Origin of the sequence: Bradyrhizobium liaoningense (genome assembly GCF_018130955.1) — a bacterium.
GTDB lineage: Bacteria > Pseudomonadota > Alphaproteobacteria > Rhizobiales > Xanthobacteraceae > Bradyrhizobium > Bradyrhizobium liaoningense_C.
In genome coordinates this window covers 1-55,955 of sequence record NZ_JAFCJM010000010.1, presented here as the reverse complement: position 1 = coordinate 55,955, position 55,955 = coordinate 1, and the positions used below count along the sequence as shown (strand labels likewise).

At 63.9% G+C, this 55,955-nt stretch carries 55 protein-coding genes and 1 pseudogene (1 of these 56 running past the window's edge); 25 read left to right on the top strand and 31 right to left on the bottom strand.

The genetic code is table 11. The annotated features are described in order from the left end of the window. The 3 genes from JQ632_RS10945 to JQ632_RS10935 form a co-directional block, all read right to left on the bottom strand. Positions 1-212: the start of a GGDEF domain-containing protein gene (locus JQ632_RS10945; RefSeq protein ID WP_212402438.1), read on the bottom strand. Its footprint begins 997 nt before the window's first position; only the first 212 of its 1,209 coding nucleotides appear in the window; its start codon is at positions 210-212; its stop codon lies off the left edge, out of view. Between the two features lie 585 nt (positions 213-797). After that, positions 798-1,409 (bottom strand): LysE family translocator, encoded by a 612-nt coding sequence (locus tag JQ632_RS10940; protein WP_212402318.1) that lies wholly within the window; start codon positions 1,407-1,409, stop codon positions 798-800. A 58-nt stretch (positions 1,410-1,467) separates the two neighbouring features. Beyond that, positions 1,468-1,842: a response regulator gene (locus JQ632_RS10935; protein ID WP_212402317.1), complete on the bottom strand. Its 375-nt coding sequence runs from the start codon at positions 1,840-1,842 to the stop codon at positions 1,468-1,470. 200 nt (positions 1,843-2,042) lie between these two features. On the opposite strand from JQ632_RS10935, the gene JQ632_RS10930 reads away from it, so the two are divergent. Continuing rightward, complete coding sequence (locus JQ632_RS10930) at positions 2,043-2,873, top strand: SDR family oxidoreductase (protein ID WP_212402316.1); 831 nt, start codon at positions 2,043-2,045, stop codon at positions 2,871-2,873. A 33-nt stretch (positions 2,874-2,906) separates the two neighbouring features. Here the strand turns inward: JQ632_RS10930 and JQ632_RS10925 are convergent, their stop codons facing one another. Continuing rightward, positions 2,907-3,707, bottom strand: a complete 801-nt coding sequence (locus JQ632_RS10925) for a lytic murein transglycosylase (RefSeq protein WP_212402315.1) — start codon at positions 3,705-3,707, stop codon at positions 2,907-2,909. A gap of 383 nt (positions 3,708-4,090) precedes the next feature. On the opposite strand from JQ632_RS10925, the gene JQ632_RS10920 reads away from it, so the two are divergent. Both JQ632_RS10920 and JQ632_RS10915 read left to right on the top strand, forming a co-directional pair. Next, entirely contained in the window at positions 4,091-4,432 is a 342-nt protein-coding gene (locus JQ632_RS10920; protein ID WP_212402314.1) for a hypothetical protein, read from the top strand. Between the two features lie 673 nt (positions 4,433-5,105). Then, positions 5,106-5,342: a hypothetical protein gene (locus tag JQ632_RS10915; protein WP_212402313.1), complete on the top strand. Its 237-nt coding sequence runs from the start codon at positions 5,106-5,108 to the stop codon at positions 5,340-5,342. A 288-nt stretch (positions 5,343-5,630) separates the two neighbouring features. Here JQ632_RS10915 and JQ632_RS10910 read toward each other — a convergent pair whose 3' ends face one another. From JQ632_RS10910 to dnaG, 4 genes are all read right to left on the bottom strand, one after another. Further along, positions 5,631-6,011, bottom strand: coding sequence for a thiol-disulfide oxidoreductase DCC family protein (locus tag JQ632_RS10910; RefSeq protein ID WP_212402312.1), 381 nt, complete (start codon positions 6,009-6,011; stop codon positions 5,631-5,633). 105 nt (positions 6,012-6,116) lie between these two features. After that, a complete protein-coding gene (locus JQ632_RS10905) occupies positions 6,117-7,823 on the bottom strand; it encodes a hypothetical protein (protein WP_212402311.1) in 1,707 nt (568 codons plus the stop codon). 291 nt (positions 7,824-8,114) lie between these two features. Then, entirely contained in the window at positions 8,115-10,253 is a 2,139-nt protein-coding gene (rpoD, locus tag JQ632_RS10900; RefSeq protein WP_212402310.1) for an RNA polymerase sigma factor RpoD, read from the bottom strand. A 379-nt stretch (positions 10,254-10,632) separates the two neighbouring features. Continuing rightward, on the bottom strand, positions 10,633-12,642 hold the full coding sequence (gene dnaG, locus JQ632_RS10895) for a DNA primase (RefSeq protein ID WP_212402309.1): 2,010 nt from the start codon (positions 12,640-12,642) through the stop codon (positions 10,633-10,635). A 176-nt stretch (positions 12,643-12,818) separates the two neighbouring features. Between dnaG and JQ632_RS10890 the strand changes: the two genes are divergently transcribed. After that, positions 12,819-13,382 (top strand): chlorite dismutase family protein, encoded by a 564-nt coding sequence (locus JQ632_RS10890; RefSeq protein ID WP_212402308.1) that lies wholly within the window; start codon positions 12,819-12,821, stop codon positions 13,380-13,382. Positions 13,383-13,466: 84 nt separating this feature from the next. On the opposite strand, the gene JQ632_RS10885 is transcribed toward JQ632_RS10890, so the two are convergent. The 3 genes from JQ632_RS10885 to JQ632_RS10875 all read right to left on the bottom strand — a co-directional run bounded on the left by JQ632_RS10885 (position 13,467) and on the right by JQ632_RS10875 (position 15,687). Continuing rightward, the gene (locus tag JQ632_RS10885) at positions 13,467-13,865 is read right to left on the bottom strand and encodes a gamma-glutamylcyclotransferase (protein ID WP_212402307.1); all 399 of its coding nucleotides are present in this window, start codon (positions 13,863-13,865) and stop codon (positions 13,467-13,469) included. A gap of 106 nt (positions 13,866-13,971) precedes the next feature. Beyond that, positions 13,972-14,787: a transglutaminase family protein gene (locus JQ632_RS10880; RefSeq protein ID WP_212402306.1), complete on the bottom strand. Its 816-nt coding sequence runs from the start codon at positions 14,785-14,787 to the stop codon at positions 13,972-13,974. Further along, a complete protein-coding gene (locus JQ632_RS10875) occupies positions 14,788-15,687 on the bottom strand; it encodes a transglutaminase family protein (RefSeq protein WP_212402305.1) in 900 nt (299 codons plus the stop codon). A 91-nt stretch (positions 15,688-15,778) separates the two neighbouring features. Between JQ632_RS10875 and JQ632_RS10870 the strand changes: the two genes are divergently transcribed. After that, on the top strand, positions 15,779-16,582 hold the full coding sequence (locus JQ632_RS10870; RefSeq protein WP_212402304.1) for an N-formylglutamate amidohydrolase: 804 nt from the start codon (positions 15,779-15,781) through the stop codon (positions 16,580-16,582). Here the strand turns inward: JQ632_RS10870 and JQ632_RS10865 are convergent. From JQ632_RS10865 to JQ632_RS10855, 3 genes are all read right to left on the bottom strand, one after another. After that, the gene (locus JQ632_RS10865; RefSeq protein WP_212402303.1) at positions 16,579-17,565 is read right to left on the bottom strand and encodes a DUF3592 domain-containing protein; all 987 of its coding nucleotides are present in this window, start codon (positions 17,563-17,565) and stop codon (positions 16,579-16,581) included. The genes JQ632_RS10870 and JQ632_RS10865 overlap by 4 nt on opposite strands. 75 nt (positions 17,566-17,640) lie before the next feature. Beyond that, entirely contained in the window at positions 17,641-18,261 is a 621-nt protein-coding gene (locus JQ632_RS10860) for a LysE family translocator (protein ID WP_212402302.1), read from the bottom strand. A 235-nt stretch (positions 18,262-18,496) separates the two neighbouring features. Then, positions 18,497-19,945, bottom strand: a complete 1,449-nt coding sequence (locus JQ632_RS10855; RefSeq protein ID WP_212402301.1) for an LVIVD repeat-containing protein — start codon at positions 19,943-19,945, stop codon at positions 18,497-18,499. A gap of 223 nt (positions 19,946-20,168) precedes the next feature. Between JQ632_RS10855 and JQ632_RS10850 the strand changes: the two genes are divergently transcribed. Genes JQ632_RS10850 through JQ632_RS10840 form a run of 3 tightly spaced genes read left to right on the top strand, consistent with a single transcriptional unit; the run spans position 20,169 to position 21,455 of the window. Next, positions 20,169-20,483: a helix-turn-helix transcriptional regulator gene (locus JQ632_RS10850; RefSeq protein WP_212402437.1), complete on the top strand. Its 315-nt coding sequence runs from the start codon at positions 20,169-20,171 to the stop codon at positions 20,481-20,483. Continuing rightward, on the top strand, positions 20,476-20,943 hold the full coding sequence (locus JQ632_RS10845) for an SRPBCC family protein (RefSeq protein ID WP_212402300.1): 468 nt from the start codon (positions 20,476-20,478) through the stop codon (positions 20,941-20,943). The genes JQ632_RS10850 and JQ632_RS10845 overlap by 8 nt, the downstream gene beginning before the upstream one ends. Next, on the top strand, positions 20,943-21,455 hold the full coding sequence (locus tag JQ632_RS10840; RefSeq protein WP_212402436.1) for an SRPBCC family protein: 513 nt from the start codon (positions 20,943-20,945) through the stop codon (positions 21,453-21,455). The genes JQ632_RS10845 and JQ632_RS10840 overlap by 1 nt, the downstream gene beginning before the upstream one ends. A 176-nt stretch (positions 21,456-21,631) precedes the next feature. Here JQ632_RS10840 and JQ632_RS10835 read toward each other — a convergent pair whose 3' ends face one another. Together JQ632_RS10835 and JQ632_RS10830 are read right to left on the bottom strand one after the other, a co-directional pair. Then, entirely contained in the window at positions 21,632-22,402 is a 771-nt protein-coding gene (locus JQ632_RS10835; protein ID WP_212402299.1) for a DUF2189 domain-containing protein, read from the bottom strand. A gap of 160 nt (positions 22,403-22,562) precedes the next feature. Further along, entirely contained in the window at positions 22,563-23,339 is a 777-nt protein-coding gene (locus tag JQ632_RS10830) for a DUF2189 domain-containing protein (RefSeq protein WP_212402298.1), read from the bottom strand. A 277-nt stretch (positions 23,340-23,616) separates the two neighbouring features. Between JQ632_RS10830 and JQ632_RS10825 the strand changes: the two genes are divergently transcribed. Next, a complete protein-coding gene (locus tag JQ632_RS10825) occupies positions 23,617-25,845 on the top strand; it encodes an ATP-binding protein (RefSeq protein ID WP_212402297.1) in 2,229 nt (742 codons plus the stop codon). A gap of 11 nt (positions 25,846-25,856) precedes the next feature. Here JQ632_RS10825 and JQ632_RS10820 read toward each other — a convergent pair whose 3' ends face one another. From JQ632_RS10820 to JQ632_RS10790, 7 genes are all read right to left on the bottom strand, one after another. Then, positions 25,857-26,297 (bottom strand): hypothetical protein, encoded by a 441-nt coding sequence (locus tag JQ632_RS10820; protein ID WP_212402296.1) that lies wholly within the window; start codon positions 26,295-26,297, stop codon positions 25,857-25,859. 2 nt (positions 26,298-26,299) lie between these two features. Continuing rightward, complete coding sequence (locus JQ632_RS10815; protein ID WP_212402295.1) at positions 26,300-26,653, bottom strand: nuclear transport factor 2 family protein; 354 nt, start codon at positions 26,651-26,653, stop codon at positions 26,300-26,302. 89 nt (positions 26,654-26,742) lie between these two features. Next, positions 26,743-27,213, bottom strand: a complete 471-nt coding sequence (locus JQ632_RS10810; protein WP_212402294.1) for a MarR family transcriptional regulator — start codon at positions 27,211-27,213, stop codon at positions 26,743-26,745. Positions 27,214-27,243: 30 nt separating this feature from the next. Next, the gene (locus JQ632_RS10805; RefSeq protein WP_212402293.1) at positions 27,244-28,854 is read right to left on the bottom strand and encodes an acyl-CoA synthetase; all 1,611 of its coding nucleotides are present in this window, start codon (positions 28,852-28,854) and stop codon (positions 27,244-27,246) included. A 96-nt stretch (positions 28,855-28,950) separates the two neighbouring features. Further along, on the bottom strand, positions 28,951-30,087 hold the full coding sequence (locus tag JQ632_RS10800) for an epoxide hydrolase family protein (protein ID WP_212402292.1): 1,137 nt from the start codon (positions 30,085-30,087) through the stop codon (positions 28,951-28,953). Between the two features lie 180 nt (positions 30,088-30,267). Beyond that, positions 30,268-30,723 carry a GatB/YqeY domain-containing protein gene (locus tag JQ632_RS10795; RefSeq protein WP_212402291.1) on the bottom strand — a complete coding sequence of 152 codons (456 nt, stop codon included), beginning with the start codon at positions 30,721-30,723 and terminating at the stop codon, positions 30,268-30,270. A 60-nt stretch (positions 30,724-30,783) separates the two neighbouring features. Continuing rightward, positions 30,784-31,485 (bottom strand): alpha/beta fold hydrolase, encoded by a 702-nt coding sequence (locus JQ632_RS10790; protein ID WP_212402290.1) that lies wholly within the window; start codon positions 31,483-31,485, stop codon positions 30,784-30,786. Positions 31,486-31,631: 146 nt separating this feature from the next. Here JQ632_RS10790 and carA point away from each other — a divergent pair, with 146 nt between their 5' ends. After that, a complete protein-coding gene (carA, locus tag JQ632_RS10785; protein ID WP_212402289.1) occupies positions 31,632-32,822 on the top strand; it encodes a glutamine-hydrolyzing carbamoyl-phosphate synthase small subunit in 1,191 nt (396 codons plus the stop codon). 42 nt (positions 32,823-32,864) lie between these two features. Here the strand turns inward: carA and JQ632_RS10780 are convergent, their stop codons facing one another. Further along, positions 32,865-33,080, bottom strand: a complete 216-nt coding sequence (locus tag JQ632_RS10780; protein ID WP_212402288.1) for a hypothetical protein — start codon at positions 33,078-33,080, stop codon at positions 32,865-32,867. Between the two features lie 158 nt (positions 33,081-33,238). Here JQ632_RS10780 and JQ632_RS10775 point away from each other — a divergent pair, with 158 nt between their 5' ends. The 3 genes from JQ632_RS10775 (at position 33,239) to JQ632_RS10765 (ending at position 35,520) form a co-directional block, all read left to right on the top strand. Beyond that, positions 33,239-33,766 carry a cupin domain-containing protein gene (locus JQ632_RS10775; RefSeq protein WP_212402287.1) on the top strand — a complete coding sequence of 176 codons (528 nt, stop codon included), beginning with the start codon at positions 33,239-33,241 and terminating at the stop codon, positions 33,764-33,766. A 158-nt stretch (positions 33,767-33,924) separates the two neighbouring features. Next, positions 33,925-35,151 (top strand): M4 family metallopeptidase, encoded by a 1,227-nt coding sequence (locus tag JQ632_RS10770; RefSeq protein WP_249151732.1) that lies wholly within the window; start codon positions 33,925-33,927, stop codon positions 35,149-35,151. 63 nt (positions 35,152-35,214) lie between these two features. Beyond that, entirely contained in the window at positions 35,215-35,520 is a 306-nt protein-coding gene (locus JQ632_RS10765) for a protealysin inhibitor emfourin (protein WP_212402286.1), read from the top strand. Positions 35,521-35,552: 32 nt separating this feature from the next. Here the strand turns inward: JQ632_RS10765 and JQ632_RS10760 are convergent, their stop codons facing one another. Next, positions 35,553-36,092 carry a Dps family protein gene (locus tag JQ632_RS10760; protein ID WP_212402285.1) on the bottom strand — a complete coding sequence of 180 codons (540 nt, stop codon included), beginning with the start codon at positions 36,090-36,092 and terminating at the stop codon, positions 35,553-35,555. 114 nt (positions 36,093-36,206) lie between these two features. Between JQ632_RS10760 and JQ632_RS10755 the strand changes: the two genes are divergently transcribed. Continuing rightward, positions 36,207-36,911 carry a class I SAM-dependent methyltransferase gene (locus tag JQ632_RS10755; RefSeq protein ID WP_212402434.1) on the top strand — a complete coding sequence of 235 codons (705 nt, stop codon included), beginning with the start codon at positions 36,207-36,209 and terminating at the stop codon, positions 36,909-36,911. Positions 36,912-37,232: 321 nt separating this feature from the next. On the opposite strand, the gene JQ632_RS10750 is transcribed toward JQ632_RS10755, so the two are convergent. After that, on the bottom strand, positions 37,233-37,604 hold the full coding sequence (locus JQ632_RS10750) for a helix-turn-helix transcriptional regulator (protein WP_212402284.1): 372 nt from the start codon (positions 37,602-37,604) through the stop codon (positions 37,233-37,235). A gap of 111 nt (positions 37,605-37,715) precedes the next feature. Between JQ632_RS10750 and JQ632_RS10745 the strand changes: the two genes are divergently transcribed. The 4 genes from JQ632_RS10745 (at position 37,716) to JQ632_RS10730 (ending at position 43,840) form a co-directional block, all read left to right on the top strand. After that, entirely contained in the window at positions 37,716-38,885 is a 1,170-nt protein-coding gene (locus tag JQ632_RS10745; protein ID WP_212402283.1) for an MFS transporter, read from the top strand. Between the two features lie 253 nt (positions 38,886-39,138). Then, entirely contained in the window at positions 39,139-42,603 is a 3,465-nt protein-coding gene (gene carB, locus JQ632_RS10740) for a carbamoyl-phosphate synthase large subunit (protein WP_212402282.1), read from the top strand. Between the two features lie 213 nt (positions 42,604-42,816). After that, positions 42,817-43,290, top strand: a complete 474-nt coding sequence (greA, locus tag JQ632_RS10735; protein ID WP_212402281.1) for a transcription elongation factor GreA — start codon at positions 42,817-42,819, stop codon at positions 43,288-43,290. Between the two features lie 151 nt (positions 43,291-43,441). Then, complete coding sequence (locus JQ632_RS10730) at positions 43,442-43,840, top strand: DoxX family protein (protein WP_212402280.1); 399 nt, start codon at positions 43,442-43,444, stop codon at positions 43,838-43,840. A 3-nt stretch (positions 43,841-43,843) separates the two neighbouring features. Here JQ632_RS10730 and JQ632_RS10725 read toward each other — a convergent pair whose 3' ends face one another. Beyond that, positions 43,844-44,323, bottom strand: coding sequence for an Lrp/AsnC family transcriptional regulator (locus JQ632_RS10725; RefSeq protein ID WP_212402279.1), 480 nt, complete (start codon positions 44,321-44,323; stop codon positions 43,844-43,846). Between the two features lie 269 nt (positions 44,324-44,592). Between JQ632_RS10725 and trxB the strand changes: the two genes are divergently transcribed. From trxB to JQ632_RS10700, 5 genes are all read left to right on the top strand, one after another. After that, positions 44,593-45,558 (top strand): thioredoxin-disulfide reductase, encoded by a 966-nt coding sequence (gene trxB / locus JQ632_RS10720; protein ID WP_212402278.1) that lies wholly within the window; start codon positions 44,593-44,595, stop codon positions 45,556-45,558. Positions 45,559-45,563: 5 nt separating this feature from the next. Continuing rightward, entirely contained in the window at positions 45,564-46,487 is a 924-nt protein-coding gene (locus JQ632_RS10715) for a LysR family transcriptional regulator (protein WP_212402277.1), read from the top strand. Positions 46,488-46,927: 440 nt separating this feature from the next. Further along, positions 46,928-47,836 carry a 4-hydroxy-tetrahydrodipicolinate synthase gene (locus JQ632_RS10710; protein ID WP_212402276.1) on the top strand — a complete coding sequence of 303 codons (909 nt, stop codon included), beginning with the start codon at positions 46,928-46,930 and terminating at the stop codon, positions 47,834-47,836. A 346-nt stretch (positions 47,837-48,182) separates the two neighbouring features. Further along, positions 48,183-48,332 (top strand): hypothetical protein, encoded by a 150-nt coding sequence (locus JQ632_RS10705; protein WP_212402275.1) that lies wholly within the window; start codon positions 48,183-48,185, stop codon positions 48,330-48,332. A 127-nt stretch (positions 48,333-48,459) separates the two neighbouring features. Further along, positions 48,460-48,609, top strand: a complete 150-nt coding sequence (locus JQ632_RS10700; protein WP_212402448.1) for a hypothetical protein — start codon at positions 48,460-48,462, stop codon at positions 48,607-48,609. A 76-nt stretch (positions 48,610-48,685) separates the two neighbouring features. On the opposite strand, the gene JQ632_RS10695 is transcribed toward JQ632_RS10700, so the two are convergent. After that, positions 48,686-49,363: a ParA family protein gene (locus JQ632_RS10695; RefSeq protein ID WP_212402274.1), complete on the bottom strand. Its 678-nt coding sequence runs from the start codon at positions 49,361-49,363 to the stop codon at positions 48,686-48,688. A gap of 524 nt (positions 49,364-49,887) precedes the next feature. After that, entirely contained in the window at positions 49,888-50,256 is a 369-nt protein-coding gene (locus JQ632_RS10690) for a hypothetical protein (RefSeq protein ID WP_212402273.1), read from the bottom strand. Positions 50,257-50,757: 501 nt separating this feature from the next. Here JQ632_RS10690 and JQ632_RS10685 point away from each other — a divergent pair. Then, positions 50,758-51,690, top strand: a complete 933-nt coding sequence (locus tag JQ632_RS10685; RefSeq protein WP_212402272.1) for an AEC family transporter — start codon at positions 50,758-50,760, stop codon at positions 51,688-51,690. 258 nt (positions 51,691-51,948) lie between these two features. On the opposite strand, the gene JQ632_RS10680 is transcribed toward JQ632_RS10685, so the two are convergent. Together JQ632_RS10680 and JQ632_RS40435 are read right to left on the bottom strand one after the other, a co-directional pair. Further along, positions 51,949-55,098, bottom strand: a complete 3,150-nt coding sequence (locus JQ632_RS10680) for an adenylate/guanylate cyclase domain-containing protein (RefSeq protein ID WP_249151730.1) — start codon at positions 55,096-55,098, stop codon at positions 51,949-51,951. Between the two features lie 90 nt (positions 55,099-55,188). After that, a pseudogene (locus tag JQ632_RS40435) lies at positions 55,189-55,314 on the bottom strand (double zinc ribbon domain-containing protein); the annotation flags it as partial. 121 nt (positions 55,315-55,435) lie between these two features. Here JQ632_RS40435 and JQ632_RS10675 point away from each other — a divergent pair. After that, positions 55,436-55,930 (top strand): AEC family transporter, encoded by a 495-nt coding sequence (locus JQ632_RS10675; protein WP_312015594.1) that lies wholly within the window; start codon positions 55,436-55,438, stop codon positions 55,928-55,930. Positions 55,931-55,955: the final 25 nt, after the last annotated feature.

Sequence of the window (55,955 nt, the reverse complement as noted above, 5' to 3'; positions counted from 1 at the left end):
ACGCCGGCACCGCCAAGCAGAAGCGGCGGCATGGAATCGAAGTACAGGCGGGTCAATGCGGTTATCGCGCCGCCCGCGCCGACGAAGGCCGATGCGGCCCAGAACCGTGCTGCTTCGAGCTTGGGATAGGCGCGCGTGACGTAGGCCCAGATCAGGCCCAGCGCCAGAAAGTTGATGACGAACACCGTCCACAGTGTCGGCACGCTCAGCATGGCGACCACGTGACGCGCACCGTCCCGCCCCCGTTATTTGGCAGCCGTTCGACCATAACCATCCCCGTTTTCTTGCCGAGAACAATGCGCGCGGCGCGCTTAACGGAGTCTCACCGCGATCTGCGAAACCTCACCCCTTGGTTTTGGATTCATGAACGATCGTTCCGCCTTCGCACATCGTTAGGCATGTCGATCGCGATCGCCGTCCCCGGCGTGCGCGCGCCGCCACGCCGGATTCGCGCGCAAAAATCACCCGAAAATGCATCTGAGCTGTGGATAACGTAATGACACAGATGTGACAGCACGGGGCAGCGGCTCGCGAATCTGCTGAGTTTAGCGTCGAGGATGTTGCGAGGCTGGCCCTCCGCCGAGCATCCCTCGTGTCGCGTTCCACCATTAACCCTTGAGAGGATACTATGGCTAAGAAAGCGAAGAAGGCGAAAAAGGCGAAGAAGGCCAAGAAGGCCAAGAAGAAGTAACGCTACTTCTTGTTCTTTGCCCGGGTGGAGCACGCTCCGCCCGGGCGTCAAAGCGGGATCGACAGACGGATTGAAGGCGGCGGGCACGGGCCCGCTTTTTTATTGCCTACCGCTCGGCGAACGCCAGCCTGGCGCCGAGCGCGGCAAAACCGGCGGCAAAGCTGCGGCGCAGCCAGGCCATCACGCGCGGGCGGGAGATGACGCGCTCGCGGACAGACGCCGCGAACAGGCCATAGACGACGAAGACTGCGAACGTCATCGCCATGAAGGCGCCGCTCAACTCCAGCATCCGCAGCAGCGGCTGGCTATCGTCGAGCGCGACGAACTGCGGCAGGAAGGCGAGAAAGAAGATCGAGAGTTTTGGATTGAGGATGTTGATCAGGAAGCCGGTCACGATCACCGACAGGCTCGAGCGCTCCTTGATCCGTCCCTCCACCGCAAGCACGCCGGTTTCGCGCAGCGCCTGCCAGGACATGTAGAGCAGGTAGACCACCCCGCACCATTTCAACGCGGCGAAGGCGAGCGCGCTGGTATGCAGCACGGCGGCGAGTCCGAGCATCGCCGCCGTCATGTGCGGCACGATGCCGAGCGTGCAGCCGAAGGCCGCCGCCACGCTCGCCCGCGAGCCGCGCGTGAGCGCAGAGGCGAGTGTGTAGAGCACGCCGGTGCCGGGGGATGCGACCACGATCAGCGAGGTGACGAGGAAGGACCAGGACATGCCCTGCCCTTACCACTCCCTACGTCCCCAAGAAAGCGACCGGCGCTTCAAGAAGCCGTCAGGACAGCTGGGCGATCTCGGCCTCGCGCAGCACGTCCAGCGGCGCCCAAGGCTTTGCCCAGAACTTTGCGCCGTCCGGCAAGGGCTGGGTCAGGGGACGGCCGGAGGTGACGACGACGTCGAGCCGCGGATTGCGCGCCTTGGCGACATGAGCGAGCTCGACTCCGGTCATGCGGCCCGCGAGCTGCACGTCCGTCATCAGGAGACAAAGCCCCTGGGTGGTCCCCTCGAGCACGGCTTGCGCATCCTCCGCGCGCTCGCAGGCGATGACGCGGTAGCCGCTTTCCTCCAGCAGCAGGCAGAGCATCGCACGCTGCATGGAATCGTCCTCGACGATGAGCGCGGTCGCGCCAAATGGCCTGACTTGTCCCATGGGCGTCGTCCCTCCGTGCACATCGTCGTCAAAAAGGAGTGGGATTAAGCCCGAGGGGGCTGGCCGGTTCAGTTCCAAATTGAGAAAGTTGAGGGAACCCAATGCGTCCAGCATGGACGCGCATTCGCCTGCATCAATTCGCGATCCAATTCCCAATCTTCGATCCAATCCTCGATCCTTCTTCGACCCCTGGAGCTGACATGACCACGATCCGCGGCGCCGCCGCCATCACCGGAGCTGCGAGCGGCATCGGCCGCGCGCTGGCTATCGAGCTTGCCCAGCGCGGCTGCGACCTCGCGCTTGCCGACCGCGACGAAGCCGGGCTGAAATCGGTTGCGGCCGAGATCGGCACCAGCCGCAAGGTGAGCCTCCATCGCGTCGATGTCGGCGAACCGAGCGAGATCACGAGATTCGCAGCCGACGCGATCGCGGCGCACCCTGCGCTGAGCATCGTCGTCAACAATGCCGGCGTCGCGCTGCTCGGCCAGTTCGACGAGATCGACCAGGCGCAGATGGAGTGGCTGTTCAACATCAATTTCTGGGGCGTGGTGCACGGCACGCGCGCCTTCCTGCCGCACCTGAAGACGAAGGGCGAGGCGCACATCGTCAACGTCTCCTCGATCTTCGGCATCATCGCCCCGCCCGGTCAAACCGCCTATGCGGCGGCAAAATTCGCGGTGCGCGGCTTCTCCGAGAGCCTGCGCCACGAGCTCGCGGTGGCGAAAAGCCCGGTGAGGCTGTCTGTGGTGCATCCCGGCGGGGTCTCGACCAGCATCGTGCGCAATTCCCGCACAGGGGTCGGCGTCACCGACAATGCACGGCGCTCGCAATCGATCGAGCGCTTCGATAACGCCGCCAAGACCACGCCGAAGGCGGCGGCGCTGCGCATCATCAAGGGGATCGAAGGCAACGAGCCGCGCATCCTGATCGGTAACGACGCGAGATTCATGGACCTTTTGCAGCGCTTCCGCCCCGGCACGTACTGGGCGCCATTGCAGCGGCGGCTGGAGAGGATGGCGCAGGGGAAGTGAGATCTTCACCCTCCCCTGGAGGGGAGGGTAAGATCACTCCCGCAACCGGTCCGCAAAATACCCGATCGTCTTGCGGTAGATCAGCGCGCGGTTCCATTCGCGCATGGCTTCGAAATTCGCGGTGCCCTCGCCGTAAGGCGCTCCCATCTTGAAGCCGCTGGTGTGCAGCAGGTTCGCGGTGGAGGCGAGCACGTCGGGGACGCTGTGACGGAGGTCGACGCGGCCGTCGCCGTCGAAGTCGACGCCGTATTTGATATAGGACGACGGCAGGAACTGGGTCTGGCCGATCTCGCCGGCAAAGGCGCCGATCAGGTCGCGCAGCGGCAGGTCGCCGCGCTGGACGATCTTCAGCGCCGCGAGCAGCTCGCCCTGGAACAGCTCGGTGCGGCGGCAATCATGCGCGAGCGTTGCAAGCGTGCGGACGACCGGCAGCTTGCCGATGTCGCCCTTGCCAAAATCGCTCTCCAGGCCCCAGATCGCGACCAGGATCTGCCGGGGCACGCCAAACTTCTGCTCGATGCGCGAGAGCAGCGCGGCATGGCGCTGGAGCATTGCCTTGCCGCCATTGATGCGGCCGGCGCCGACGCGGGTCGCGACGTACTGCTCAAAACTCTTGTTGAAGGTGTAGCGCTGGCGGCGGTCGAAGGCGAGCACGCTCCCGTCCTGCGTCACGCCGGACAACGCCGCGCTGGTCACACCAGCCGAGACACCGGCGGCCTGCGCCTCCGAGGTCATGCCGGCGATGAAGGCGTTGAAATCGCCGCCGCAGCGCGCGGCAAAGGACGGCGTGGCGAGGAGCACAAGCGAGGCCACGGCCAGACCTAGTCTCAGCATGTCGGATTTTTCCCAAATCATTGCGCGAAGCTGATGCGATCATGCCCGGGAACCGGAGGGCCGTCAAAGCGACGCGACCGGGCAGCCGTGCGCGCACGCAAATCGCGCAACCGCAACGAACGCCTGGGCTGTGCCGGCGGGCTTGAAGCGAGCGCCAAAAATGTCTCCCCTCGTCATTCCGGGGCGCCCGAAAGGGCGAGCCCGGAATCCATTGCTCATCCAACGCTGCGGTTAAATGAATTCCGGGTTCGATGCTCAAGGGCCGCGCGTAGCGCGGTCCCGTCGCATCGCCCCGGAATGACGAGGGAGAGAGATGCACGCTACGAGGTTGCAGCTTCCCGTGTGGGTGCTAACCTCGATGGCGCAAGTCTGAGACCATCGCCATGCCCGACGACATGGACAAGCCCGCCCGCTTCGCGCTGCTGCGCACACCGCTGTTCCGCCTGCTTGCGATCAACCTCGCGATCGGCGCTGTCGCCGCCGTGCTGCTCGTCGGCGGCCTCCTGCTGCTCAATCCCGGCCATCTACGCGAGCTGATCTTTGCCGACCGCGCACCAGGCGTTGCGATCTTCCTCCTGCTCGGTTCGTTCCTCATCACCTTCGGCTCGACCGCGATGGGCAGCGCGATCATGTCTCAGGGCCGCAAGGACGATGACGACAAAGGCGGCGGAGGCACGAGGCTGGCGACGCGGTGGCTGAAACCGAGCCGCGCCAAAGCGCGATGAGACCGGGTTCGATTGGCGTTCGGGCGCTTCACAACAAAAACTCGCAAAACAACCCCATGCAAAGTAGCCGAAGCATGCGGGCATGACGACTTGCGCATTTTCCGAAATTCGCTTGACACGTCGGGCAAATCGGGTGTAAAAGACGATCATCGGGCAATCCGCGAAAGAGCACGCCAGAATACTTGCGGCGGCACGCCAACGCTCGTTGCGGACCTGGAACTCCCGCAGATGTTTGCCCGTACACGCGAGACGCGACTGAATTCTCGCGACAAAGACAGAGATCGCGTGCGCAATCGAGCCAATTTGACGCACCAGGCAAAGTTGCTGAGATCGAAGGCAAATACCCGTGTCAGCGTTCACTTCTCAACGACTGCACAAAGCGCTGTCACAAATCCCTTGCAAATCACGTGGCGACGGCGGTAGTATTCTATTTAAGGTTGTCGTTCCTCCAGCCCCGGACGACACTGAGCGACCAACAATAAACGGCGGGCTTTCGGCCCGCCGTTTATTGAGGCAAGGCCTCGTTTCGAGGCGCGTGAGGCTTCGACCCCGGCAAACAGCTTTCGTCGATCGATGGCGCGGGGAGTTCCGGAAGGCGGGCTCCGCGCCGAAAACGCGCAATATCATTTGCAATATCATTTGACGGTGGCGCCCTTGTCGACCACAAGCGGCCATGGCCAAAAAACCCGGAACCAACCCCAAAGGCGAGTTCGCCTTTTTCAACGTCGTCTATGAAGACGATTCCCAACGCTCCAACCGCCGCGTACCCGCCGAGCTGCTCGCCGGCCTCGACGGCGACGAACCCGCGCGCGGCTTCATCATGGAGCAGGACCGCGAGATCGCCGAGAAGTCGGGCCGGCCGGCGCTGGAGATCAAGCGGATCGAGCGGGTCGGCGCGAAGAAGAAATAGGCTTGGCCTAAAGCGGGATCGCTTCAGATTGAATCGATTGGGCCACGGGCTCGCTTAACCTCTCCCGCTTGCGGGGGAGGCATAGGCCGCCTTCGGCGGCCGTGCACTTTAGAGACGCCGAGGCGAAGCCTCGGCTATAGCGCAGCGCCGGGTGGGGGCTCGCTCCGCATTGGGAGTCTCGATTGTTGAGAGACCCCCTCCCCAGCCCTCCCCCGCAAGCGGGAGAGGGAGCGCACCTCCTTCGGGGCTCGCAACCGAACTTGATCTCGCTATGCTCCAGGCGCGTGCTCACCAGCGCCCGCTCCGCTTGTTCCAGGCAAACAGCAGATCGGCAAAGCGGTCATAGAAGAACCGCGTGAACGGCAGCGCCACGCGATTGCCGAACAGCGCCGCAAGCCACCCCTGCCCCGGCGTTATCAACCACAGCGCAACGGCAACATCCGCGCCGACGATGAGCCGGCCGGCCTCGTCGGTCGCATGCAGGCGGCGCCTGATGTCGTCGAGCGAGGCGCCAAACTGCGCCAGCGTATCGGGCTGCTCGTTGATGTCCCTGAACTCGACCGTCCCCGCGCGCACCAGCGCCAGCAGCTTGTTGCGCTGCCAGTCGATGCCGGCGTCGCAGACGGGGCAGCGGGTGTTGTAGTAGATGGTGAGGTGGGAGGTGGGCATAGGCCGCGATGGTAGATGCCAATGGCCGGTGCGTTGAGGCGGATGGGCTCAACTCTTGACGTGCTTCTCCAGCAACGCGATCTCGATCCGGCAGTTACAGCACCACTACGAACCGCAAACATTCATATCGGGCACGATACCGGTGGTGTTCTGCGGCGGCAGGTCGGTTCTGTCCAGCTTTGGATAGCGGTCCAGAAGTATCTGCCTCGCTTCGTCGGCATGCCCGAAGCGGGCCAACCCTCTGGTCACGTAGCGAGCGGCCTGATCCGCGGTACCGTCCGAGACCGGCCGAGCGCGCAAATATTCCAGCATGACCGGCACAAGCTTCTGGCCGATGGCGACGTCCGCCCTACAGGCCGCCAACGCCGCCGTCTTGGATGCCTCGAGCCATCTCAGTCGCTCCGAAATCAATTGGGTGGTGTCAATGCCGAGGCGCCCGGATGCAGCACCGATGCCTCCCACCCACCTCCAGTCACTGCTCATGATGAGCGCGAGTATCCGCTCGCCTCGCGGAGACAGATCTTTGCTATCCAGCCTGCCTATGACTGTCCCGACCATGCCGGAAAAATTGCTATCGGCACTGCGCGCTTCCATCTGGTCGAGGAACAGGTCGAGATGATCGACCACGACATCGCGGCTACGCCCAATGATATTGTCCATAAGGCGAAAATCTCTGACACGCCGGTCTTGAACCAGCTTCAACAGGACCTCCGCATCCTTGCCCGCGACGAACGGACATTTCCCGTTCTGGCACTGCAGCGATATCACCCAGTCCGTCACGAGTTGCTTCTGATTATCCGTCAAGCGTTCGCCGGCACGATCGAGCATCGTTACGACGCGGTCTGCAGGGCTGAAAAGCTTATTCGGCTTTTGGTTGTCGATCCCCAACGTCTGCAACGCGATGGCAACGAGATCGAAGCTATTGAGGGTGCGCTCCGAGCGCATAAAGACGGGCGCACCGATGCAGACGCCATAGCAAGGCGCATAGAAGAGATTGAGCGGCATCATCCAGTGCGAGAATATCACCTGGGTTTTCTGCAATTTGAGCGACCAGCCGCCCGGGGACGGCGCCGATATCTTCAGAACCTGAAGACTTCTCACATCACTAACAGCCCGCGCAAAGTCCTGGCCAAGATTTTGCGGTTCTGGAAACTTACTGTTCTCGATCTCGATCCGCGCCATCATTTGCTCAGCGCTCGCGACACGCGAGATGAAGCAGATGCCGGATACCAGGGCGTCCTTGGTCTCGGGCAACATCACCTCATTGGGCCCGAAAGCTTCAGGGCAGGTGTCGCGCTGTTCGATCACATGATCAATCTCGACGGACCGCTCGGTCGTTTTTCGCGTCACGCGCACGATGTCCACGCGCCTGCTCAGCAGAAGCCGCTGGCACAGCGTATCGCATCCCGCGCTCTTCGGGGGATTCGATAGGTCCGCGTAATATTGAGCGACACTGACCAGTTCGACCGACCTCGGCGTCTCAGCAAAACTCCCGCTGACATCACCGGACAGATGGTGCTGCATGTGGCGCGCGGTGAGCGTCTCGGCCAGTAGCGGCACACCGATCACGACGACCGGAAGCGGAATGGCAGCGAGCGCAATCAGACGCCAGTTGCGCGGTGTCGAGCGCATCAGGATCAGGGCAGGCGCCGCAGCCAACAGATAGATGAGAGCCGTATTCGCATAGAGCAGCGGAAGGCCCACACCAAACGTAAACAACACCAGGACGACGAGTACTGTTGGCGCAGCGTTGGTAACGATGAAGAATGCTATCAGAATCGCAAGAATTATCGACAATATGCGCGTGGTCATAACTATCGTTCCGAAAGCCACCACCGACGATGCGCGTCGGCGAACATCCTCCGAGGATACCGAGACGGGCTAACGGTTCGGTTACCCATTGGCCGCGGCAACTTTTAGTGGAAAAACTTCCTTTCAAGATTCGTTAAACAAATGACGAACGCTCGCCGAAGCCTATCCGACAGGCGGTCATTTGCGAATTCGCCAGACTACCTGGACAGGCGTCCAAAACAAAGACGGCGGGCTTGCGCCCGCCGCTTCGTTTTGATGGATTGCCGGGTCAAGCCCGGCAATGACAAGTGACTAGTTATCCAAAAAGCTCCGCAGCTTCCGGCTCCTTGACGGATGCTTCAGCTTCCGCAGCGCCTTCGCTTCGATCTGACGGATGCGTTCGCGGGTGACCGAGAACTGCTGGCCGACTTCTTCCAGCGTGTGGTCGGTGTTCATGCCGATGCCGAAGCGCATGCGCAGCACGCGCTCTTCGCGCGGGGTGAGCGAGGCGAGCACGCGCGTGGTGGTCTCGCGCAGGTTCGACTGGATGGCGGCGTCGATGGGGAGGATCGCGTTCTTGTCCTCGATGAAATCGCCGAGGTGCGAATCCTCTTCGTCACCGACGGGCGTCTCGAGCGACAAGGGCTCCTTGGCGATCTTGAGGACCTTGCGCACCTTCTCCAGGGGCATGCCGAGTTTTTCGGCGAGCTCTTCCGGGGTCGGCTCGCGGCCGATCTCGTTGAGCATCTGGCGGCTCGTGCGCACGATCTTGTTGATCGTCTCGATCATGTGCACGGGGATGCGGATGGTGCGCGCCTGGTCGGCGATCGACCGGGTGATCGCCTGCCGGATCCACCAGGTGGCGTAGGTCGAGAACTTGTAGCCGCGGCGGTACTCGAACTTGTCGACGGCCTTCATCAGGCCGATGTTGCCTTCCTGGATCAGGTCGAGGAACTGCAGGCCGCGGTTGGTGTATTTCTTGGCGATCGAGATCACCAGGCGGAGGTTGGCTTCCACCATCTCCTTCTTGGCCTGGCGTGCTTCGCGCTCGCCCTTCTGCACGGAGTGCACGATCTTGCGGAATTCGCCGATCTCAAGACCCGTCAGCGCTGCGAGCTGATGCACCTCGTGGCGCAGGTCCTTGATGCGGTCCTTCTCGTGATGGACGAAGTTCTTCCAGCCCTTGGCCGAAAGTTTCGACACCCGGTTGAGCCAGCGCGGATCGAGCTCCGAGCCCGTGTAGTTGCGCAGGAAGTCGTCGCGGGCGACGCCGTGGCTGTCGGCGAGGCGCATCAGGCGGCCCTCGTGGGACACGAGGCGCTTGTTAATGTCGTAGAGCTGCTCGACCAGTGAATCGATGCGCGCCTGGTTGAGGCGCAGCGACTTCACCTCGACGATGATCTCGTCCTTCAGCTTCTTGTACTTTCGCTCCTGGTGCGGCGAGAGCGACTCGTTCTGGAGCTGGTTGGCGATGTCCTGCTCCTGAAGCTTGCGCAGCTTCTTGTAGTTGTCGGCGATCTTGTCGAAGATCTCGACGACCTTCGGCTTGAGCTCGGCCTCGATCGCCGCAAGCGACATCTGGTTCTCGAACTCGTCGTCGTCCATGTCGGCTTCGGCAGCGGCCTCGCCCGGATCCTTCTCCTCGCTGGCTTCGCCGTCACCGGCGGCAGGCGCGGCACGGAACGGGGTCGGCGACGGGGGCGCTGCGGGCGGCGCGACATGCGCGGGAGCTGCGGCAGTCGCTTCGCCGCCATTGGCGGCGGCCTCGCCGCCTTCGCCGTTCGGCGCGCCGATCATCTGCGGGTTCATGCCGCCCTTGGCGTCGGGACCGGCATAGGTCGCTTCGAGATCGATGATGTCGCGCAGGAAGATCTTGCCTTCGTTGAGCTCATCGCGCCAGATGATGATGGCCTGGAAGGTCAGCGGGCTTTCGCAGAGGCCCGCGATCATCGCCTCGCGGCCGGCCTCGATGCGCTTGGCGATCGCGATTTCGCCTTCGCGGGAGAGCAGCTCGACCGTGCCCATCTCGCGCAGATACATGCGCACGGGATCGTCGGTGCGCTCGCCCGGCTCGCTCTTCTTGACCTCGGTGACGGCCTTCTGCGTGACCTCGACGAGCTCGTTGTCGGTATCGTCGTCCGAGGAATCCTTTTCCTCTTCCTCACCCTCGGCGTCGTCGGCCTCGGTGACGTTGATGCCCATGTCAGAGAGCATCGACATGATGTCTTCGATCTGTTCGGGCGAGGTCTGGTCGGACGGCAGCACTTCGTTGAGCTGATCGAAGGTCACGAAGCCGCGCTTCTTGGCCTGCTTAATCATCTTCTTCACTGCCGCGTCGGACAGATCGAGCAAGGGCGAGGGAGCGTCCTGGGAATCCTTCTCAGGAGCGTCCGCTGCCTTGTCGTCCTTTTCCTTGTCCTTCGCCTGCAGCGTCTTTGCCTTGGTGGCCATCCATTGCTCCTGAAACGCGCTTTCAATGCAGGTGGCGTGCAGCACGCCTGCCTGAATTCACCTGAACCTGTTGCTCGACGCTCTCGCTTCGCCAGATCTCGACACAGAAAGGGCGGCGCAAACGTTCGTTCGCCACCCCCAAACTTATCTCGCCGGATTTGCCTAACGCTTCGTGAGCACCTTTCGTGTCGCCGGCGAATGCAGGTTGAGTACCAACAGCGATTGCGCGGATTTATTCCTGACGCCTTTTGCCTGCGGCCGCCTGGGGCCAAAGTGCTACAGTAACGTTAAGCCTCGATTAACCCTGTTTTTGCCGCCAAACCTTGGATTTGGCGAGTCTTTTTGCGGTTCCGGTCGCTCCCGTCCGCATGATTCTTCATTACACGCTCTTCTGGACCCGGCCCGACAGCTCGCCAAAACCCTCGATCAGGGCCTCGGTGCCGTCCACCTCGGCCATCCTGGCCTTGACGTCCCGCAGCCATGCCAAATTGGCCTCGCTGGGGTCTTCCCCCAAGGCCAGCTCGGCGTCCTTCAACTCCCTAAGTAGGGAATGCCATTGCCGATGCAAGGCGACGAGCTGATGCCAGGTTGACAAAACGTCATCGCGCGCCGCGCCCTCGCGCGCGCCCCACACCGCAGGGGTCGTGATGGATCGCTCAACCCTTTGAAGTAACGGGATAAATCCGCCCTTCTCGAGGTCGGCGCGCATCTTCTCGGCCTGCTCGCCCGGATCGGGGCTGTGGTGATGGTCGTTGGCGAAGGCGGCGATGATGCCGGCCCGGAGCTTGTGCGCCTCGGGGTGGGCGAGCTCGAGGGCGGCCACTTCCTCGAGATGCTCGTGCAGGAGCCAGGGGTGGTTGATCAGGCTCTGCAGGATCAGGGCCTCGCGGCGCGAAACGGCGCTGCGCTGTCCCCGCATGATCGGGCTTGCCGCGAGCTGGGGGCTCGCCGCCTGGTAGGGCCCCGACGGTAACGAGGTGGGGACCGGGCCGCCACGGCGGCCTGGGCCTGCGAATCGATTCGGCCCACCGCCACCCGCGCGGGGCTGAAAATTCCGACCGCCATTGCCTCTGAAATTGCCGCGGCCGGCAAAATTGCCGCCACGCCCGCCCTCGGGCGCAAAGGTGCGCTGTAGGCGCTCAGCGAGATCCTGGCGATAGTAGCGCCGCACGACCTCGTCGCGGATGCCGTTGGAGAGCTCGTTGATGCGCGCTTCCAGCGCCGCGCGCCGCTCCGGCGTGACAAAGCTGCCGCCCTCCAGCTCGCGCGACCAGATCATGTCGGCGAGCGGGCGCGCGGCGGCGAGCACCTCCTCGACCGCGCCGCGGCCACCGGAGCGGACGAGATCGTCGGGGTCCTGCCCTTCCGGCAAGAGCGCGAAGCGGAGGCTCTTGCCCGGCGCGAGGAATGGCAAGGCCAGGTCCGCGGCACGATAGGCCGCCTTCTGCCCGGCCTTGTCGCCGTCGAAGCAGAGGATCGGCTCGTCCGCCATCTTCCAGAGCAGCGCGAGCTGGTTTTCGGTGAGCGCGGTGCCGAGCGGCGCCACGCTGCCTGCAAAGCCCGCCGTGACCATGGCGATGACGTCGACATAGCCCTCGACCACGATCAGGGGCGCGCCGTCATGCGTGGCTTTGCGCGCCGTCGGGTGGTTGTAGAGATTGTCGCCCTTGTGGAAGAGCGGCGTCTCCGGCGAGTTGAGATATTTGGCCGGGACGTCCTTCTCCAGCGCGCGCCCGCCGAAGGCGATGACGCGGCCGCGCAAGTCCGTGATCGGAAACATCACGCGGTCGCGGAAGCGATCATAGGGCAAGGGAATGTCGTCGCCGCCGACCAAGAGGCCGGTCTCGATCATGTCCTCGACGGAGACGCCCTGCTTGCCGAGATGCTCCTTCAGCGCGAAGCGCTCGGGCGGCGGCGGCGCATAGCCGATGCGGAACTGCAATTGGGTGGCGGGCGAGATCGCACGATCGGCGAGATAGCCGCGCGCTTTCGCTCCCAGGCGCGAGGCCAGCGTCTCCGAGAAGAATTTCGCGGCGAGCTCCATGACGTCGTGCAGCGTGCGGCGGCGCTGCTCGTGCCGCGCCGCATCGGGCGTCGCCGCCGGCAGCGGCAATCCCGCCATGCCTGCCAGCCGTTCGACCGCTTCGGCGAAGGGCAGGCCGTCGGTCTCCATCACGAAGGAGATGATGTCGCCGTGCTTGCCGGAGGAGAAGTCGTGGTAAAAACCCTTCTGGTCGTTGACGTAGAAGGACGGCGTCTTTTCTTGCTGAAACGGCGACAGCCCCTTCCACTCCCGCCCCGCCTTCTTCAGCTTGACGCGCTTGCCCACGACTTCGGAGACCGAAAGCCGGGCACGAAGCTCGTCGAGGAATTGGGGCGTGAAGCGCATGGGCTCTGAATCTAGCGCGAATCAACGTGAGTCGGGGCGAACGGCTACGGATATAGGGACGGCCTGACGAGAAGTCAGGAATGTCGGGCTTATCCGAGTTATTCGACCTATGCACAGCCCCGCTATTGGCACTAGATGCGCTTGATTGCGGCCCTGTTCCACGCTTCGATAGCGCCATGTTCACAACCTTTCGAGGCGGCCAGAGCGGGGGTTGGCGGGTCACCTCGATCTCACCCGTCAAGGGCGATCCCCTGCCATTCGTGCCGGCGCTGTCGGTGGTCTCTGGCGAGGCCATCGCGCTGCCGCTGGTGCCTTCGCGCAATGCCTGGCGGCTTGCGGGCGTCGCCAGCCATTTGCGCTACACCGAACGCGCCGAGAAGGAGAAGCTTGTCGCCGTGCAGGCCGGGCTCGGCCGTCCCGAGGCGACCAGCGCGGCGCTGATCCCGATCCGGAAGACTCAGGCCTGGTGGGACCTCACGCCCGAGGAGCGGCGCGCGATTTTCGAGGACAAGTCGCATCACATCGCCAGCAGCATGCGCTTCCTCCCCGCCATCGCACGGCAGCTCTATCACTGCCGCGATCTCGGCGAGCCCTTCGACTTCCTGACTTGGTTCGAATACGCGCCGGCGGACGCCTCGCTGTTCGAGGAACTGGTGGCGATGCTGCGCACGACCGAGGAATGGGCTTATGTCGAGCACGAGGTCGACGTCCGCCTGGTGCGCGAGGTGCTGACGCCCTAAAGCGCGATGATCATCGCGCTTTAGGGTCTTTGTCTTGAGCATGATCTTTCCGGAAAACCGCTACACACTTTTCCGGATCATGCTCTAATGCTCCAGGAAGCGGCCGGACTCGATACGCGGCAGATCGGTGACGGGCCAGTTGTAGAGGTAGGTCCAGGCCTTGTTGGCGCTGCCATCCGCGAGCGTCACGTCGATCAGCCTGCGCAGATATTCCGTCGGCTCGGAAAAGCCCTCGCCGCAGGCCTCGTACATGTCGAACTCGCGCAAGAGTTCGTCCGGCGTGCGCAGGCGGAACAGCTCGCCATGGACGATGTCTGAGGCCGTATCCGACAGCAGCAGGCCCGGATAATGCTTGATGAGATAGAGACGGCCGCGGCAGGTCGCGCTGCCGATGAAATCGGCGTGCGCAGAAAGCAGCCGCGCCATCGGATGGTCGAAGCCGCGCATCAAGGTGCCGTAGACGAAGAGGTGGTCGGAGGTCATGGGGTCTCTATACCCGTCATTGCGAGCGAAGCGAAGCAATCCAGAAATGCATCCGCGGAAAGATTCTGGATTGCTTCGCTTCGCTCGCAATGACCTTTGGGTGGGTTCAACCCACCGTCACCACCTCATCGCTGACTACGAAAAACTTCCTCAGCTCCATCCGGCCGAAGCTCGTCGACAGCGCGACGTCGGCGGCGTCGCGGCCCGTGGCCATCAGGATGCGGCCGATGCGCGGGACGTTGTGGCGGGCATCGAAGGTGAACCATCTGCCGGAGAGATACGCCTGGAACCAGCCGGAAAAATCCATCGGGAACGGCTCGGGTGGAATGCCGATGTCGCCCATATAGCCGGTGCAGTAACGCGCCGGGATGCCCATGCAGCGGCAGAGCGCGACGGCGAGATGCGCGAAATCGCGGCAGACGCCGCTCCGCTGCTCGTAGACGTCGTGCGCTGACTTCATGTGATGGGCGTGCTCGTAGCCGAAGATGACGTGGCGATGCACGAATTCGGTGATGGCGGCGACGCGTTCCCAGCCGGGCTCCGTCCTGGCGAACAGCGACCAGGCGATGTCGGTGAGCTTGTCGGTCTCGCAATAGCGGCTCGGCATCAGATAGAGCAGCAGCTCGTTCGGCAGCTCTTCGATCGGCATCTGCTGCGCTGATGGCATCACCTCGTCCGGCAGCCCGGTGTCGCGCACCAGCGCACTGCCTTTCAGCGTGACGCCGCCGGCGGGCGCAACGAGGCGGCCGCAGATATTGCCAAAACTGTCGTGGTAGAAGCGGAGCGGCACGTCGGGCTCAGTGACGATCGTCTCCCCGCCGACGATGTCGGCTGCGCGCGAGGGATGGATGTTGAGCATGATGACCATCGGCGTCGGCTGCGGTGCTGCGTAAGTGATCTCGAAGCCGACCTTGATGTCCATCTACGAATCCTCTGTCTCCAGCTCTTCGTCGCAAGCCTCGACGCGGATCTTCACCTCCATCTCCGTGAACGCGTCGGCCGGGCCGATATAGACGCCGTGCAGCGGGATCGCCTGGCGGGGATCGCGGGCGACCGCGACGCGGATCAGGTCGCGCGTGCCGACGATGCCGTTGGTCGGATCGAACTCGATCCAGCCCGCACTCGGCAAATAGACCTGAACCCAGGCATGGGTCGAGCCGCCGCCGACATGACGCTCCTTGAGGTCCTCGGGCACGAAGATGTAGCCGGAGACGAAGCGCGCCGCGATGCCGAGCCGGCGCAGCGCCTCGATCATGAACAGCGCATAGTCGCGGCAGGTGCCGGAGCGCGTCTGCAGCGTGTCGAGCGGATGCTGCGTGCCCTGCTCGTGGCGCTTGCGATATTTGAAGGCCTTGCGGATGCCGTGCGTCATGCCACTCAAAATCTTGAACGTCGGCGTCGGCGCCTCCTCGTCCAGGAACGCGCGCGCCCATTCGGCGATCTCGCCGTCGGGGTCGGCATATTGCGGCGTCACGTACTGCACGAGATCGGGGAATTCCTCATCGTCATAGACGAAGGGATAGAAATAGGCTGCATCGTCAGGCGTGAGCGCGAACTCCTCCACCGGATTGTACTCGACCGTGACGTGCCAGTTGAAGGTGAGCCGGTCCGCGCGCTCGTCGAAACCGGCGATCGCCACCGAGTTGCCGAACACGTCGTGGATCCAGCGCAGCGACATCGGCTCCGGCGCGATCTCGAGCCTCGAGTCGAGCACGCGCAGATCGTGACCGTCGCGCGGGCGCAGCATGATGCTGTGCTCGCCGAACGCCACCGGGCGGTCATAGCGATATTCGGTCTTGTGGTGAATCGTGAGCAGCGGCATCGTCAGACAATCATGGTGATTCTGGGCGGGCTAATCTATAGCGTTGGCTGCCCAATTTTAAGGGCACATGCATTTTCCATAGGCAACCGGAATGGCTTTAGACGCGACCGACGCGCCGCATCAACTCCTCCATAGTGACGATATTCCCCCCGTGCATGAGGCCAATGCAGAAGGGCGCTCGCCCTTTCTGCTCACCGCGGATCATTACGGGCGGCTTCTGCCGCGCGCGCTCGGCGATCTCGGGGTCAGCGAGAGCGAACTCACGCGGCACATCGCCTGGGACATCGGCATTGCCGGCGTCGCCGAGCGGCTCGCCAAAATGCTCGATGCGCATCTGGTCGCACAACGCTATTCGCGGCTGGTGATCGACTGCAACCGTCCGCCGGGCGTTGCGAGCTCGATCCCCGTAATTTCCGAAGCAACAACGATTCCCGGCAATGAGGGGATTTCAGAACAGGCGCGGGATGCGCGGCGACACGAGATTTTCGATCCCTACCATGCGCGCATCAACACGGTGATCGACGCCCGCGTGCATGCGAAGCGGCCGACGGTGCTGGTGGCGCTGCACAGCTTCACCCCGGTCTATGCCGGCGTCGCGCGGCCCTGGCACATCGGTACGCTCTATCATCGCGACACGGTGCTGCCGCGGCTGCTGTTGCAGCACCTGCGCGCCGAGGGCGATCTCGTCGTCGGCGACAACGAGCCCTATGCGGTGAGCGATCTCACCGACTACACCATCCCCGTGCATGGCGAGGCGCGCGGCCTCTTCAACACCGGCATCGAGATCCGCCAGGATCTGATCACCGACCAGTCCGGCCAGCAGCAATGGGCCGAGCGTCTGGCGCGGATTTTTGGCGAGATCGCAGCGGTGATGCGGGCAGAAGGGTTGGTTTAGCCGCCGCGCGTGGCGACGAACAGCGCGAGCGCGGCGAAGATCGCGGCGACGCCCCACAGCACATAGGCGATCTTGCCGCCGCCGCGAGGGTCGAGGCTGGCCTCTGCCGGATTGTCGGGATTGACGTGGACGTCGACCCTGGCGCCGTCCTGATAGCGCGCCAGCAGCTTCTCCAGCATCTTGTTCGAGGCCTGCGGCGTGTTCGCGGCGACGCGGGCCGCTTCATTGGTGTAGCTGACGTTCTGGTAGCTGTAGGTGTAGGACACGCGCTTGCCGAACATCTCGGCGCCGCGCGCGGTGCTGTCGGGTTCGGATGCCTGGTGATACTCTTCCATCTCCGACACCTTGATCGTGCCCGGCACCACCGGCCAGCGCGTCGCCAGTGATGCCTGCCGCCGGACCGCCCACCCCATCAGCGCAATGACAAGGCCGAAGGCGCCGAAGCCGACGACCAGGCCTGCGAGATCAGGCCGGCCGATATGGTGCGCAAAGTATTCATAGCTCTTGTTGAGGCCGAAGGCCGAGCCGAACACGATCGCGAGCACGATCGCCGTGCCGATGCCGAGGCAGCCCCACAGCCCCTTCGGCATGTCGCGCTCGAGCACCGCCTGATCGGGATGACGCGGATTGTAGTAGACGGTGACAATGGCGCCGGCCGGATATTTTGCAAGGTTCTCGGCGACCTGGAAATTGCCGAGGTCCTCGCCGATCGAGATGCGGTTGCAGTGCTGCTTGCGGCCGGCAACGGTGTATTCGTAGGTCACGTTGGCGAAGTTGCGGCTCTCCATGCGATAGCCATCCTCGCGCTCGTCGTCGGAGACGCGGACCTCGCGCACTTCTGCGGCCGAGGTGACGACCTTGCCCATGGTCTGCGGCCAGCGGGCGGCTTCGCGCACCTGCCAGGTCTTGACGACGGCGGCAATGAGAATGAGCCCGAGCGGTGCAAGCAGCGTCGCATAGACGAGCCAGGGCAAATTGGGCACAGCAAGAATCCTTCTTCGGCAATGCCCGTTTGGACGCGCGATAGCCGAAAAAGGTTCAATTTGCCCGGATAACGCCTATTTGGCGCGGGTCAGCGCCAGCCAGATTCCGCCGCCGATCATGAAGCCGCCGGAGACGCGCGACATCATCCGCGTGCGCTCGGCCGAGAAGAACTTTCGCGCCCGGCCCGCCGCCAGCGCATAGAGCGCATCGGTCATCACGGCGGTGACCATGAAGGTGATGCCGAGCAGCGCCACTTGCGGGAAGTGCGGCTGGTTCATGTCCATGAACTGCGGGATGAATGCACCGAAGAACACCAGCACCTTCGGGTTGGACAGCAACACCAGAAAGCCCTGGAGGAAGAAGCCGCCGCGCGGCGGCGGGGGCGGCTCGTCGACCTTGACGCCCTCGACCGGCGACCAGATCAGCTTGATGCCGAGCCAGACCAGATAGGCGGCGCCGGCAAAGCGCACCCAGTCGAACCAGTAGCCCATCGTCGCCATCAGCGAGGTCAGTCCGATCGCGACGATGCCGATCACGATGGCGAGCCCTGCTTGTGCGCCGGCGACGTTAGTCAGCGCGGCGCGGGTGCCGTGGCGCAGGCCGTTGGCGATCACCAGCGTCACGATCGGCCCCGGCAGCAGCGCCAACGCGATGCAGGCGGCGAGGAAGGCGAGGTAGGCTTGCATGGACATCATGGGGAGGAACCCGGCTGGAGGCGTTTGACGGCATTAATGCATGTCAACCGCGGAAACGGAAGCTCGGCTGGCGCACCTGCGCATCACAAATGCGGACGTCATACCCCGCGACCCGGCTACGCCAAGGCTTCGCCGGGGCTCGCGATCTTGGGGCGCCGAAGCTTCAGAGTAGGCGGCAAGCGGGTATCCGGTACGCTGCGACTATCCATTCGCTCGCGCAGCGCGCCGCATGAATTCAGTTCCGCGGCAGGCCGGCGGCCGCGCGGGCCGGTCCGGTCAGGTCGAGAATATGCATGCCGGTATTGGCGCGGTCGACGATGTAGATGTAGCCGCGGTCGTCGGTTTCGACATTGTTGGTCTGGATCGCGACCTTGCAGCGCTCGCCGCCTTCGATCGGGATGCAGCGCCTGTCGGTCGCCTGCGTGATCGCCGGAATGAAATAGCCGACCTCCTTTGGGCGATAGGGATCGCGGATGTCGAGCACGCGCACGCCGGCATTGAAGAAGGCGATGAAGGCGAGCTTCCTGTAATAGACCGGCGCCATGCTCTCGTTCGAGGAATGCGAGCCGAAGCGGCCGCCGCGCTGGCAGAATTGTCCGCTCGCCTCCGGCACCGTGAAGTTCGAGATCATCATCGGCCGGGTCTCGGTGGTGACGTCGGCAAACCACACCATCTGCCGCGCCTCGGCGCATTCGTTCAAAATCGCCTCGTCCACGATCATGACGATGTCGCGCGTCTTGCCGTCCTTGTCCTCGGCGAACTCCGCGATCGGCATGTCGAGCATCGGGAACGTGGTGTGCGCGCCGTTGAAGGCAGACATGGGCAGCCGCGCAATCTCGGGATAACGCAAATTCTCCGGCGTCGGCTCCTTGCCGCCGCTCAACAGTTTTTCGCGATCGACGATCTGCAAGATGCCGCCCTTGTTGGTGCCGTAGCCGAAATAGACGCGATTGCCCGTGGGTCCGGTCGAGATCGGCCCGTGCAGCTCGGTCGGCACCGCGCCGGTCGAGCCCGGCTCCTGCCCGGGCAGGCCAAAATCCCTGATCTTCCGCGGCTGCGCGGGATCGGAGAGATCATAGATTTGCGTCATGCGGCGGGTGCGCCAGTCCGGCGCGCCCGAGACGAGATAGGCAATGCCGGTGTCGCACTCCCACCAGTTCTTGTGCGTGTCCTTCAAACCACTGATGCGGGTGACGAGCACGGGGTTGGCGGGATCGGCGACGTTCCAGATCTCGTGCGCCTCGCCGCCGAAGGTTCTGAGCATGTAGACCGCATTGGGATCGCCCTTCGGCAACGATTTGCCGTCGCAGACGCGCACCATCTGCGCGCCGCCGGATTCGTATTTGCCGGGCTGGCCCGGAAGGTGACGCAGATATTTCGGGCGCGCGGGATCGGTGACGTCGACGATCGAGGTGCCGTTCGGTTCCGCCTGCCCCGTCAACGGATTGACCGGCGCGGGCACGTCGTCGGTGCCGCCGTGGTGGCCGATATAGGCGATCCAGCGATCGCCCTGGTGATGGATGGTCGGCTGATAGGCGCTGCGGGCCTGAAGGTCGTTGAAGCCGATGAGCTTCATGTTGGAGGATTCGGGCGGCGCGCCGATCACCTGCTGCTTCTGCGCCAGGGCACTGGCGCCGCACGCGAGAAGGACGAAGCATGCAGCGAGTTGGACGCGACCGATCATGTAGCCTCCCGGAACCAATCTTCGTTGGCTGACGCCGAAGGCTAACACAGCGATTTGCACGTGCCAAAGGCACGATTTCTCCGTCGTCATTCCGGGGCGCGCGAAGCGCGAACTAGGGTGCACAGTTGCGCACCTGAGAATCTCGAGACTCCGGATAACCGCTGCGCGGTTTCCGGAATGACGGTATTGACATGCAACCATTTGGTTGCCTATTATGTCGGCCATGGACGAGGTCTTCAAAGCGCTGGCTGACGCTTCCAGACGGTCGCTCTTGGACAGGCTTCACGCCGAGAACGGGCAGACGCTGAACGAACTCTGCGAAGGCCTGGAGATGACGCGCCAGGCCGTCACAAAGCACCTTGCGATTCTCGAAGACGCCAACCTGATCACGACGATCAGGCATGGAAGGGAGAAGCTGCACTATCTCAACCCCTTGCCGATCCACCAGATCGGCGAACGCTGGATCAGGAAGTTCGAGCGCAGCAAGCTCGCCGCGCTCAGCGAGTTGAAACGTCAACTGGAGAAGCGTGATGAGTAAGCCGCAATTCGTCTATGTCACCTACATCGAGACCACGCCGGAGAAGCTGTGGCAGGCGCTGACGTCGAGCGAATTCACGCAGGCTTACTGGTTCGGCGCCGAGGTCAGATCCGACTGGAAGGTCGGCTCCGCCTTCGCGCTCACGCTTGACGGCGAGATCACCGATTCCGGCGAGATTTTGGAGGCCGATCCGCCGCGGCGCCTGTCCTACAGTTTTAAGCACCAGAAGTACGAAGAGCTGCGCGGCGAACCGATCTCGCGGGTGGTTTTCACCATCGAACCATTCGGCTCGCTCGTGCGTTTGACCGTATTGCATGACGGCTTCATCGAAGGCGGCAAATATCTCGGCGCCGTCTCCAATGGATGGCCGGCGATCCTGTCGGGGCTCAAGAGCCTGCTGGAGACCGGCAAGGTGCTCGCAATTCCGCGCGCGGCGCTCAACAAGGGATTCGATGCGTGATGAGCCTCGATCAGTTCAAGCCGCTGACGGTCTACACCATCTACATCGCGTCCACGCCCGAGAAGGTGTGGGAGGCGCTGACGATGGCGGAATTCAGCCGAAAATATTTTTCGGGCTTTGCGGTCGAGACCGAGCCCCGGCTCGGCGGCAAGTTCATGGTACGCGCACCCGACGGCTCGGAGCACATCAGTGGCGAGGTGCTCGAATATGATCCGCCGAACCGGCTGACCGTGAGCTGGAACGTCAACTGGCCCGACCTCGTCGAGAAACTCGGCACCACGCTCGTCACCTACGAGATCGCACAAGCGGGCGAAGCCGTCCGTCTCACCATGAGCGAACGCCACGATCGACCGCTCAGCGACGACATCCTCTCCGGCGGCCGCACCGGCTGGCCCGCGATCCTCTCCGGCTTGAAGAGCCTGCTGGAAACCGGCCAAGCGCCGCAGATCAAGATGGCCCCGCCCGCGAAGATGCTGGAAGCGCTGAAGGCGATGGGGATCAAGGTGCCGTAGCGCTCGGTCGTCGTCCTGGACAAGCGCAGCTCCTGGCAACGCGCAGCGTTGTCCCGAGCGGAGCGCAGATCCAGGACCCATTACCCCAGGGAGGAGTTTTGCGAGGACTGGTTATGACCAGCTCGCGCCACAACTCCTCCCTGGGGTAATGGGTCCTGGCTTTCGCCAGGACGACACTAAACCGGCGCCACCAGCCTCCGATAGAGATGCCACGTCGCGTGCCCGAGCACGGGCAGCGTCACGATCAGGCCGAGAAAGTACGGCAGCGCCGACACGAGCAGCAGCATCACGATGACAGCGGCCCAGCCGATCATCGGCAGCGGGCTGGTGATGACCGCGCGCACGCTCGTCACCATGGCGGTGACGAAGTCGACCTCGCGGTCGAGCAGCAGCGGGAACGACACCACCGTCAGCGAGAACAGGATCAGCGCCAGCGTAGCGCCTACCGCGTTGCCGATGGCGAGGAACAGCCGGCCTTCAGTGGTCGTGAGAACCACCGTCGCGAATTCCCGCAGGCTGGAGAACGAGGCGTGGGGTCCCAGCAGGAGCGAGATCAGGAGCCAGACCTGGTACATCCAAACCACGAAGAAGAACAGCGACACGAAGGCCATCCAGCCGATCTCGCTGCGCGACCTGATCGCTGACCAGATCGCACCAAAGGAGACCGGCTCGCCGGTCTCGCGCCGACGGCTGACTTCGTAGAGGCCGATCGCCACGAATGGCCCCATCAGCGCAAATCCCGCTGCCAGCGGATAGGCAAGATAAGCCATGCCGAGGGCGGTGAGGCACAGAATGATGCCGATGCCGCCGGCCGCATACAGCGCGCCGAAGACAAGGCCATAGATCGGCAGAGCCTGGAAATCTCGCAAGCCTTCGACCAGCGCCTCGGCGATGTCAGTCGCCGCCACGGGGCGCACCACGGGATCGATCTTGCCAGAGATGGACATTGGCTTCCTCCACCTGTGTTGCAGGCGGGATCCTAAAGCGCGATGGTCTCGGGTTGAATAGTCATCGCGCTTTAGCTCCTTGTTTGCGCATGATCTCCGCGCAAACGCGTTCCGTGTTTGTCGCGAGGCAAAACCGCGACGCACTGTTCCGGATCATGCTCTAGGCCGGCAACGGCGCCACGATCCGCCTGTAGAGATGCCAGGTCGCGTGGCCGAGCACGGGCAACGTGACGATCAGTCCGAGGAAATAAGGCAGCGCCGACACGATCAGCAGCATCACGATTGCCGCGGCCCAGCCGATCATCGGCAGCGGGCTGGCGACCACTGCGCGCACGCTCGTCACCATGGCGGTGACGAAGTCGACCTCGCGGTCGAGCAGCAGCGGGAACGATACCACCGTCAGCGAGAACAGGATCAGCGACAGCACGGCGCCGACCGCGTTGCCGAGGAGAAGGAAGGTCAGGCCTTCGCTGGTCGTCAGCACCACGGTCATGAATTCCTGGAAGCTCGAGAACGAGGCGTGCAGGCCGAGCAAGAGCGCGATCAGGAGCCGCACCTGGTACATCCAGATCACGAACACGAACAGCGTGACGAAGGCCATCCAGCCGATCTCGCTGCGCGATCGCACCGTCGACCAGATCGCGCCGAAGGAGACGGGCTCGCCGCGCTCGCGACGGCGGCTCACTTCATAAAGCCCGATCGCAACGAACGGCCCGATCAACGCAAAACCCGCGGCCAGGGGATAGGCGAGATAGATCATGCCGAAGGCGGTGAGGCAGAGCACGATGGTGATGCCGCCGGCGGCATAAAACGCGCCGAACGCCAAGCCATAGATCGGCAGCGCCTGGAAATCGCGCAATCCTTCGATCAGCGCCTCGGCGATGTCGGTCGCCGCCACGGGGCGCACCACCGGATCGACTTTGCCCGAGATGGACATGGGCTTCCTCCACGCATCGGCGCGATCTCCATCGCGCGCATCGGCCGCGATATTAGCGCTCTCGCGCCTGCCATGCACGCGCGACTTGATGCCGGGGCGGCGTGAAGGCAGCGGTAGCGCCAGGAACTCCCTCCGGAGGCCGGTCCGCAATGCGTGCGGCTCGAAATCTGTGCCCTGGGCAAGGCTTTTCGACACGATCCCTATGGACTGGGCGGAGGGTGGTGCCGCAGATTGGCGTTTTCGAACAAGCATGCGCAATACGCGGACCGCCCGAACGATGAGCTTGCGTACCCGGTTACTGATACTCGTCATCGCGGCCATGCTGGTGCCGGCGATCCTTGTCGGGCTGCGTTTCGTGCAGAATCGGACCAGCGACATCAACGCCGCCTTGGCCAATCTGGCCGCGTCGGCCGACGACATCGCGATCGATCTGGACGAGAAGATCCAGGGCACCGCCCAGCTTCACTATGGTCTGGCCCGTGCCCGCGACCTCGACACGCGCGACAAGGCAGCGTGCTCGGCGTTCCTGTCGGAAGTGCGCGAAGAATACCCGCAGTTCACCGGGATCTTGACCATCGATCCGGACGGCAGCCTGTTCTGCGACTCGCTGCGGACCAACCGCAGCCTCGATCTGAGGGATCGCGCCTATTTCAAGCAGGCCCTGGTCTCGCGCAGCGGCGTCGCGCTGGAGCCGGTATTCGGCCGGCTGACCGGAACCTCGGTGCTGCAGATCGCATATCCCGTGCGATCGGAGGCGGGCGGGCTGAAGTTCATCCTGCTCGCCTCGTTCAACCTGCGCAAATTCGCAGAGCATCACCACAAGCGGCTGCTCGCCGAGAAGGAGGTCTTGCTCGTCGACCGCAAAGGCAAGGTCCTGGTCGCCCCGACGGGAGGCTGGAGCGAGCCCGTCGGCGGGTCGATCGTGGGATCCGACCTGTTCCGGTTCGCGACAACGCCCGATCGCGCGGCGTTTCAAGAGGTCACCGATCGCGAGGGCCGCACGCAGGTATGGGCCGTCGCCCGCTCGCCTTCGACCCGCGATGCCGGCCTCTACATCATGGTCGGACGGTCCAAGGACGGACTGGTCGCGGCGGCGAACCGGCGGCTTTACGAGGACATCGCGCTGCTCGCGGTGGCTTCGCTGCTGCTGCTCGCGGGCGTCTGGATCCTTGCAACCGTGGGCGTCGGCCGCCAGGTCGGACGGCTCGCCACAATGGCGAGGAAGCTCGGGCTTGGCGACCTCAGTGCGCGAATTCCGCCTCCCCATCCGCGCGGCGAACTGGGCGGGCTGATGACCCTGCTCAACAGCACCGCCGAGTCGCTGCAGCAGCAACGCGCCGCCATCGAGGACCTCAGCCATAAGCTCAGCCAATCCCAGAAGATGGAAGCCATGGGTCAGCTCACCGGTGGCGTGGCGCACGATTTCAACAATCTCCTGACCGTCATTCTCGGCAATTCGGAGCATCTTGCCGACAGGCTGGCGGGGAACAAGGAATTGCGCCGGATCGCCGACGACATCGCGACCGCCGCCGAGCGCGGTTCTGACCTGACACGGAGCCTGCTCGCCTTCGCGCGCAAGCAACCCCTGAGGCCGAGAGAGATCGACATCGCCGAGAAGGTTCTCGGCATGGAGCAGCTCTTGCGCCGATCCCTGGGCGAGCACATCGAGTGCAGCTTCGCGTTCGAACCGGATTTGTGGCCGACGAGCGTCGATCCCGGCCAACTGGCAACGGCCCTGCTCAACCTCGTGCTCAACGCGCGCGACGCGATGCCGGAGGGCGGCAAGCTGACGGTCGAGGTGCGCAACAGCTCGCTCGGAGCATCCGACCTCGACGTCAATGGCGAGCCGCGGCCTGGCGACTACGTCATGGTGGCTGTGGCGGATACCGGCGGCGGCATGACCGCCGAGGTGGCGAGCCGCGCCTTCGAGCCGTTCTTCACCACCAAGGAGGTCGGCAAGGGGACCGGGCTCGGCCTGAGCATGGTCTACGGATTTGCACAACAATCCGGCGGACTGGTGCAGATCCAGTCCGAACCGGGACAAGGCAGCGTCGTCAGGCTGTTCTTTCCCCGTCTGGTCACGCCGCTGAAAGAGGATCGGTCCCCCGCGGAGCGGATCACCGCACCCGACGGAAGCGAGACCATTCTCGTCGTCGAGGACGACGACATGGTACGCGCCTATGTCGAGAGCGAGCTGAAGGCGCTCGGCTACCGCGTCGTTGCGACATCGAATGGCCCCGCGGCGTTGGAATTGTTGCGCCGGCCCGGCGACATCCACCTGCTGTTCACCGACGTCGTCATGCCCGGCGGCATGTTCGGGCCGGAGCTTGCCAGACAAGCAACCGGCCTGCGGCCCGAGCTCAAGGTGCTCTTCACCTCCGGCTACACCCAGGATCCCGTCAAGACGCCGGACGGAGTCGGCGACGCCCGCATTCTGACCAAGCCGTTCCGGCGGAAGGATCTTGCCGCGATGCTGCGGTCAGCCCTGTCGGCGACGTCGCGGTAAGGAGGGATGCTTCAGCGGAGCGCGGGCAGGATGGCGACAACGAGGTTTGCCACGAACAGCGTCGCATCGATGACGAAGATCCTGAGCATCGGGCCTTTCAACACGGGCCAATAGGCCACCCCGACGCGACCACCGCGCATCAGGACCGGAAGGTTGTAGGCAAACTGGCCGAAGTGACACGCGGAGAAGAACAGGAACAACGCGATCTGCGCGTCATGCGCCCCAAAGAAGGGCGGTCTTGTTGCCAGCAGGTACAGTGACAGGAGCCCGATCGGCAGATTCATCGCGCCGAGAAACGCCACGCTGGCCGACAAGGTCGGCGCGATCGGATTACCGCGCTCCTCTCGGGGCACCAGTATCTTCAGCGTATTGCTCTGGGCAATGCTGAACTGGATGAATGCTCCCCCGAACCAGAGCGTGTTGAGAAACAGGACGAAATCAGAGAAACGCATGGCTATTTTCCGTAAAAGGCTTCGCTGCGCACCACACGGCCAGCATCGTCGAAATCCATGAACTCGCTGGCGCGCGTGTCGCCCAATTGCCACCACACCGTCAGCCGCGCGATCGTATCGTCCCAGCTCCAGTTCAGGATTTTCAGGTCCGCGCTCTCGATCGCGCCGTAGGCCTTCTGCCAGTAGGCGCGAATGTTTTCAGCGCCGACGACAACAGGCGAATCCGTCAATTTGAGCGCCAATGGGCTACGCATCTCGGCGTTTTCGGCAAAGTGCGCGACGACAGCATCGATATCGACCCTGCACCAGCTTGCACACCAGGCCTCGACAAAGCGTCCGGCCGCCGCCCGGTCCATGATCCGTTCGCTCACGCGTCACCCTCCTCCGGCACTGCGGCGAAGGTGGCACAGCATCATTCTAACGTCAACTAGATTGACCTTAGAGGTTAGTTGTTGTCGGCGATGACCCCCATCACGGCCATCCACGCCGCGGCACCGGGCTGACCGACGCGATCAAAGGCGTCACGCAGGACCTTGCGCTCGTAGCCCGAGGCCCGTTGCTCGACGCGTTGCCCCTCTTGTGTCAGGCGCAGCAATTTGGAGCGATGCTGCTCGGGCGACCGCTTCGATGTCAGGAGCTTGCGTTCGAGCAGCAGGTTGAGCGGCCGATTCAAGGCCTGCTTGGAAATGCCGAGCACCTCGATCAGTGAGCCGATCGAAATGTCGGGCTGTCGCGCAACAACGTAGAGAATGCGATGGTGCGGGCGCGACAGGCCGAGCGTGGCAAGATACTGGTCGGCCAGGAGCGTCATCCCGCGCCAGCCGTAATACATCAGCTCCAGCGCCGCGTCCAAATCGTGGAGTTTGCCAAGCGAAGCGCGGTGCAGGCCCGCAGCGCGAGAAGCAGTTTTTGGCATGAGTTGACCGCGTCGAATCCAGAAGAAAGGCTACCCTAGCGCCCGCAGCTCCCTGCGCAACACCTTGCCGGTCGCCGTCATCGGCAGCGTTTCGGCGAACTGCACGAAGCGCGGATATTCGTGGGCAGCGAGCTGCACCTTCACGAACTCTTGGATCTCCTGCGCGAGCTTGTCGTCCGGCGCAAAACCCGGGCGCAGCACGATCCAGGCCTTGATCGATTCCGTGCGGATCGGATCGGGGATGCCGACCACCGCCGCCATCGCGACGGCGGGATGCTTCATCAGGGTGTGCTCGATCTCGGACGGGCCGACGCGATAGCCGGCGGTGGTGATGACGTCGTCCTCGCGGCTGACGTACCAGAAATAGCCGTCCGCATCCTGCACGCCGAGGTCGCCGGTGAGCAGGAATTCGCCGGCATATTTCTTCGCGGTCGCATCGGGATTGCGCCAGTATTCGATCATGGTGACCGGGCACGGCTGGCGCACGCCGATGATGCCGCGCTGCCCCGTGGGCTGCTCCTCACCCTTGTCGTTGACGATGCGGACGTCGAAGCCGGGCGTCGCCCGGCCCATCGAGCCCGGGCGGATCGGAAACAGGTTGGAGTTGCTGCCGATCACCAGATTGCACTCGGTCTGGCCGAACACCTCGTGCGCATCGATGCCGAAGGTCTCGCGCACCCAGCCAAGCAATTCACCACCAAGCGATTCACCCCCGGTGAAGATACTTCGCAGCTTGACGCCCGCATGCTTCACGCCGGCTTGCCGCATCAGCTTCAACGCGGTGGGCGGCAGGAAGACGTTGCGGATGCCGAGATCGGCCATCATCTGCATCGCCGCCTGCGGCTCGAATTTGCGCGCGCGGTGACCGACCAGCGGAATGCCGTGATACCAGAATGCCAAGAGGCCGTTGACGAGCCCGCCGATCCAGGCCCAGTCCGCCGGCGTCCACATGAGATCGCCGGGACGCGGCAGGAAGTTGTGGCACATCTCGACATTGGGCAGATGGCCGAGCACGACGCGATGCGCATGCAGCGCGCCCTTGGGATTACCCGTCGTGCCGGAGGTGTAGATGATCAGCGCGGGATCGTCGGCGGAGGTATCGACGGTCGCAAATTCCTCGGCCGCCGTTTCGATCGCCGACCAGAACGGTTTTGCGCCGGCGTGAACGGCGCCGCTTGTGACGTAGATGTCCTGCAGGTAGGGCAGCCGGTCGCGGATCCTCGTCAGTTTCTCCCAACCGGGCTCGTCGGTGATGATCGCCCTGGCTTGGGAATTCGACAGGCGGAATTCCAGCGCGTCTTCGCCAAACAACGCAAACAACGGGATCGAGATCATGCCGGAGCGGAACGCCGCCATATGCGCGATCGGCAGTTCCAGCGATTGCGACAGGAACACCGCGACGCGGTCGCCACGGTTCAGGCCGTCCGCCTTCAGCACATTGGCAAAGCGGCGCGACATCTCGGCCACCTCATCGAACGAGCTACGGGTCGTTGCGCCATTCTCGTCGACATAGATCAGCGCAAGCCGTCCGCTGCCGTCGGCATGGCGGTCGCAGCAGGCATCCGCGATGTTGAAGCGCGCCGGGATGTCCCAGCGAAAAGTGCGATAGAGCTCGTCGTAGGTTTTTGCTTCGTTGAGCATGGCCCTGGTCGCCTTCCCGATCGTTTCTTATTGGCGGGGCAGTTTAAGGCCGTGGATGCCCGGGACAAGCCCGGGCATGACGCTGGAGGCTGCGGCCTAGCGCAGCGTCCGGAAGAACTTTCTGACATCGCCGACGAACAGCTCCGGCTGCTCGAAGGCGGCAAAATGGCCGCCCTTCTCCATCTCGCTCCAGTGGGTGATGTTGGGAAAGTTCGGCTCCATCCAGCTCCGGACTGGCGTGATGATCTCCTTGGGGAACACCGCGACGCCCGTTGGCACGGTCACCTTGGGCGTGGTGCGGCGCTTGCCAAAACTCTCCCAATAGAGCCGCGCGGAGGAGGCCGCCGTCTCCGTCGCCCAATACAGCATGACATTGTCGAGCAGTTCGTCCCTGGTAAAAATGTATTCGGGATGGCCGTTGCAATCGGTCCAGGCCCAGAACTTTTCCAAAATCCACGCCGCCTGCCCGCTCGGCGAATCCGTCAGGCCATAGCCGAGCGTCTGCGGACGCGTCGATTGCTGTTTTGAGTAGCCGGAGTCGAGATCGACGTAGTGCTTCAAGCGAGCGAGCGCCCGCTTCTCTTCAGGCGTCGGCTCGCCATCGACCTTGGGCGCCGCGTTGAAGGCGAGCGTGATGTGGATGCCGGCGCAATGCGCGGGGTCATGCGCACCGAGCGAGGTCGTCACTGCCGAACCCCAGTCGCCGCCCTGCGCGCCGTAACGCGCATAGCCAAGGCGGTCCATCAGCTTCGCCCAGGTCGCGGCAATGCGGTCGACGCCCCAGCCGGTGGTCTTTGGTTTACCGGAGAAGCCAAAACCCGGCAGCGAGGGACAGACGACGTGGAACGCGTCGGCGGCGTTGCCACCGTGTGCCACTGGGTCGACCAGCGGCTCGATCACCTTCTGGAATTCGACGATCGAGCCGGGCCAGCCATGGGTGATGACGAGCGGCAGCGCATTCGGCTCCTTCGAGCGCACATGCAGGAAGTGGATGTCGAGCCCGTCGATCTCGGTGGTGAATTGCGCGAAACGATTCAGCTTTGCCTCGCGCGCCCGCCAGTCGTACTCCGTCTCCCAATAGCGGCAGATCTCCTGGATCCATTTGAGCGGCGCGCCCTGGCTCCAGTCGTCCACCAGTTCCGCCTCCGGCCAGCGCGTGCGCGACAGGCGCGACTTGAGGTCCGAGAGGACGGCGTCGCTGATGGCGATGCGGAACGGCGTGGTGGCGCTCATCGGTTGCTCCCGATTTGTGTCTCTCTGGATAGAGACTAGACGGAATTGCAGCCGCGACAAAGGTGCCCCTTCTCCCCTTGTGGGAGAAGGGGCGCGAAGCGCCGGATGAGGGGTTCTATCCGCGAATATCAATGCAAGAGGGTCACCCGCGGAGAGAACCCCTCACCCGCCTCGCGAGAGTTAGCCGGTCAATGCCGCCTTCACCAAACCGCTGGCTTTGCCAAAATCCATCTGGCCGGCGTACTTCGTCTTCAGCGCTGCGATCACCTTGCCCATGTCCTTCATGCCGGCGGCACCGGTCTCGGCGACGATGTCGGCAATCGCCTTCTTCACCTCGTCGTCAGACATCTGCTTCGGCAAGTACGCCGAGATCACCGCGATCTCCTCGCGCTCCTGCGCGGCAAGCTCGGCGCGGCCGCCCTTGTCGTAGAGCTCGACCGCCTCCTGGCGCTGCTTGATCATCTTCTGCAGCACGCCGAGCAGGTCGGCATCCGAGAGCGGCGGCTTGCCGTTGCCGCGCGCCTCGATATCGGCGTTCTTGATGGTCGAATTGACCATGCGCAGCGTGGAGAGTTTTCGCTCGTCCTTGGCCTTCATGGCCTCCTTGATCGCATTGTTGATATCGTCGCGCATCATGGTCGTGTTCCCTTCGGATATGTTGCGCCTGATCTAGGCCGTTCGCAGCGGATAGACAACCTAGCTCTCGAGCCATTCGGTCAGCGCCCGCGCGGTCGCCTCGGGCTGCTCGGGCTGCGGCAGGTGCCCGCAGCGGTCGAGGATCACGAGCCGTGCGCCGGCGATACCGTCGGCCATCTCCTTCGAGAGCGCATTCGGGATGGTGTTGTCGGCATCGCCCGTCAGCACCAGCGTCGGGCATTTGATGGCCGCAAGCGTCGGGCGCGAATCCACCCGGGCGATGATCGCGGTCTGCTGGCGCAGATAGCCCTCGACGCCGACATCCTCGTCCTGCGCATGCACGAGCCGGAGGATCTCGGCGTCATCGCGCCGCGACGGATGCACGAGCTCCGGAAAACTCTCCTCGCGGACGGCGCGAAGCTCGCCGCGCCTGGCGCGTTCCATGTGGCTGCGGCGGCGCGCGGTCGCCTCCGGCGTATCGGGCCGCGCCTGCGTGTTGATCAGCGCGAGCTTTGTCACGCGCTCGGGAGCCTGCCGCATGATCTCGAAGGCGATGTAGCCACCCATGGAATGGCCGGCCAGGGCAAAGCGCGGCGGCGCCTCGGGGAGGATACGGCGGGCGATCGCGGCGATATTGTCGTCACGGATGTGGTTGGCGACGGTCACGGAGCCGAAACGCCACAGCGCAGGGATCACGGGCGCATAGATCCGGGCCGAGGACGCCAGCCCCGGAACCAGCACAATCGGGGTCGTCCGGTCCATTATTGCCTCGCAAGCCTCTGAATTTGCCGGAAATTGTCCTGCCGACCTTAGGTGCCTGCCGGGGCCTGTCAAATATGCAAAAACGCATGTGAATCCGGTCCCTTCCGCTTTGACGGCGGCGCCCGCGGGCTCTATGAAGCGGGCTCATGACACAACATGAAAACGATCCCGCCTGGCCGGACCACAAACCGACCGCGCTCCTCGTGCTTGCCGACGGCACGGTGCTCGAAGGCTTCGGCCTCGGCGCCGAAGGGCAAGCTGTGGGCGAAGTCTGCTTCAACACCGCGATGACCGGCTATGAGGAGATCTTGACCGATCCCTCCTATGCCGGGCAGATCATCACCTTCACCTTCCCGCATATCGGCAATGTCGGGACCAACGAGGAAGACATCGAGACGGTGAACATGGCCGCGACGCCCGGCGCGCGCGGCGTGATCTTGCGCACCGCCATCACCGATCCCTCGAACTTCCGCGCCACCAAGCATCTCGACCAGTGGCTGAAGGCCCGCGGCATCATCGGTCTGTCCGGCATCGACACCCGCGCGCTCACCGCGCTGATCCGCAGGAAGGGCATGCCCAACGCCGTGATCGCGCATTCCAGGACCGGCGAGTTCGACCTGCACGGGCTGAAGGAAGAGGCGCGCGAGTGGCCGGGCCTCGAAGGCATGGACCTCGTGCCGATGGTCACTTCCAGCCAGCGCTTCAACTGGGACGAGACGCCCTGGGTGTGGAACGAAGGCTTTGGCCGGCAGGAGAAGCCCGAATTCAACGTCGTCGCCATCGACTACGGCATCAAGCGCAACATTTTGCGCCTGCTCGCCGGCGTCGGCTGCAAGGTGACGGTCGTGCCGGCCACGACCTCGGCCGAAGACATTCTGGCGATGAAGCCCGACGGGGTTTTCCTGTCGAACGGTCCGGGCGATCCGGCCGCGACCGGCAAATACGCTGTTCCCGTGATCCAGCAGGTGATCAAGTCGGGCACGCCGACCTTCGGCATCTGCCTAGGGCATCAGATGCTCGGCCTCGCCGTCGGCGCCAAGACCAAGAAGATGCATCAGGGCCATCACGGCGCCAATCATCCCGTCAAGGACGAGACCACCGGCAAGGTCGAGATCACCTCGATGAACCACGGCTTTGCCGTGGACGAGAAGACATTGCCGAAAGGCGCGACGCAGACCCACATCTCGCTGTTCGACGGCTCCAATTGCGGCATACAGCTCGACGGCAAGCCGGTGTTCTCGGTGCAGTACCACCCCGAGGCGTCGCCCGGCCCGCGCGACTCGCACTATCTGTTCCAGCGCTTTGCCAATCTGATGCGGCAGAAGAAGAGCGCGTGAGCTCTGAAGTTGCCTGGCGGGCAAACCCGCCGGGTCCGCCGATCACGGGCGCATGAACATGAAATCCGTGTCGGGATCGCAGTTCTCGGCAATGAAGCGCAGCTCCGCCTGGATGTCGGCGACCGACCTCGTCTCCAGATATTTCGAGATGACGAGATTGAGCAGGGAGCGGCAAACCGGCTCGTATCCCAGACCGCTCGTCTCCGCCTCGTCGACGGCCGCGGAAAAGTGGCGCTGCGCAATGTCAGAAGCGTTCATGGCGTTCCATTCCCTTCGCTTGGGTTTGCGTGCCCCTGAATCGCCGTCTGCGCCTTGATCTCCCTCAACCCCGCGGACCGGCTCGCCTCGCCCGGATGCCAGGAACAAGCGCGCCCGTAGCGCCTTGATGCGCTGTATGATGCCTCTGGGAGCCCACCATGTCCGTCGTCCGTGACAACGCCGAGCCGCTTGCGATCGTCTTCGCGGACGACGGGCTCGTGCCGAACAACATCCTTCCCTTCCTGGTCTATCGGGGCGCGGTGAAGCTCGATCCGAAGGCGCCCGAGGAAACCGTCGAAGGCCTCTTTGGCCGGAACGGCTGGGGCGGGATGTGGCGCAACGGCGTCTACGACTACCTGCATTATCACGCGACCGTGCATGAGGTGCTCGGCGTGGCACGCGGCCGCGCCCGCGTACGCTTCGGCGGCGATCACGGCCAGGTGCTGGAGATCGCCGCGGGCGACGTCGCGATCCTCCCCGCCGGCACGGGGCATCAGCTCCTCTCGGCGGCGGAGCATTTCTGCGTGATCGGCGCCTATCCGCCCGGCGCAAGGATGGAGATCACGCGCGCGACGCCAGAGAATTACGCGAAGGCGCTGAAGACGATTCCCGCAGTGGTTGTGCCAGGCAGCGATCCGGTGATGGGCGAGGACGGCCCGCTGGTCAGATTGTGGAAACGGAACTGACGTTTTCGCGATTTTCCGCCCAAAATCATCTTCACGCAATCGCGACATCTTCGCGCCTTGACTTCATCTACCTCCGATAGATAATCGCCGAGGTTGTATTTCCTCATTTTTATTTGCTTTTTCCCAAGCACCTTTTCTCAGCACCATTGGAGTCGATCATGATGTTCAAAAGCCGTTGCCGCTGCATCAACTGCATCACCCCGCCCCACGTTCTCAAGAAGCTGCTCGACAACACCGACAGCCGCATTCGCGACGCGGCCCTGCGCACGTTGCTGTCGACGTCGCGCCTGCGCGGCGAGCGTGCCATCCGCGGGCTCGTCGCGGCTGCGGCCGCGCCGTCGTCGCACGGAAGGCGAACGATCTCTGACTGCGGCAATTCCACCCTGCTCGGTTCGGCGACAGTCGCCCGTACCGAGGACGGCGCGAAGGCGAAGGACGACAGCGTCAATCGGGCATTCGACGGCCTCGGTGACACGCGCGACTTCTACCAGCAGGTCCTCGATCGCGACTCGATCGACGGGCACGGCATGCGCCTCAACGGCTTCGTGCACTATGGCGAGGCCTACAACAACGCGTTCTGGGACGGCACCGAGATGGTGTTCGGCGACGGGGACGGCGTTCTCTTCACCGACTTCACCAAGTCGATCGACGTGATCGGCCATGAACTCACGCACGGCGTCACCGAGCAGGCCGCCGGCCTGATCTATCACAATCAGTCGGGCGCGCTGAACGAGTCGATCTCCGACGTGTTCGGCTCGCTGGTCAAGCAATGGGTGAAGAAGCAATCGGCCGATCAGGCCGACTGGCTGATCGGCGCCGAAGTGTTCACGCCCGACGTCGGCGCGGACGCCTTGCGATCGATGAAGGAGCCGGGCAAGGCCTACAACAATCCGATGCTCGGCAAGGACCCGCAGCCCGACCACATGCGGAAATATGTCAACCTGCCGGACACGGATGACGGCGACAATGGCGGCGTGCACATCAACTCCGGCATTCCCAACAAGGCATTCTATCTGACCGCGGTCGGCATCGGCGGATTTGCGTGGGAAGCGCCGGGACACATCTGGTACGCCTCACTTCTGGCGTCGAACCAGACGACGAATTTCCAGGAATTCGCCGACACGACCTACCTCAAGGCAGGACAGCTCTACGGCGCGCAGAGCGCGGAGCAGCAGGCGGTCGCATCGGCATGGAAGGACGTCGGTCTCCCGATCAGCGGCGTTCGCTCGCTGGCCGGAACCACCAGTCGCATGCGCCGCGCACCGGCCATGGCCAACGGCCACGACGATGCAACTGAGGTCGCGCACAAGATCGCCGAGCTCTCCAGTCAGCTCACGGCGCTCTCACGTACGCTGGAAGGCATGCAGCAGGGTCGGCCGCACTAAGTGGCCTCAATCGAAACACGGCCGCCAGTGACTTGACGGCCGCGTTTCGGTAAACTTCTGGCTATGAAGATCAGCTTGGCGCAACACGGCGGTCAGGGCGCGGGAGTTTTGCTCCAGCGCCCGCCGCTCGTCCTCGATACCACCACGCTCGATCCGGCCATCACGAAGGAGCTCGGCGAGCTCGTCGCAGCAGCGGTTGCGGCCGGCCCTTCGCCGCCGCGGCCCGAAGGCTTGCGCGACGCGATGTCGTATTCGATCTCGATCCAGGACCAGGGGCGCGACACCGTGCTCACGGGTGCGGACACCGTCATGTCGCCGGCATTCGTCAAGCTGCTCGTGTGGTTACAGCGCCATTTCCGATCGCGATGACTTGACGGCAGCCCGCGGGCAGGCATCCGGCGTCACGCCGCGTTGCTGCCTTCCTGGCGGCTCGCCTCGAACAGGAACCAGGTTCGACGCTCGGTCTCGTCGATGAACACCTCGAGCAGGGCTGCGGTGCCGGTGTCGTCATGCTCGTCGCAGAGCTTGTGGGCTTTGCGCATGGCGGCGGCCATCTGCTTGTTGTCCTCCATCAGCTCGCGCAACATCTCGCGCGGCGGGACGTAGTCCTCGTTGTTGTCCTGGATGGTCTGCAGCTTGCCGACCTGGCCGATCGACTTCAGCGTCGCGCCGCCGAGCTTGCGGACACGCTCGGCAAGCTGGTCGGTGGTGGCGAAGATCGCATCCGACTGCTCGTCCAGCATCACATGGTAGTCATGGAAATGCCGGCCGCTGACATGCCAGTGGAAATTCTTGGTTTTCAGGTACAACGCAAAGGCATCCGCCAGCAGCACGTTGATCGCCTCCGAGATCTTGTTGACCGCGGCCGGCTGCAGATCGGTGGGGGTGTCGAGATCGGGCGAGATTTTATCGGACCTGGTGTCAGACTTGGCTTTGCTCACGGGGAACCTTCCTGTTAGGACCGCACATTGACGGCGCGCCGTCGCATCCCTTAACGCAGGCGATCAGCCGCCGTTCCTGCCCAGGAACTGACCTTGCCGGGACCTTTGAGTGCCATGGACGACTGGATCGATTATTACGATTCCACGCATACGATTTATGTCAGCAAGCTGCATCGCGACCTGCATTTCCAGATCATCGCGCGCGACATCATCGGCTACATCTCCGCATCGGACGCGACCGTGCTCGACTATGCCTGTGGCGAGGCGCTGTCGGCGGGCCAGGTCGCAGCCGCCTGCGGCAAGCTGATCCTGGCTGAGCCCGCGCCCGGCGTGCGCGGCCGGCTGATCGCGCGTTTTGCGCCGAACACAAAAATCCGTGTCCGCTCGCTCGACGATGTCAGGAAGATGACCGAGCAGTCGGTCGACCTCGTCATCATGAACTCGGTCGCGCAATACATGACGCCAGAGGAGCTCGATTCCGCGTTCACGGTGATCCGCCGACTGCTCAAGCCGTCCGGAAAGCTGGTCCTCGGCGACGTGCTGCGGCCGGAGGTCGGCATGGGCCGGGACGTGACGGCACTGCTCTCCTTTGGCGCGCGTCACGGCTTCCTCAAGGACGCGCTGGTCGGGCTGATCTCGACGGCGCTCTCCGACTACCGGCACCTGCGCTCACGCGTCGGGCTGCAGCGCTACAGCGAGGCCGAGATCACGGCAAAACTCACCGCGGCCGGATTCTCGGCGCAGCGGGCCCACACCAATATCGGGCACAACCGCTGGCGCATGACCTTCATCGCGCGGCCGGCCTTGGCGCGCGGTTAGGGTTAATAAAGGGCTGAGGTGGCTTGTCGCACCCCGATCGGCAATGATCTCTGCGGCCCGGTGGCGGAAGCGTCAACGCGGGGACGGTGCATCGTCCTTTATCCTGGTTCAAATCCAGGCCGGGTCTCCAGCCTTCGCGGCTCTGCCGCTTCGGCTAGGCGAGCCAGCCTGCCACGCCGTAGCTCAACGAGCGGAGGCGGGCCTTCGCCGGCCCCGCCGGCTTCGGCTCGGCAAGCCCCTATCGTAGCGAAGACTGCCGCGGCGAAGCCCGAAGGGCGAAGCCAGCTTCGCGCCGACTGCGCAGCCGAGCTCACCTCGTCTTCAATCCGCCTCGACCACATCGCACGCGGACAGAGGCTGAAGCCGATCGGCATCCTTGGCCGCTGAGTTGATCACGGCATCGAGCAGGCCCGGGAAGCGCGCGTCCAGATCCTCACGCCGCAGCCGCATCAGGCGGCTGGTGCCGACAATGCGGGTCTGCATCAGCCCGCATTCGCGCAGCTTGGCAAAGTGGTAGGCGAGGTTCGACTTGCCGGCGAGGCCGTTGAAGTCGCCGCAACGAAGTTCGTTGCTGACACGTTCTTGCTGGGCGAGTTGATAGACGATCGCCAGACGGATCGGATCGCTCAGGCAATCCAGGACCATCGGCAGCTCGATCTGCTCGCGGGTGGGATGGAGAGGCGTGCGGCTCATGGTCCGTAATCATAGCGAACCGACCGTAATGTTCAATAGTTCTTGAACTTATTGACAGGCATATCGTCGCGATCAATAGTTCAATAAACATTGAACATAGGGATTTCTCCAATGAGCGTGTTCTGGCTGGCCTTGGCGGCCTTCGCGATCGGCACCGAAGGGTTTGTTATTGCAGGTCTTTTGCCGGCGATCGCCAGCGACCTGTCGATTTCCGTGTCGGCGGCCGGGCAGTTGGTCACCGCCTACGCCCTCACCTATGCGGTGGGCTCGCCAATCCTGGCCGTGACATTGAACAACATCGACCGCCGGACCGTGCTGGCACTGGCGCTCTCGACCTTCATCGCCGGAAACCTCGCAGCGGTGGTCGCCACAGGCCACGTGCTGCTGCTGGCATCGCGGATGCTGATGGCCCTGGGCGCCGGGCTGTGCATGCCGACGGCGCTGGCCGTGTCGGTGGCAGTCGCCGCACCCGAACGGCGCGGCCGCGCGGTCGCACTGGTCACCTCCGGCATTACGGTCGCGACCGTCCTCGGCGTTCCCCTCGGCAATCTCGTCGGAAGCCTGCTCGGCTGGCGCGCGACGTTCGTCATGGTCGCGCTGCTTGGTGCCGTCGCGCTCGCCGGGCTCCTGCTCGGCCTGCCTCGCGGGCTACCGCGGAACACCGCTTCGCTCGCCGAACGGCTGGCGGTGGCCCGTCACAGCAACGTGCTGATCGCGCTTCTGATCACTGTTTTATGGGCGCTCGGCGGCTTCACCGTATTCACCTATTTCGCTGTCCCGCTGCGCGGCCTCGGATTCGATGCTTCGCAAATCAGCCTTGCGCTGCTGGTGTTTGGTGGCGCGGCCGCGATCGGGAACATGCTCGGTGGGATTCTGGCCGACCGGCTCGGCACGCTCGCCACCGCGGCACTCGGGCTCGCCGGCATGGCGAGCGCGCTGATCCTGCATTCGCTGGTCCTGAAGCTGATGCCGGGGCAGGCGCATTATGCGGTGCTGGGCGCGATCTTCCTCTGGGGCATCTCGGGCTGGGCGTTCTATCCGGCCCAGGTCGCCAGCATCATCCGGATCGAGCCGCAGGCCTCGATGATCGCGCTCTCGCTCAACGCCTCGGCGATGTATCTCGGCTTTGCCATCGGCGGTGCCCTGGGCGGCGCGGTGCTGGCGACACTCTCGCCAAATGACCTCGGCTGGATTGGCGGCTCGAGCGTTGCGGCCTCGCTTCTGGTGCATCTTGCCCGTGGCTGGCAGGCGCGGCCCAAATCGCTCAAAATTGCTGGTTGATGGGCGCTTTTCGGGGTTTCGCCGCCCAAAAATCTGGTCTAAGACCCACCCGCGCGCGAGGGAGACTACCCCGCGCTGGCGCATGATCCGCCAAAGTGTAGGCGGTTTGGCGATAAGATCATGCGCTTCTTAAGAATCGAAGCGCGATCGGACGCAAAACCGGTGACCACTTTTGCTGATCGCGCTTCGGCCACAGGGGACGCGCGGTAGCGCGCCCTTTTTTTGTGCCCAATTCCCAGTCCGGCGAGAGTTGATGCCCAAACGTACAGACATCTCCACCATCCTGATCATCGGCGCCGGTCCCATCGTGATCGGCCAGGCCTGCGAATTCGACTATTCGGGCACCCAGGCGGTGAAAACGCTGAAGGAAGAGGGCTACCGGATTGTCCTGGTCAATTCCAACCCGGCCACGATCATGACCGACCCGGAATTGGCCGATGCGACCTATATCGAGCCGATCACGCCCGAGATCGTCGCAAAGATCATCGAGAAGGAACGTCACGTCATTCCCGGCGGTTTTGCGCTGCTGCCGACCATGGGCGGGCAGACCGCGCTGAACTGCGCGCTGTCGCTGCGCCGGCAGGGCACGCTGGAAAAATTCGACGTCGAGATGATCGGCGCCACCGCTGACGCCATCGACAAGGCGGAAGACCGCCAGCTTTTCCGCAATGCCATGGAGAAGATCGGCCTGCAAACGCCGAAGTCGCGGCTCGCCAACGCGTCGGCATTGAAGAAGTCGTTCCGCGACAAATACCTCGCCGAGCGCGAAAAGCTCTCCGGCGTAGCCCTCGAAGAGCACGAGCGGCAGTGGACGCTGGGCGAGAGCGATCGCCGCAAGCGCTACCAGGAATACGCGTTCGGCCAGGCGATGATGGCACTGTCCGAGATCGGCCTGCCCGCGATTATCCGCCCCTCCTTCACCATGGGCGGCACCGGCGGCGGCATCGCCTACAACAAGGAAGAATTCCTCGACATCATCGAGCGCGGCCTGGACGCGTCTCCCACCAACGAAGTGCTGATCGAAGAATCCGTACTCGGCTGGAAGGAGTACGAGATGGAGGTGGTGCGCGACAAGAAGGACAATTGCATCATCGTCTGCTCGATCGAGAACCTCGATCCGATGGGCGTGCACACCGGCGATTCCATCACGGTGGCGCCGGCACTGACGCTGACCGACAAGGAATACCAGATCATGCGCGACGCCTCGCTGGCGGTGCTGCGTGAGATCGGGGTCGAGACCGGCGGCTCCAACGTGCAGTTCGGCGTCAATCCGGAAGACGGCCGCATGGTCGTCATCGAGATGAATCCGCGCGTGTCGCGCTCGTCCGCGCTGGCCTCGAAGGCCACCGGTTTTCCGATTGCGAAGGTCGCGGCAAAACTCGCGGTCGGCTACACGCTCGACGAGATCGCCAACGACATCACCGGCGGCGCGACGCCGGCCTCGTTCGAGCCGACGATCGACTACGTCGTCACCAAGGTGCCGCGCTTTGCGTTCGAGAAGTTCCCCGGCGCCTCCACCACGCTGACGACGTCGATGAAGTCGGTCGGCGAGGTCATGGCGATCGGCCGCACCTTCCAGGAGAGCCTGCAGAAGGCGCTGCGCGGGCTCGAGACCGGCTTGACCGGCCTCGACGAGATCGAGATCGAGGGTCTCGGCCGCGACGACGACAAGAACGCGATCCGGGCCGCTTTGGGCACGCCGACGCCGAACCGCATCCTCCAGGTCGCGCAAGCCATGCGGCTGGGCTGGTCGAACGAGGACATCTTCAACTCCTGCAAGATCGATCCGTGGTTCCTCGGCGAGATGCGCGGCATCGTCGACATGGAGGAGAAGGTCCGCAAGAACGGCCTACCCGGCAACGCCTTCGGCATGCGCACGCTCAAGGCCATGGGCTTCTCTGACGCGCGGCTTGCGGTGCTGGCGCAGACCACCGAAGCCGAGGTGACGGCTAAGCGCCACGCGCTCGGCGTGCGTCCGGTCTACAAGCGCATCGACACCTGCGCGGCCGAGTTCGCCTCCCCCACCGCCTACATGTATTCGACCTACGAGGCGCCGTTTGCAGGCGCGCCCGCCGACGAGAGCGCGCCGTCGGACAAGAAGAAGGTCATCATCCTCGGCGGCGGCCCCAACCGCATCGGCCAGGGTATCGAGTTCGACTATTGCTGCTGTCACGCCTGCTTCGCGCTGCATGACGCCGGCTACGAATCCATCATGGTCAACTGCAACCCGGAAACGGTGTCGACCGACTACGACACCGCCGACCGGCTGTATTTCGAGCCGCTCACGGCCGAGGATGTGCTGGAGATCATCGACAAGGAGCGCAGCAAGGGCACGCTGCACGGCGTGATCGTGCAGTTCGGCGGCCAGACCCCGCTGAAGCTGGCGCGCGCACTGGAAGCGGCCGAAGTACCGATCCTGGGCACCTCGCCCGACGCCATCGATCTCGCCGAAGACCGCGACCGCTTCAAGCGCGTGCTCGACAAGCTGCGGCTGAAGCAGCCCAAGAACGGCATCGCCTATTCGGTCGAGCAGGCGCGCCTGGTATCGGCCGATCTCGGCCTGCCGCTGGTGGTGCGCCCGTCCTACGTGCTCGGCGGCCGCGCGATGCAGATCATCCGCGAGGAAAACCAGCTCAACGACTATCTGCTCGGCACGCTCCCCGAGCTGGTGCCGGCCGACGTCAAGGCGCGCTACCCGAACGACAAGACCGGGCAGATCAACACCGTGCTCGGCAAGAACCCGCTGCTGTTCGACCGCTATCTCTCCGACGCCACCGAGATCGACGTCGACTGCCTCTGTGACGGCGAGGATACCTTCATCGTCGGCATCATGGAGCATATCGAGGAAGCCGGCATCCATTCGGGCGATTCCGCCTGCTCGCTGCCGCCGCACTCGCTCGACGCCGGCATGATCGCGGAGCTGAAGCGGCAGACCCGCGAGCTCGCGCTCGGGCTCGACGTCGTCGGCCTGATGAACGTGCAGTACGCGATCAAGGACGGCGAGATCTACGTGCTCGAAGTCAATCCGCGCGCCTCGCGCACTGTGCCCTTCGTCGCCAAGGTGGTCGGCACGCCGGTCGCAAAAATCGCCGCGCGCATCATGGCCGGTGAGAAGCTCGCCGACTTCAATCTGAAGGATGCCAGCCTCAAGCATGTCGGCGTCAAGGAATCGGTGTTTCCGTTCGCGCGCTTCCCCGGCGTCGACACGGTGCTGGGGCCCGAGATGCGCTCGACCGGCGAGGTCATGGGCATCGACCGCTCCTTCGCAGTCGCGTTCGCCAAGAGCCAGCTCGGCGGCGGCACGCGGGTACCGGGCAAGGGCACGGTGTTCGTCTCGGTGCGCGAGAGCGACAAGATCCGCATCACCGAGGCCGTGCGCCAATTGCATTCGATCGGCTTCAAGGTGCTGGCAACCTCGGGCACCCAGCGGCACCTCGCCGATCAGGGCATCCCGACCGAGAAGGTGAACAAGGTGCTGGAGGGGCGGCCGCACATCGTGGACGCCATCACCAATGGCGACGTCCAGCTCGTCTTCAACACCACCGAAGGCCCACAGGCGCTCGCCGACAGCCGTTCGCTGCGGCGGGCCGCCCTCTTGCATAAAGTGCCGTATTACACCACTCTTTCCGGGGCCGTGGCAGCCGCGCAGGGCATCCGTGCCTATCTGGGCGGGGACCTTGAGGTTCGTACCCTGCAGAGCTATTTTTCGGAAACCTGATCCGTTAGCGGGGGCCGAGCTCCCGCTAAGTGGTTGGCGATGAAGCCACAATGGCCAGAGGAACTGTCCGGCCATTGTGGTTGTTCTGTTCCGGCGCCGGACCCACATAACCCTTCCCGCGGCCATGTTTCGGCCCGCGGAAACACTGACGAATCAAAGGTTGCCTGCGCTCTCAGACCGTTGGGGGCGCACAGCCGGAGGACGAGAGAGACGATGGAAAAGGTTCCGATGACCGTGGCCGGCTTTGCCGCGCTCGGGGAAGAATTGAAGAAGCGCCAGTCGGAGGACCGTCCGCGCATCATCGAGCATATCGCGGAGGCACGCTCGCACGGAGACCTGTCCGAGAACGCCGAATATCATGCCGCGAAGGAAGAGCAGTCCCACAATGAGGGCCGCATCGCCGAGCTCGAGGACAAGCTCGCGCGCGCCGATATCATCGATATCTCAAAACTGTCGGGCGACACCATCAAGTTCGGCGCGACCGTGACCCTGGTCGACGAGGATACCGAGAAGAAGACGGTGTGGCAGATCGTCGGCGAGGTCGAGGCCGACGCCAAGAAAGGCCGCATCTCCATCACCTCGCCGCTCGCGCGCGCGCTGATCGGCAAGAAGAAGGGCGCCTCCGTCGAGGTCAACACGCCCGGCGGCGCCAAGGCCTATGAGATCACCAAGGTCGAGTGGCGGTAGTCGTCCCCCGCCGAATTCATCGAAAAGGCCGCGCGTTCTGCGCGGCCTTTTTGTTTCGCAATGTGTCCGGCGAGGCCCCTGACACGATTGTGAACGGTCCGTTCCTCCGTCATCCTTGGGGTCGCTGCTCACGACCTCAGAGGAGGACACGATGGACGTCGATCGCATCGCCGCGCAGTGCCAGCCTTATCTGCTCAGCCTGTTCCGCTTCATCACCGGGCTCTTGCTGTTTCAGTTCGGCGTCGCAAAGCTGTTCAAGTTTCCGCCGGTCGAGATGTTCGCCGAGGTCACGCCGCTGTCGCTGTTTGGCGTTGCCGGCATGATCGAGCTCGTGCTCGGTAGTCTGTTGATGCTGGGGTTGCTCACCCGGCTCGTCGCCTTCGTCCTGTCAGGCGAGATGGCCTTTGCCTATTTCATCGAGCATCTGCCGCACAGCTTCTTCCCGCTCGTCAACGACGGCACGCTGGCGATCCTGTTCTGCTTTGCATGCCTCTATCTGGCGACGGCGGGCGGCGGTCCGATCAGCCTGGACGCGATGCGGCGGGCGTAGCGCTTACCTGCGCCCCTTCACCTCGAGCGGCACAGCGGCTTCGTATTTCGAGTTGTGCAGCACCAGCGAGGTGCGGACGTTGCGGACATGCGGGGCGGCCGTCAGGTGCGTGACGAAATCCTGGAAGGTCGCCATGTCGGGGGCGACGCATTTGAGGATGAAGTCGACCTCGCCCGACAGCATCCAGCATTCCCGTACCAGCGGCTCGGCGCGCACGAAATCTTCGAAGGCGCGCAAGTCCGCCTCCGCCTGGCTCGACAGATGCACGGCAGCAAACACCGTGACATCGAAGCCAAGCTTTCGCGGGTCCAAAAGCCCGCGATAGCCGTGCACATAGCCCTCTTCCTCCAGCGCGCGGACGCGGCGCAGGCAGGGCGGCGGCGAAATGCCGACGCGCTTGGCGAGTTCCACATTGGTGATTCGCCCGTCGGCCTGGATCTCGGCGAGAATTTTAAGGTCGATCTCGTCTAGGTTCCGCGACACGTGATTGGAACTCCTGGCCTTATGGCGGTATCGGATGGGTTCGTCGCAATCCTCATAGCCCAGTCTGGCTGAAATGCGCAATTTTATTGCGCGTGCACCGCACAGGACTTTCGTTCCAAGGTGGAAAATTCGGAGTGATGGGCTGCAATTCTTGCATAGCTGGCTGGAAGGCTTAGATTAGCTCTGACATTTCAGCGCCTCCGCGGCGCCTTCCCAGGCACTATCCGCGCCCGCGCTGCAACTCCCCCGAGAGAGAGGCACCGGTCAACATGCGCGCGCCCATCCATGCCAAGGTCGTCATCATCGGCTCCGGCCCCGCCGGTTACACGGCGGCGATCTACGCCGCGCGTGCGATGCTCGAGCCGATCCTGATCCAGGGCATCCAACCGGGCGGCCAGCTCACCATCACCACCGACGTCGAGAACTATCCGGGCTTCGCCGACGTGATCCAGGGCCCGTGGCTCATGGAGCAGATGGAGAAGCAGGCGCTCCACATGGGCACCCAGATCAAGACCGACCTGGTGACCAAGCTCGAAACCGCGCAGCGGCCGTTCCGCCTCACCTGCGACAGCGGCGACGTCTATCTCGCCGACACTGTGATCCTGGCGACCGGGGCACAGGCGCGCTGGCTCGGCATGCCCTCGGAAGAGAAGTTCAAGGGTTTTGGCGTCTCGGCCTGCGCCACCTGCGACGGCTTCTTCTACCGCGGCAAGGAAGTGATGGTGGTCGGCGGCGGCAACACCGCGGTCGAGGAAGCGCTGTTCCTGACCAATTTCGCCAGCCAGGTGACGATCGTTCATCGCCGCGATCATTTCCGCGCCGAGCGCATCCTGCAGGAGCGCCTGTTCAAGAACCCGAAGATCAAGGTGATCTGGGACAGCGCGATCGACGAGATCTGCGGCGCCGACAACCCGAGCAAGGTCACCCATGTCCGCCTCAAGAACGTCAAGACCGGCGCGACGACCGAGGTGAAAGCCGACGGCGTCTTCATTGCCATCGGACACGCGCCCGCGACCGAGCTCGTCAAGGGACAGGTGAAACTCAAACCGTCGGGCTATGTCGAGGTCGCCCCCAACTCGACCGCCACCTCCGTGCCCGGCCTGTTCGCCGCAGGCGACGTCGCCGATGAGACCTATCGTCAGGCCGTGACAGCCGCCGGCCTCGGCTGCATGGCGGCACTGGAAGCCGAACGATACTTGGCCCTGCGCGCCAGCGAGCGCGCGGCAGCGGAATAGACACCATGCCCAGATCACGCGACGGATTCACAGATATGGACTGGGACAAGCTGAAGGTGTTCCACGCGGCGGCTGAAGCGGGCAGCTTCACCCACGCCGGCGAACAGCTCGGCCTGTCGCAATCGGCCGTGTCACGCCAGGTTTCAGCGCTGGAGCAGGAGCTTTCGGTCTCGCTGTTTCACCGCCATGCCCGCGGCCTGATCCTCACCGAGCAGGGCGACCTGCTCTTCCGCACCGCGCATGACGTGTTCATGCAGCTCCAGGCGGCGCGCGCCAAATTGACCGACAGCCGCGAGCGGCCGAGCGGCGATCTCAAGATCACCACCACGCCCGGCGTCGGCATCAACTGGCTGATCCCGCGGCTCGGCGAGTTCACCGCGCTCTATCCGGAGATCCGGATCTCGCTGATCGTCACCGACGAGGAGCTCGACCTCTCGATGCGCGAGGCCGACGTCGCGATCCGCACCCGCAAGCCGACGCAGCCGGATCTCATCCAGCGCAAGCTTTTTGCAATGGGCTTCCATGCCTATTGCTCGCCGGAATACATCAAGCGTTTCGGCACGCCGCGGACGCTGGAGGAGCTCGATGCGCACCGCATCATCACGCTCTCGGACGGCAACTTCGCGCCGCATCTGCAGAACCGCAACTGGCTGGTCGAAGCCGCCCGCAACGGCAGCGGCCCGCGCGAGGCCTATTTCCGGGTCAACAACATCCTCGGCCTCGTGCGCGCCTGTCAGCAGGGACTCGGGATCGCGGCACTGCCGGACTATCTGGTCGAGGACCAGAGCCGCTTGGTGCAGCTCTTCGGCGAGTCGGATTCGATCCAGCTCGATACGTATTTTGTCTATCCGGAAGAGCTGAAAACCGTCGCGCGCGTGCAGGTGTTCCGCGACTTCGTGGTGAGCAAGGCGCAGCGCTGGCCGTCCTGATTTCCGCATGACTGACATGCGACCTCGGCGGTTGCTGCAAGACGTCAGGCGAGCCCATACTGTTTTCACGCTGAGCTTTCGCGTTGCGCATTTGTCCCCCTCCTCCAGTGGCGCGGGCGTTCAGTAATCCCTCTTGGAAGGTGATTGTGTCGGCCTCACGTGGCCAATACCTAAGCCGGGCTCTTTCGGGCCCGGCTTTTTTTCTGGGCAATTCGGCCTTCGCTTTCCGCGCGTGTTGACAGTTCCGCGCAGCCCGCGCATCATTTGCCAATGATCACGAAGTCGTGCGCAGCCATCTCGAAAAAAGGCCCCCATCCGGGGCCTTGGGATATTTGCGCGCAGTAGCTACGTCGTCATCGCCGCATTCCCAAAACCCCGCCGTCTGGACGGGGTTTTTTCATGTGCCCTCCGTCGCAGACCTAACTGACAGGAGAAGGAACATGACCGATCTGCGACATCATCTGCGCGGCCTCTGGCTGCCGCTGGTCACGCCGTTTCGCGACGGCCGCCTCGACGAGACATCGCTCAAGCGGCTGACGCGCCACTACACGGCAGAAGCCGTCGACGGCTTCATCCTTGGTGCTACGTCCGGCGAAGGCATGACACTGCGGCCAAGCGAGCTCGAACGCCTGGTCGCGACCGTGCGCGACGAGATGGCGGCTTCGCGCCGCAGCGTTCCGATCCTGCTCGGGCTGTCGGGCGCCGACACAAGTGCGATGAAGGAGCGCCTCGACGAGAGCGCCGACTGGGCGATCGACGGCTACCTGATCGCAAGCCCCTATTATGTGCGGCCCTCGCAGCGCGGCCTCGTGGCGCATTTCGAGACGTTGGCCGATCACGCCGCCTGGCCGCTGGCGCTGTACAACATCCCCTATCGTACCGCCGTCAACATGACGAACCAGACGCTGCTCCGACTTGCCGAGCATCACAACATCGTCGGCCTGAAGGATTGCTGCGCGAGCCGCGAGCAAACCATCGCGCTGCTCCGCGACCGGCCCAAGGGCTTTCGCGTGCTGACCGGCGAGGATGCCAACTACCACGAAGCTCTCAGCGACGGCGCCGACGGTGGCATCCTGCTCTCGGCCCACATCGAGACCGTAACTTTTGCCGCCGTGCAAAGCGAATTGAGGCACGGCAACGCCGATGCCGCACTGGCGCGCTGGCAGGAGGTCGCCGAACTGACGCGGCTCTTGTTCACCGAGCCGAGCCCTGCGCCGGCAAAGTATTGGCTGTGGCGCACGGGCCTGATCGACAGCCCTGAGGTGCGCCTGCCGATGGTGGAGATCGGCAGCGAACTTGCGGCAACGCTCGATCGCGAGATCCAGCAGAGGATGAAGGTTGCGGCGTAGCGTTCTTCGATCCGATGCACGGTGCGCGCTTACCCTCCCCTGGAGGGGTCCGCGACGAGCGGAGTTCGCGCGTGGGTCGGCTCACATGGAGCGAAGCGTAATGTGAGACGGGGTGGGGTGATCTCTCAACACGGGCACTGCTCGATGTGGAGAGACCGTCACCCCACCCCGCTCGCGCTTCGCGCGATCGACCCTCCCCCTCCAGGTCCCCTCCAGGGGAGGGTAAGTGATGCACCGTGGTTAACCTCGCGTGAATCGCTCTCGCGTTGCCGCATGGGGCATCCACGTCTCGTTTACGCATCGGGTCCTATCGTTTCTCTCCAGGCACGATCCATAGGGGGAAACCATGGGGCTTCGCACTCGCGATCGGACCGCGCGAAACCATGCGCCTGCCGATCTCCTGCAGGGAATTCTGGTGATTTCGTCGTTCGGCTTCTGGGCGGTGATGCTCGGCCTGATGCCGGTGCTGCTGTTTCGCATCTGGCTCGCCGGCTGATGCAGGCGGCTACCGTGGTTAATCCGCGGTAGTGCCTGTGTTCAAATGCGAGCGAAATCGCGACCGGGTTTTTAAGCCCGCGCTGGTATCACTCTCGCCCATAAGCGAAGAAATCGCGGGGGCGATCGTGAATACAGAAGGTAATTTGGCGCCGGCCTGTCAGGCCGCCGATCAGCAGGGCTTCACCACCGAGGACATTCTCTGGGCCGCCGGCATCTGGTCGGTGATCTTGACGCTGTCGCCGGTGATCGTGTTCTACATGCTGATGGTGGCGTAACCACCAAGACACCGGCAGAAACGCAAAACGCGCGGACGACCGCGCGTTTCCGCCGAGCAATGAAAACAATTAAAAACTACGCTGCCTGCCTGTGCATCGCGCCCGAGGCCGACACCGTGCCGCGGATCGCCTTGACCGAACGCTCGATCGCGGCCCATAGCCTTGCAATCTCCTGTGCCGCCCGGCTCTCGGCCTGATACTCGCGCGCGCCTTCGCCGTGGCTCAGTGCCATCAACAAATCCGAACGATTGGTGATCTGCCCGCCCCATACCGGTGCGCGGAACTTTGCCAGCGCCTCGCGCGCGATCGTGACGATCGGGCTTTCGGCTTCGTCGCGACGTGCCGGAGCACCGTTCAGCACGACCGCGTAGGGCTTGCGCGCCGCACGGCACATCTGAATCGTTTCCTGCACCGCGTTGACGTCGAACACGCCGGGCCGCGCCGGAATGATCACCATGGTCGCGTTCTTGATCGCGTCGTCGACGACGGCCGAGAGGTTCGGCGGCGTGTCGATCAAGACCCATTCATAGCCGTCGCGCTTGGCAGCGGAGACGATGCCGCTGACGGAGTTCACCGCAGCCTTGATCGGCGGTTCGTTGGTGCCACGAAGCTTGTGCCACAACGTCAGCGACCCCTGCGGATCCGCGTCGACGAGCAGGATAGGCTTGCTACCCTTGATCTGCGCCGCGAGATGTGCGGCCAGGGTACTCTTGCCCGAGCCGCCTTTACGCGATGCGAAAACAATAACGTTCATACCCTTGGCCTCCAGATTGACCCCAGGTCGTGAAAATGAATCAGCGCGCTGATTCGGGAAAGAAAAATTTACCGGGAGTTGCGCCGGCGCCACGAAATAACAGGCTTGTTGGCTTTTGAGTCACACTGTCCCGCGCAACGCCGACACAAACCGCAATGAATTGCCTGTCGCGCAGGCATTCGGGCGTTTTTGAGCATCCGTTCGGGACGAAGCGGCACGCAACCTGCCCGAGCAAACCGATTTTCGACTCTTTTCCGTCGACCCGGCTGGTAATCGGTGCAGACAATCGGCGACGCGAGGCGAACAAACAGAGTCCGCGGCCACACCGTCATGGCCGGGCTTGTCCCGGCCATCCACGACCTTTCCAGCAGCACGAAGAACGTGGATGCCCGGGACAAGCCCGGGCATGACGAGCCTGAGGCACGAGCATGCCAAGGGAATCGCCATATGCGATTGCCCTGCCCGCAAGCGGGAGAGGGAGCGCAGTCCCAACGTGGCTACAAATCCGTCCGATCCAGCGAAGCCTAGCCTTCGTCGTCCCTGGGCTTCTTCTTCTTGCTCGCGGTCGTCTTCCTTGTTGCGGCCGGTTTGGTCTTCTTCACTGCTGCGACCGGCTTGATGTTGGTCGGCCGGCCCGCGGCCTCGCCCGGCTCGGGGCCGGGGCGGAAGAAGGCCCGGCACTGCGGCGAGAGCTGCGCCTTCCTCTCGATCATGCAGGCGGTGATGGCGTCGACGTTCGGAATGAACTGGCTGCACAGCCGCATCGCGTCGGGCGTGCAGGCCTGCTCCTGCTCCGGCGTATAGGCGTGGCTGGTGGCGGACGGGATCAGAACGGTCAGCGCGGCGGCGAAGGCCGCAGCACACGCAAAACTCCCCAAGCGGAACGCCGGCATCCATCCCCCCATCGCCAAGTCGAATCGGAGTGTGGGCGATGGCCAGGGGCTTGGCAAGGCGAGCCCGTCACGACATTTCGCCCCTGTGCGCTCCCGGCAACAGGGATCTCAGCGGAAGACCAGCCAGACCAGAGGAGCGAGGAGGCTGAGGCCGGCAGAGCTGGCGAGATCGGGCTCGCGCCCCTCAGGCTCCCCTGCCCCTCAAACCAAAACCTCAAAAACAACCCCATGCAAAGTAGCCGCAGGGTGGCAAGCTCTCGCAGGGTGGGCAAAGGCGCGGAGCGCCGTGCCCACCACTTCTTGCGCGGCGATGAAAGTGGTGGGCACGCGGAGCCTGTCATAGGGCGCGCATTCGCGCGACCCGTTGGCTTTGCCGACCCGACGATTTCCGCGCGTAGCGGCACCAATTGCTGATTTTACGAAATATCGGTTGACACGTCGGGCAAATCGGGTGCATAAGACTATCATCGAGGACGCGTGCGACGGTTGAGGTGAAGCCGCATGGCCACCGTATTGATCGTCGCGCCGGTGTTTGCCCTGATCGCGGCCGGCTATGCGTCGGTGCTGTTTCGCTTCGTCTCCGAGACCGCGCACAAGGGCATCTCCGAATTCGCCTTCTCAATCGCGATCCCCGCTTTGCTGTTCCGCACCATCGTCGTCTCCGAATTCCCCGATGTCAGCCCCTGGCGGATGTGGGGCGCCTATTACGGCGCGCTCGCTATCACCTGGATCGCGGCGCTGGCGATCTCGGCGCTGTTGCGCGCGCGGCGCGAGGACGGCGTCGTGTTCGCGATCGGCTCGGTCTACGGCAACATCGTGATGCTCGGCATTCCCCTGACGATCTCGGCGCTGGGCAGCCAGGCCGCGGGGCCGCTGGCCCTCATCCTGTCGGTCAACACGCCGCTGCTGTGGCTCTGCGGCACGCTGCAGATGGAATGGGTCGACCGCAGGCAGACGGGATCAGCGGTGTCGATCATCGGACCGGTGCTGCTGGATCTCGCGCGCAACCCGATCATGATCGCGATCGGCTTTGGCGTCATCTGGCGCTTCACCGGTGTCGGCCTGCACCCCGTCGTCAACAAGACGATCGAGCTTTTGGCGCAGGCGGGTTCGCCCGCGGCGCTTATCGCGCTCGGCATCAACCTGTTCCGCTTCGAGGTGAAGGGCGAAAAGCTGACCGTCGTCGCGATGTCCGCGCTCAAGCTCGCGGCGATGCCGGCGATCGCTTTCGTGCTGGCAAAGCTGTTGAACCTGCCGCCGCTGGCTGCCGGCGTGGTCGTGCTGCTCGCGGCGATGCCGACCGGCGCGAATGCCTACATCTTTGCGGTTCAGTATCAGCGGCTGGTGAACCCGGTGTCGGGGGCGGTGGCGCTGGGGACGCTCTTGGCGGCGGCGACGTTGCCGGTGGTGGTGGTGATCGTGGCGGGATCATAGCGCCGCATCGCGAGCGCGAAGCCAAATTTGCGTCGGTCAAGTTCTTCTCGCGCTGGCCTTCGTCCGCCCTGCAGCGCACTCCGGACGTCACGCGAACATCGCGCCACTTCCGAGAAGGGCCAAACGCGGAAGTCGCCACTCCTTGAGTGGACGTTCGTGGGGGCGCCTAACACAACGCCTGGTGAAGGTTGTTCCAAGGTTCTCAGGCCGAACAGTTCGTGGGTACTAACCTGTGACGGACAGACAAAGTGGTAGAGTCTAGTCCCTCAGCTGCTCAAGCAGCCTTTTCACGTCCTTCAGATCTGGCGTGTCGAACCCCTCAGTGAATCGGGCGTAGGCCGACGAGAGGAGGTCACGCGCTTCCTCGCGACGCACACGCTCGCTCCAAAGCCGCGCCAGATCCTTCGCCGCACGCACCTCCCAGAGGAGGGCCGAGCGAGCACGTGCATCCGCCAATGCAGCCTGGAGCGCGTGCTCAGCGCTCTCGGAATCGCTGGCGTCCAGCGCGAGCTGGCAGCGCGCCATAAGACGGTGCAGCTCGGCGACGCAAAAGCCCTCGGCTGTTGCAGAGGCTCGCGCCAAGCCCTCTTTGGCTGCGGCGAGGGCCTCCTCCGCGCGACCGAGCTGCAAGGCGGCCTCCCCGATCAGCCAATAGAAATAGGTTTGGAGGAAGTACGTCCCCATAGCGAGCCGGCGCTCGAAGAAGTCGCGCATGGCCTTCAGCGCCTTCGGATCTCGGTCGTGCTTCACACCGAGCCAGGCATTCAATATCCGCGCCTCGGCATAGTAGATGTTCATTCCGTGTTGCTCGGCGAGATCAGCCAGGAAATTGGTGCGCGCCTCGAGTTCCTGAGTGTCATCGACGAGCTGGAGCGGGATCAGGCTCCAGTTATGTGCGTGGCCAATCGCCTGAGGAATGCCCAGGCGGAAGCTGTGCTCGATTGCGGCACGGTTCATGGCGAGGGCGCGATCCGGAAAGCCCATGACCAATAGCGAATTGCTGGCTTGGATCAGCCCACACTCACGCGCATCGTGGCCGCCGAGAGCGATGCAATCGGCAGGATCACGATCGATATCGTAGAGCGCAAGCCCTATGTCGACATGGCGGCAGACGGTCGCGAGATCGCCCATGAAGAGCCGCGTCGACCAGGCGGCGTGATGTGCATGCAGGGCCCAAGCCGCGCTCCCTTCGCGTGCCGCCTCCTCTAGCAGCCCGTCGGCGATCGCGGCTGCCTCGTGCAGATGCGCCCGGACATTGGCCACACGCCAAATCCCCCATCGCGCACGGCGCCAACTCTCATTGTCGCCGAGCTGCTGCGCGAGTACCGCGGCACGCTCGTAGGTCGCGGCGGTCTCCGGCGCGGCGGGGCCGCGGGTGTTCAGGAGGGCGACGCCGAGCGGGCCTAGCAGGTCGAGTTCGCGCTGCTTGCGCTCGTTCGTATCCGGAAGCTCGCCGAGCAGTTTTGACGCGTTCTGAAGCGCGTTCGTCGCCTCGTTCATGGCCGAGCGGCCGAGCGCCGCGAGTCCGGCTCGCGTCCAGGCTTCGGTGGCCAGCTCAAACAGACCTGCCTCGTTCAGGTGCTGCGCCAGAATGCCCGGATGGCCGGCTGCAATCTCCGGAAACTGCTCTCCAATCACCTCGGCGATGCGGCAGTGGATCTGGCGGCGGCGCTCCTTGAGCAGACTGCCGTAGGCCGCATCGCGCACCAGCGCATGTTTAAAGCTGTATGTCGATGTAGGCGCAGGATCGTGGCGGAACACCAGTTCTGAGGCCACCAGCTGGTCAAGGGCGGCGAGCAGATCGGGTTCCGATCGCGCGGTCACGGCAGCGAGCAGTTGGTAGTTAAACTCCCGACCAATGCACGCGGCAACTTGCGCCAGCTCTCTCACGGAACCCAGCCGATCGAGGCGGGCCATGAGCGAGTCCTGCAGCGTGTTCGGGATGGCGGGTTGCCGCCACGGGCCGGTCAGCTCGAAGCCGTGATCCGTGGCACGCAACAGATCCGACTCGAGAATCGTCTTCGTCAGCTCCTCCGTGAACAGCGGGATGCCTTCGGTCCGGGTCAGGATTGCGTCAACGACGGGCGGAGGCAGGCTGCGTCCGCGCGCGATGCCGTCGATGAGCCTCGTCGTGTCGCCGCGCCCCAAACGGTTGAGCGTCAGCAGTGTGACATGTGGAAAGCCGGTCCAGGGCGCCGGAAGCTCTGGGCGGAAGGTCCCGAGGAGAAGGACCGGCCAGTGCTGCAGCTGCTCCACGACGGATTCAAACAGCTCCATCGTCGTCGGGTCGAACCAGTGCAGGTCCTCGGCAACAACGAGCACGGGTTCTTGGCGAGCTAGACCCTCGAGCTGGGCAATCAAGGCCTGGAATGTCCGTATCTTCTGCTGCTGCGGGGTGAGGTCCTGCACCGGATAGCGACCACCCGCTTCGAGGCCGAGGAGCCTGGCCAGATGCGGTGCCGGCACTTGCGGGTCGGCGACCGCTCTCGCGAGCAGAGCTTCGACTTTGTCGAGCCTGACCTCGGTTGAGCCCGCCGCGCCAAGCCCGGCCGCCCGTACGAGTTGCTGCACCACCGGCCAGAGCGCGTCATTCGCGTGATAGGGCGAGCCGTGATAGCGCAAGCTCACGCGGCGCTCACCCCGCGTCGCCTCACGTAGCGCCTGCACGAGCCTCGACTTGCCGATCCCGGGCTCGCCCGAGAGCAGCACGACTTGACCTTCACCGGTCCGCGCCAGTTGCCAGCGGCCCAGAAGCAATGCCAGTTCCTGCGCACGGCCGACCAACGGCACCGACAGGGCACGGTGGGCATCGAAACGGCCCTCGACGGCCGTCTCGCCCTCGACGAGATGCGTGCGGATCGGGGCGGCGAAGCCTTTAACCGATTGTGGACCGAGATCGGTCAGCTCGAACACTTCGCCGAGAAGGCGGCGCGTAGTATCAGCCACGATCACCTTGCCCGGTTCGGCAAGCCCCTGAAGGCGGGCGGCGAGGTTCGGGGTGTCGCCCACCACGGCCTCCTCTTGCGCTGAGCCTTCGCCAACGAGGTCCCCGATCACAACTAAACCGGTTGCAATCCCGACCCGACAGGCCAGCGGCACACCCATCGGCGTCCGGAGCCGGGCCACCGCTGCGACGATGGCGAGCCCCGAGCGGACGGCCCGCTCAGCCTCATCTTCATGGGCTCTCGGCCAGCCGAAATAAGCCAGGATGCCGTCGCCCATCAGCTTCGCGACGTGGCCTTCGAGCCGCGCGATCTCGCCAGTGACCGCGTTTTGAAACGCCGTGAGAACGTCGCGCATCTCCTCGGGATCAAGGCGGGTTGCCAGCGCGGTCGAACCTGCTAGGTCACAGAACATCACCGTGACCTGCCGGCGCTCGGCCGATCGGCTCCGAGCGGGCAGCGCCAACGATTCTTCGCGCCTGTTCTTGGGCCCCTGCGCTGCCGCTACGTGCGGGCTGGGTGGCAAACATGTCGTCAGCGCAGCGCCACAATCGCCGCAGTACCTCTTGGCCGGTGGATTCTCGGCTCCGCAAGCAGAGCAGCGAAGCGCCAGCGGGGCGCCGCAGTCGCCGCAAAACCGCTTCCTCTCCGGATTCGCGCTGCCGCAGCTTGGGCACTCCATGCGGCACCTAATCTTTGGCAACCAAGGAGCCCAGCACAAGAGCTTCGCGAGCTCCTATCGCATCATCCAATACGCAATGAGTAAATTCTACGGCTATTTGAGGCGAAATGGGTCTTTGAAAGTGCGGCCGAATGACCGCTTCGGGTCAAACTCGGAAGTCAGGGCGCACAACCTGGAAGTCCGCTTTCCCTTCAAGAACCGATATCAGGCGGGGCTGCAAGGTCCGAAAGGTGCCAATTTCGGCCTGCACCCCGTTGTCGACAAGACGATCGAGCTGCTGGCGCAGGCGGGATCGCCGGCCGCACTGATCGCGCTCGGCATCAACCTGTTCCGCTTCGAGGTGAAGGCCGAAAAGCTCACCGTCGTCTCGATGTGCGCGCTCAAGCTCGCGGCGATGCCGGCGATCGCCTTCGTGCTGGCAAAGCTGCTGAACCTGCCGCCGCTGGCGGCCGGCGTCGTCGTGCTGCTCGCGGCCATGCCGACCGGCGCGAACGCCTACATCTTTGCGGTTCAGTATCAGCGGCTGGTGAACCCGGTGTCGGGGGCGGTGGCACTGGGGACGCTCTTGGCGGCGGCGACGTTGCCGGTGGTGGTGGTGATCGTGGCGGGATCATAGCGCCGCATCGCGAGCGCGAAGCCAA

Bases quoted from the DNA above. Each gene is read 5' to 3' on its own strand.
- JQ632_RS10940 (WP_212402318.1), bottom strand. From the start codon at position 1,409: ATGTCCTGGTCCTTCCTCGTCACCTCGCTGATCGTGGTCGCATCCCCC.
- JQ632_RS10935 (WP_212402317.1), bottom strand. From the start codon at position 1,842: ATGGGACAAGTCAGGCCATTTGGCGCGACCGCGCTCATCGTCGAGGAC.
- JQ632_RS10930 (WP_212402316.1), top strand. From the start codon at position 2,043: ATGACCACGATCCGCGGCGCCGCCGCCATCACCGGAGCTGCGAGCGGC.
- JQ632_RS10925 (WP_212402315.1), bottom strand. From the start codon at position 3,707: ATGCTGAGACTAGGTCTGGCCGTGGCCTCGCTTGTGCTCCTCGCCACG.
- JQ632_RS10920 (WP_212402314.1), top strand. From the start codon at position 4,091: ATGCCCGACGACATGGACAAGCCCGCCCGCTTCGCGCTGCTGCGCACA.
- JQ632_RS10915 (WP_212402313.1), top strand. From the start codon at position 5,106: ATGGCCAAAAAACCCGGAACCAACCCCAAAGGCGAGTTCGCCTTTTTC.
- JQ632_RS10910 (WP_212402312.1), bottom strand. From the start codon at position 6,011: ATGCCCACCTCCCACCTCACCATCTACTACAACACCCGCTGCCCCGTC.
- JQ632_RS10905 (WP_212402311.1), bottom strand. From the start codon at position 7,823: ATGACCACGCGCATATTGTCGATAATTCTTGCGATTCTGATAGCATTC.
- rpoD (WP_212402310.1), bottom strand. From the start codon at position 10,253: ATGGCCACCAAGGCAAAGACGCTGCAGGCGAAGGACAAGGAAAAGGAC.
- dnaG (WP_212402309.1), bottom strand. From the start codon at position 12,642: ATGCGCTTCACGCCCCAATTCCTCGACGAGCTTCGTGCCCGGCTTTCG.
- JQ632_RS10890 (WP_212402308.1), top strand. From the start codon at position 12,819: ATGTTCACAACCTTTCGAGGCGGCCAGAGCGGGGGTTGGCGGGTCACC.
- JQ632_RS10885 (WP_212402307.1), bottom strand. From the start codon at position 13,865: ATGACCTCCGACCACCTCTTCGTCTACGGCACCTTGATGCGCGGCTTC.
- JQ632_RS10880 (WP_212402306.1), bottom strand. From the start codon at position 14,787: ATGGACATCAAGGTCGGCTTCGAGATCACTTACGCAGCACCGCAGCCG.
- JQ632_RS10875 (WP_212402305.1), bottom strand. From the start codon at position 15,687: ATGCCGCTGCTCACGATTCACCACAAGACCGAATATCGCTATGACCGC.
- JQ632_RS10870 (WP_212402304.1), top strand. From the start codon at position 15,779: ATGGCTTTAGACGCGACCGACGCGCCGCATCAACTCCTCCATAGTGAC.
- JQ632_RS10860 (WP_212402302.1), bottom strand. From the start codon at position 18,261: ATGATGTCCATGCAAGCCTACCTCGCCTTCCTCGCCGCCTGCATCGCG.
- JQ632_RS10855 (WP_212402301.1), bottom strand. From the start codon at position 19,945: ATGATCGGTCGCGTCCAACTCGCTGCATGCTTCGTCCTTCTCGCGTGC.
- JQ632_RS10850 (WP_212402437.1), top strand. From the start codon at position 20,169: ATGGACGAGGTCTTCAAAGCGCTGGCTGACGCTTCCAGACGGTCGCTC.
- JQ632_RS10845 (WP_212402300.1), top strand. From the start codon at position 20,476: ATGAGTAAGCCGCAATTCGTCTATGTCACCTACATCGAGACCACGCCG.
- JQ632_RS10840 (WP_212402436.1), top strand. From the start codon at position 20,943: ATGAGCCTCGATCAGTTCAAGCCGCTGACGGTCTACACCATCTACATC.
- JQ632_RS10835 (WP_212402299.1), bottom strand. From the start codon at position 22,402: ATGTCCATCTCTGGCAAGATCGATCCCGTGGTGCGCCCCGTGGCGGCG.
- JQ632_RS10830 (WP_212402298.1), bottom strand. From the start codon at position 23,339: ATGTCCATCTCGGGCAAAGTCGATCCGGTGGTGCGCCCCGTGGCGGCG.
- JQ632_RS10825 (WP_212402297.1), top strand. From the start codon at position 23,617: ATGAGCTTGCGTACCCGGTTACTGATACTCGTCATCGCGGCCATGCTG.
- JQ632_RS10820 (WP_212402296.1), bottom strand. From the start codon at position 26,297: ATGCGTTTCTCTGATTTCGTCCTGTTTCTCAACACGCTCTGGTTCGGG.
- JQ632_RS10815 (WP_212402295.1), bottom strand. From the start codon at position 26,653: ATGGACCGGGCGGCGGCCGGACGCTTTGTCGAGGCCTGGTGTGCAAGC.
- JQ632_RS10810 (WP_212402294.1), bottom strand. From the start codon at position 27,213: ATGCCAAAAACTGCTTCTCGCGCTGCGGGCCTGCACCGCGCTTCGCTT.
- JQ632_RS10805 (WP_212402293.1), bottom strand. From the start codon at position 28,854: ATGCTCAACGAAGCAAAAACCTACGACGAGCTCTATCGCACTTTTCGC.
- JQ632_RS10800 (WP_212402292.1), bottom strand. From the start codon at position 30,087: ATGAGCGCCACCACGCCGTTCCGCATCGCCATCAGCGACGCCGTCCTC.
- JQ632_RS10795 (WP_212402291.1), bottom strand. From the start codon at position 30,723: ATGATGCGCGACGATATCAACAATGCGATCAAGGAGGCCATGAAGGCC.
- JQ632_RS10790 (WP_212402290.1), bottom strand. From the start codon at position 31,485: ATGGACCGGACGACCCCGATTGTGCTGGTTCCGGGGCTGGCGTCCTCG.
- carA (WP_212402289.1), top strand. From the start codon at position 31,632: ATGACACAACATGAAAACGATCCCGCCTGGCCGGACCACAAACCGACC.
- JQ632_RS10780 (WP_212402288.1), bottom strand. From the start codon at position 33,080: ATGAACGCTTCTGACATTGCGCAGCGCCACTTTTCCGCGGCCGTCGAC.
- JQ632_RS10775 (WP_212402287.1), top strand. From the start codon at position 33,239: ATGTCCGTCGTCCGTGACAACGCCGAGCCGCTTGCGATCGTCTTCGCG.
- JQ632_RS10770 (WP_249151732.1), top strand. From the start codon at position 33,925: ATGATGTTCAAAAGCCGTTGCCGCTGCATCAACTGCATCACCCCGCCC.
- JQ632_RS10765 (WP_212402286.1), top strand. From the start codon at position 35,215: ATGAAGATCAGCTTGGCGCAACACGGCGGTCAGGGCGCGGGAGTTTTG.
- JQ632_RS10755 (WP_212402434.1), top strand. From the start codon at position 36,207: ATGGACGACTGGATCGATTATTACGATTCCACGCATACGATTTATGTC.
- JQ632_RS10750 (WP_212402284.1), bottom strand. From the start codon at position 37,604: ATGAGCCGCACGCCTCTCCATCCCACCCGCGAGCAGATCGAGCTGCCG.
- JQ632_RS10745 (WP_212402283.1), top strand. From the start codon at position 37,716: ATGAGCGTGTTCTGGCTGGCCTTGGCGGCCTTCGCGATCGGCACCGAA.
- carB (WP_212402282.1), top strand. From the start codon at position 39,139: ATGCCCAAACGTACAGACATCTCCACCATCCTGATCATCGGCGCCGGT.
- greA (WP_212402281.1), top strand. From the start codon at position 42,817: ATGGAAAAGGTTCCGATGACCGTGGCCGGCTTTGCCGCGCTCGGGGAA.
- JQ632_RS10730 (WP_212402280.1), top strand. From the start codon at position 43,442: ATGGACGTCGATCGCATCGCCGCGCAGTGCCAGCCTTATCTGCTCAGC.
- trxB (WP_212402278.1), top strand. From the start codon at position 44,593: ATGCGCGCGCCCATCCATGCCAAGGTCGTCATCATCGGCTCCGGCCCC.
- JQ632_RS10715 (WP_212402277.1), top strand. From the start codon at position 45,564: ATGCCCAGATCACGCGACGGATTCACAGATATGGACTGGGACAAGCTG.
- JQ632_RS10710 (WP_212402276.1), top strand. From the start codon at position 46,928: ATGACCGATCTGCGACATCATCTGCGCGGCCTCTGGCTGCCGCTGGTC.
- JQ632_RS10705 (WP_212402275.1), top strand. From the start codon at position 48,183: ATGGGGCTTCGCACTCGCGATCGGACCGCGCGAAACCATGCGCCTGCC.
- JQ632_RS10695 (WP_212402274.1), bottom strand. From the start codon at position 49,363: ATGAACGTTATTGTTTTCGCATCGCGTAAAGGCGGCTCGGGCAAGAGT.
- JQ632_RS10690 (WP_212402273.1), bottom strand. From the start codon at position 50,256: ATGCCGGCGTTCCGCTTGGGGAGTTTTGCGTGTGCTGCGGCCTTCGCC.
- JQ632_RS10685 (WP_212402272.1), top strand. From the start codon at position 50,758: ATGGCCACCGTATTGATCGTCGCGCCGGTGTTTGCCCTGATCGCGGCC.